The 57,671-nt window shown below is 52.0% G+C and carries 41 protein-coding genes (2 of these 41 running past the window's edge); 22 read left to right on the forward strand and 19 right to left on the reverse strand.

Annotated elements, in window-relative coordinates; genetic code table 11:
- The 3 genes in view from QWY82_RS02510 to tkt are tightly spaced (at most 55 nt apart) and all read right to left on the reverse strand, a layout consistent with a single transcriptional unit that may run on beyond the window.
- Nucleotides 1–1,149, reverse strand: the 5' portion of a protein-coding gene (locus tag QWY82_RS02510; RefSeq protein WP_290259581.1) for a phosphoglycerate kinase. The gene continues 15 nt to the left of window position 1, outside the view; only the first 1,149 of its 1,164 coding nucleotides appear in the window; it begins with the start codon at nt 1,147–1,149; its stop codon lies beyond the left edge, outside the window.
- Between the two features lie 55 nt (nt 1,150–1,204).
- Nucleotides 1,205–2,233, reverse strand: a complete 1,029-nt coding sequence (locus QWY82_RS02515; RefSeq protein WP_290259584.1) for a type I glyceraldehyde-3-phosphate dehydrogenase — start codon at nt 2,231–2,233, stop codon at nt 1,205–1,207.
- 33 nt (nt 2,234–2,266) lie between these two features.
- Nucleotides 2,267–4,264, reverse strand: a complete 1,998-nt coding sequence (tkt, locus tag QWY82_RS02520) for a transketolase (RefSeq protein ID WP_290259586.1) — start codon at nt 4,262–4,264, stop codon at nt 2,267–2,269.
- A gap of 363 nt (nt 4,265–4,627) precedes the next feature.
- Here tkt and QWY82_RS02525 point away from each other — a divergent pair, with 363 nt between their 5' ends.
- From QWY82_RS02525 to QWY82_RS02550, 6 genes are all read left to right on the forward strand, one after another.
- A complete protein-coding gene (locus QWY82_RS02525) occupies nt 4,628–8,230 on the forward strand; it encodes an immunoglobulin-like domain-containing protein (protein WP_290259588.1) in 3,603 nt (1,200 codons plus the stop codon).
- A gap of 114 nt (nt 8,231–8,344) precedes the next feature.
- Nucleotides 8,345–8,731 carry a BlaI/MecI/CopY family transcriptional regulator gene (locus QWY82_RS02530; RefSeq protein WP_290259589.1) on the forward strand — a complete coding sequence of 129 codons (387 nt, stop codon included), beginning with the start codon at nt 8,345–8,347 and terminating at the stop codon, nt 8,729–8,731.
- Nucleotides 8,732–8,748: 17 nt separating this feature from the next.
- Nucleotides 8,749–10,218, forward strand: coding sequence for a TonB family protein (locus tag QWY82_RS02535; RefSeq protein WP_290259592.1), 1,470 nt, complete (start codon nt 8,749–8,751; stop codon nt 10,216–10,218).
- A gap of 68 nt (nt 10,219–10,286) precedes the next feature.
- Complete coding sequence (locus QWY82_RS02540) at nt 10,287–10,904, forward strand: energy transducer TonB (protein WP_290259595.1); 618 nt, start codon at nt 10,287–10,289, stop codon at nt 10,902–10,904.
- 116 nt (nt 10,905–11,020) lie between these two features.
- Nucleotides 11,021–11,512, forward strand: coding sequence for a GNAT family N-acetyltransferase (locus QWY82_RS02545; RefSeq protein ID WP_290259597.1), 492 nt, complete (start codon nt 11,021–11,023; stop codon nt 11,510–11,512).
- 400 nt (nt 11,513–11,912) lie between these two features.
- Nucleotides 11,913–14,249, forward strand: a complete 2,337-nt coding sequence (locus QWY82_RS02550) for a Kelch repeat-containing protein (protein WP_290259599.1) — start codon at nt 11,913–11,915, stop codon at nt 14,247–14,249.
- Between the two features lie 290 nt (nt 14,250–14,539).
- Here QWY82_RS02550 and QWY82_RS02555 read toward each other — a convergent pair whose 3' ends face one another.
- The gene (locus QWY82_RS02555) at nt 14,540–14,977 is read right to left on the reverse strand and encodes an OsmC family protein (protein ID WP_290259601.1); all 438 of its coding nucleotides are present in this window, start codon (nt 14,975–14,977) and stop codon (nt 14,540–14,542) included.
- Nucleotides 14,978–15,099: 122 nt separating this feature from the next.
- A complete protein-coding gene (locus QWY82_RS02560; protein ID WP_290259602.1) occupies nt 15,100–18,222 on the reverse strand; it encodes a S8 family serine peptidase in 3,123 nt (1,040 codons plus the stop codon).
- Nucleotides 18,223–18,406: 184 nt separating this feature from the next.
- Here QWY82_RS02560 and QWY82_RS02565 point away from each other — a divergent pair, with 184 nt between their 5' ends.
- The 5 genes from QWY82_RS02565 (at nt 18,407) to QWY82_RS02585 (ending at nt 23,794) form a co-directional block, all read left to right on the forward strand.
- Nucleotides 18,407–19,417: an ArsR/SmtB family transcription factor gene (locus QWY82_RS02565; protein ID WP_290263417.1), complete on the forward strand. Its 1,011-nt coding sequence runs from the start codon at nt 18,407–18,409 to the stop codon at nt 19,415–19,417.
- Between the two features lie 12 nt (nt 19,418–19,429).
- A complete protein-coding gene (gene metK / locus QWY82_RS02570; protein ID WP_290259604.1) occupies nt 19,430–20,584 on the forward strand; it encodes a methionine adenosyltransferase in 1,155 nt (384 codons plus the stop codon).
- A gap of 152 nt (nt 20,585–20,736) precedes the next feature.
- Nucleotides 20,737–22,161: an adenosylhomocysteinase gene (ahcY, locus tag QWY82_RS02575; protein WP_290259606.1), complete on the forward strand. Its 1,425-nt coding sequence runs from the start codon at nt 20,737–20,739 to the stop codon at nt 22,159–22,161.
- Between the two features lie 66 nt (nt 22,162–22,227).
- Nucleotides 22,228–23,064, forward strand: a complete 837-nt coding sequence (metF, locus tag QWY82_RS02580; protein ID WP_290259609.1) for a methylenetetrahydrofolate reductase [NAD(P)H] — start codon at nt 22,228–22,230, stop codon at nt 23,062–23,064.
- 4 nt (nt 23,065–23,068) lie between these two features.
- A complete protein-coding gene (locus QWY82_RS02585) occupies nt 23,069–23,794 on the forward strand; it encodes a 16S rRNA (uracil(1498)-N(3))-methyltransferase (protein WP_290259611.1) in 726 nt (241 codons plus the stop codon).
- A gap of 62 nt (nt 23,795–23,856) precedes the next feature.
- Here QWY82_RS02585 and QWY82_RS02590 read toward each other — a convergent pair whose 3' ends face one another.
- Nucleotides 23,857–24,375 (reverse strand): DUF1697 domain-containing protein, encoded by a 519-nt coding sequence (locus QWY82_RS02590; RefSeq protein ID WP_290259612.1) that lies wholly within the window; start codon nt 24,373–24,375, stop codon nt 23,857–23,859.
- Between the two features lie 61 nt (nt 24,376–24,436).
- The gene (locus tag QWY82_RS02595; protein WP_290259614.1) at nt 24,437–26,182 is read right to left on the reverse strand and encodes a diguanylate cyclase; all 1,746 of its coding nucleotides are present in this window, start codon (nt 26,180–26,182) and stop codon (nt 24,437–24,439) included.
- Nucleotides 26,183–26,460: 278 nt separating this feature from the next.
- On the opposite strand from QWY82_RS02595, the gene QWY82_RS02600 reads away from it, so the two are divergent.
- The 4 genes from QWY82_RS02600 (at nt 26,461) to QWY82_RS02615 (ending at nt 32,857) form a co-directional block, all read left to right on the forward strand.
- Nucleotides 26,461–28,119: a c-type cytochrome gene (locus tag QWY82_RS02600; RefSeq protein WP_290259616.1), complete on the forward strand. Its 1,659-nt coding sequence runs from the start codon at nt 26,461–26,463 to the stop codon at nt 28,117–28,119.
- A gap of 122 nt (nt 28,120–28,241) precedes the next feature.
- Complete coding sequence (locus tag QWY82_RS02605; RefSeq protein WP_290259618.1) at nt 28,242–30,524, forward strand: di-heme-cytochrome C peroxidase; 2,283 nt, start codon at nt 28,242–28,244, stop codon at nt 30,522–30,524.
- Entirely contained in the window at nt 30,521–32,491 is a 1,971-nt protein-coding gene (locus QWY82_RS02610) for a patatin-like phospholipase family protein (protein ID WP_290259620.1), read from the forward strand. Before QWY82_RS02605 ends, QWY82_RS02610 begins: the two co-directional genes overlap by 4 nt.
- A 21-nt stretch (nt 32,492–32,512) precedes the next feature.
- Nucleotides 32,513–32,857, forward strand: coding sequence for a hypothetical protein (locus QWY82_RS02615; protein WP_290259622.1), 345 nt, complete (start codon nt 32,513–32,515; stop codon nt 32,855–32,857).
- Nucleotides 32,858–33,029: 172 nt separating this feature from the next.
- Here QWY82_RS02615 and QWY82_RS02620 read toward each other — a convergent pair whose 3' ends face one another.
- Nucleotides 33,030–33,602 carry an RNA methyltransferase gene (locus QWY82_RS02620; protein WP_290259624.1) on the reverse strand — a complete coding sequence of 191 codons (573 nt, stop codon included), beginning with the start codon at nt 33,600–33,602 and terminating at the stop codon, nt 33,030–33,032.
- 80 nt (nt 33,603–33,682) lie between these two features.
- Here QWY82_RS02620 and QWY82_RS02625 point away from each other — a divergent pair, with 80 nt between their 5' ends.
- The 4 genes from QWY82_RS02625 to QWY82_RS02640 all read left to right on the forward strand — a co-directional run bounded on the left by QWY82_RS02625 (nt 33,683) and on the right by QWY82_RS02640 (nt 39,172).
- Entirely contained in the window at nt 33,683–34,168 is a 486-nt protein-coding gene (locus QWY82_RS02625; protein WP_290259626.1) for a LabA-like NYN domain-containing protein, read from the forward strand.
- A 254-nt stretch (nt 34,169–34,422) separates the two neighbouring features.
- Nucleotides 34,423–35,874 (forward strand): rhomboid family intramembrane serine protease, encoded by a 1,452-nt coding sequence (locus tag QWY82_RS02630; RefSeq protein WP_290259628.1) that lies wholly within the window; start codon nt 34,423–34,425, stop codon nt 35,872–35,874.
- Nucleotides 35,874–37,448: a hypothetical protein gene (locus tag QWY82_RS02635; protein ID WP_290259631.1), complete on the forward strand. Its 1,575-nt coding sequence runs from the start codon at nt 35,874–35,876 to the stop codon at nt 37,446–37,448. The genes QWY82_RS02630 and QWY82_RS02635 overlap by 1 nt, the downstream gene beginning before the upstream one ends.
- 920 nt (nt 37,449–38,368) lie before the next feature.
- Nucleotides 38,369–39,172: a tetratricopeptide repeat protein gene (locus QWY82_RS02640; protein ID WP_290259633.1), complete on the forward strand. Its 804-nt coding sequence runs from the start codon at nt 38,369–38,371 to the stop codon at nt 39,170–39,172.
- Between the two features lie 131 nt (nt 39,173–39,303).
- Here the strand turns inward: QWY82_RS02640 and QWY82_RS02645 are convergent, their stop codons facing one another.
- The 4 genes from QWY82_RS02645 to QWY82_RS02660 form a co-directional block, all read right to left on the reverse strand.
- Nucleotides 39,304–39,711 carry a DUF4279 domain-containing protein gene (locus QWY82_RS02645; protein WP_290259635.1) on the reverse strand — a complete coding sequence of 136 codons (408 nt, stop codon included), beginning with the start codon at nt 39,709–39,711 and terminating at the stop codon, nt 39,304–39,306.
- A gap of 205 nt (nt 39,712–39,916) precedes the next feature.
- Nucleotides 39,917–40,990 (reverse strand): calcium/sodium antiporter, encoded by a 1,074-nt coding sequence (locus tag QWY82_RS02650; protein ID WP_290259637.1) that lies wholly within the window; start codon nt 40,988–40,990, stop codon nt 39,917–39,919.
- Nucleotides 40,991–41,151: 161 nt separating this feature from the next.
- Nucleotides 41,152–41,463: a DUF4156 domain-containing protein gene (locus QWY82_RS02655; RefSeq protein WP_290259638.1), complete on the reverse strand. Its 312-nt coding sequence runs from the start codon at nt 41,461–41,463 to the stop codon at nt 41,152–41,154.
- Between the two features lie 138 nt (nt 41,464–41,601).
- Nucleotides 41,602–43,095, reverse strand: coding sequence for an aldehyde dehydrogenase (locus tag QWY82_RS02660; protein ID WP_290259640.1), 1,494 nt, complete (start codon nt 43,093–43,095; stop codon nt 41,602–41,604).
- A gap of 509 nt (nt 43,096–43,604) precedes the next feature.
- Here QWY82_RS02660 and QWY82_RS02665 point away from each other — a divergent pair.
- From QWY82_RS02665 to QWY82_RS02675, 3 genes are read left to right on the forward strand one after another with little or no spacing between them, the layout of a single operon-like run.
- Nucleotides 43,605–44,750: a Re/Si-specific NAD(P)(+) transhydrogenase subunit alpha gene (locus QWY82_RS02665; protein WP_290259642.1), complete on the forward strand. Its 1,146-nt coding sequence runs from the start codon at nt 43,605–43,607 to the stop codon at nt 44,748–44,750.
- 26 nt (nt 44,751–44,776) lie between these two features.
- A complete protein-coding gene (locus tag QWY82_RS02670) occupies nt 44,777–45,085 on the forward strand; it encodes an NAD(P) transhydrogenase subunit alpha part 2 (protein WP_290259645.1) in 309 nt (102 codons plus the stop codon).
- Nucleotides 45,082–46,449 carry an NAD(P)(+) transhydrogenase (Re/Si-specific) subunit beta gene (locus QWY82_RS02675; RefSeq protein ID WP_290259647.1) on the forward strand — a complete coding sequence of 456 codons (1,368 nt, stop codon included), beginning with the start codon at nt 45,082–45,084 and terminating at the stop codon, nt 46,447–46,449. Before QWY82_RS02670 ends, QWY82_RS02675 begins: the two co-directional genes overlap by 4 nt.
- A gap of 83 nt (nt 46,450–46,532) precedes the next feature.
- Here the strand turns inward: QWY82_RS02675 and QWY82_RS02680 are convergent, their stop codons facing one another.
- The 7 genes from QWY82_RS02680 to QWY82_RS02710 all read right to left on the reverse strand — a co-directional run.
- Complete coding sequence (locus QWY82_RS02680; RefSeq protein ID WP_290259648.1) at nt 46,533–47,081, reverse strand: zf-TFIIB domain-containing protein; 549 nt, start codon at nt 47,079–47,081, stop codon at nt 46,533–46,535.
- A 23-nt stretch (nt 47,082–47,104) separates the two neighbouring features.
- Nucleotides 47,105–52,381: a DNA repair ATPase gene (locus tag QWY82_RS02685; protein WP_290259651.1), complete on the reverse strand. Its 5,277-nt coding sequence runs from the start codon at nt 52,379–52,381 to the stop codon at nt 47,105–47,107.
- A gap of 57 nt (nt 52,382–52,438) precedes the next feature.
- A complete protein-coding gene (locus QWY82_RS02690) occupies nt 52,439–54,334 on the reverse strand; it encodes a flotillin family protein (RefSeq protein ID WP_290259652.1) in 1,896 nt (631 codons plus the stop codon).
- A gap of 42 nt (nt 54,335–54,376) precedes the next feature.
- Entirely contained in the window at nt 54,377–55,069 is a 693-nt protein-coding gene (locus QWY82_RS02695; RefSeq protein ID WP_290259654.1) for an OB-fold-containig protein, read from the reverse strand.
- A 73-nt stretch (nt 55,070–55,142) separates the two neighbouring features.
- Nucleotides 55,143–55,832 carry a PspA/IM30 family protein gene (locus QWY82_RS02700; RefSeq protein WP_290259656.1) on the reverse strand — a complete coding sequence of 230 codons (690 nt, stop codon included), beginning with the start codon at nt 55,830–55,832 and terminating at the stop codon, nt 55,143–55,145.
- A 22-nt stretch (nt 55,833–55,854) separates the two neighbouring features.
- Nucleotides 55,855–56,469, reverse strand: coding sequence for a biofilm formation regulator BacA (bacA, locus tag QWY82_RS02705; protein ID WP_290259658.1), 615 nt, complete (start codon nt 56,467–56,469; stop codon nt 55,855–55,857).
- A 248-nt stretch (nt 56,470–56,717) separates the two neighbouring features.
- Nucleotides 56,718–57,671: the 3' portion of an HDOD domain-containing protein gene (locus QWY82_RS02710; RefSeq protein WP_290259660.1), read on the reverse strand. The gene runs 447 nt beyond the window's last position; the window shows 954 of its 1,401 coding nt (coding positions 448–1,401); its start codon lies off the right edge, out of view; it ends in the stop codon at nt 56,718–56,720.

A 57,671-nucleotide genomic window follows, 5' to 3' on the forward strand; every position in this document is an offset into this window, starting at 1 on the left:
CGCTTCTAACATAGCAACGGCCGGCAACACCTTGCCCTCAACATATTCGAGGAAGGCGCCACCGCCGGTGGAGATGTAAGACACCTGATCGGCAATACCGTACTTATCTACCGCTGCGAGCGTGTCGCCACCGCCGGCAATGGAGAAGGCATCGGATTCGGCAATGGCTTTAGCCAAGGCTTTGGTGCCTTCGCCAAACTGATCGAATTCAAATACGCCAACTGGGCCATTCCAAATGATGGTTTTTGCGCCTTTGATGATCTCCGCCAACTGGGCGCTGGTTTTGGCGCCTATGTCGAAGATCATGTCGTCGGCGACCACCGCATCGGCCGCTTTTTCGGTCGCTTCGGCGGTTTCGCTAAAGGCTTTACCGGTGACCACATCCACCGGCACGGGAATATGGGTTTTGGCCATTAAGGCTTTGGCCGTGTCGATCAAATCGTGCTCGCACAAAGACTTGCCCACAGGCTTGCCGCTGGCCGCCAAGAAAGTGTTGGCAATGCCACCGCCGACAATTAACTGATCCACTTTTTCAGACAGTGTTTCTAACACGGTAAGTTTGGTAGACACTTTTGAACCACCAACGATAGCCACGAAGGGGCGCGCGGGGTTGGCTAAGGCCTTTTCAAGCGCATCTAATTCAGCAGCCAATAACGGGCCGGCACAGGCGATGGGTGCGAACTTAGCCACGCCGTGAGTAGAGGCTTGGGCGCGGTGCGCGGTGCCGAAGGCGTCCATCACAAATACGTCGCACAGTGCCGCGTAGGCTTTGGCCAGCTCGTCGGCATCTTTGCCTTCGCCCAGGTTGAAGCGCACGTTTTCTAACAACACCACTTGCCCGGCTTCCACCTCGAAACCGGCTTGCCAATCTTTAACAACAGGTACGGCACAACCCAATAAACCAGCTAAATGTTCGGCCACTGGCTTAAGTGAGGCGGCCTCATCGAACACACCTTCATCTGGGCGGCCCAAGTGCGACATCAACATCACTTTGGCGCCGGCTTTGATTGCCAACTCAATAGTGGGCAGTGCGGCGCGAATGCGCGCATCGCTGGTCACTTTGCCATCTTTAATTGGCACGTTGAGATCTTCGCGAATCAGTACCCGCTTACCCTTTAAATCTACATCCTGCATCAGCGTGACAGCCATGGTGCATTCTCCTTAAAAAATGTAAAAGTTTTCGAATTCTTATTTGGCTAAAAATCTAAAATTGGTGCGCCCAAAAGCTCGCGGTATCGAGCATCCGGTTGGCGAAACCCCACTCGTTATCAAACCAGGTCAGCACCTTAATGTGATACCTGCCGGCAACTCGCGTTTGGCCGCCATCGACGATGCCAGAGCGACTGTCGTGATTAAAATCCCAGCTGGCGAGCAGTTCGTCGGTATAGCCAAGTACTTGATCAAACTCTTGCTCGGCGGCGGTTTTTAACAAGTCATTAACGGCGCTGGCACTGGTGGGTTGCAACACCACCAAATTCAAATCAATAGCCGACACATTTACCACCGGCACGCGCATGGCCTGGGCTTCAAACTTGCCTGCCAACGACGGCAACAGCCGATCAATACCGCGCGCTAGGCCTGTATCCACCGGAATAATCGACTGAAAAGCCGAACGTGTTTTGCGTAGATCGGTGTGGTGATAAGCATCAATTACCGGTTGATCGTTCATGGCCGAGTGAATGGTGGTAAGCATGCCCGATTGAATACCGAGGGCGCGATCGAGTACGTGAATCACCGGCACTATGCAGTTGGTAGAACAACTGGCGTTCGACACAATAGTTTCTAAACCGGTTAAGCTTTTGTGGTTAAACCCATACACAATAGTGGCATCCACATCGCTGGTGGCCGGGTGTGAAAACAACAAATGTTTAGCGCCCGCGTCGATGTGTTTTTGCGCCGTGGCGCGATCGTTAAAGGTGCCGGTGCACTCTAACACCAAATCGATGTCGAGCTCGGCCCAGGGCAAAGCACTTGGGTCTTGCTCGTGTAATAACGTGATAGACCAATGCGCGATATCGATTTTTTTTTCACTGTGCAACAGCACCGGGCCGGCGAAGCGGCCGTGGGTGGAGTCGTAGCGGGTAAGGTGCGCAATAGTGGCGCCATCGGCGAGTTCGTTGATGGCCACTATATCGAGATTGGTGGCGCGCCCGGCGAGTTGCGCTTCAAATAACGCGCGCAGCACCGAGCGGCCGATACGGCCGTAGCCGTTAATAGCAACCCTGACGGTCATTGTTGAACGCCAGCGTTGCGCAGCAACAAGGCCTTAGCCCAGCAGTTCTTCAACGGTGGCCACCACGTTATCAACTGTGAAACCGAAATGCTCCATCAGTGCCGCACCGGGCGCCGACTCACCGAAGCTGGTCATACCGACTACGCGACCATCGAGGCCCACGTACTTGTACCAGTAGTCAACGTGCGCCGCTTCAACAGCAACCCGCGGCAATACCGACAAGGGCAGAACCGACTCTTTGTACATGGCATCTTGCTGATCGAACACGTTGGTGCACGGCATGGACACCACGCGCACTTTATTGCCCGCAGCGTTTAATTTTTCAGCGGCTGCCATGGCCAAGCTCACCTCAGAGCCAGTGGCGATAATGATCGCGTCTGGCGTGCCTTTGGTGTCTAGCAAGATGTAACCACCGCGCGAAATATCAGCCACTTGGTTTGGCGTGCGCACCTGTGGCGCCAGGTTCTGACGGCTGAACACCAGCGCCGTTGGGCCTTCGCTGCGCTGCACCGCGGCCTTCCAGGCTACCGCCGATTCGGTGGCATCGGCTGGGCGCCAAGTGTCTAAGTTTGGCGTCATGCGCAGGTTGGCAATTTGCTCGATGGGCTGGTGGGTCGGGCCGTCTTCGCCCTGGCCGATGGAGTCGTGGGTATATACAAAAATATTGCGCTGCTTCATCAACGCTGCCATGCGAATGGCGTTGCGCGCATACTCCATGAACATCAAAAAGGTTGCACCGTAAGGCACGAAACCGCCGTGCAGAGCGATGCCGTTCATCATCGCGCTCATGCCAAATTCGCGCACGCCATAGTAAAGGTAGTTGCCGCTTGCGTCCTCGGCCGTGATGCCTTTACAGCCCTTCCAAATGGTCAGGTTTGAACCGGCCAAGTCGGCGGAGCCACCGAGCATTTCCGGCAGCATGGGGCCGAAAGCGTTCAGGGTATTTTGCGAGGCTTTGCGCGAGGCAATGGTTTCGGCTTTGGCTTGGGTTTCGGCGATGTAAGCATCGGCCTTGGCGGCAAAATCGGCCGGCAATTCACCCTTGATACGGCGCTCAAACTCAGCGGCCAATTCAGGGTGGGCAGCACGGTAGGCCTCTAGCTTGGCGTTCCAGCCCTGCTCGCGCTCGGCGCCTTTGGCTTTGGCATCCCAGCCGGCATAGACTTCGGCAGGAATGTCGAAGGGCGCATGGCTCCAACCTAACTTGGCGCGGGTCAAGGCGATTTCGTCATCACCTAAGGGCGCGCCGTGACAATCTTCTTTGCCCTGCTTGTTGGGCGAACCAAAACCGATGATGGTTTTGCAGCAAATCAAGGTGGGTTTGTTGTGCTCGGCGCGGGCAGCTTCAATGGCGGCTTTAATAGCAGCGCTGTCGTGACCATCTACCGCCGGAATCACATGCCAGCCGTAAGCTTCGAAACGCGCCGGCGTGTTGTCGGTAAACCAACCTTCCACTTCGCCGTCAATGGAAATACCGTTGTCATCGTAGAAGGCGATCAACTTGCCCAAGCCTAAGGTGCCGGCCAGTGAACAGGCTTCGTGCGAGATACCTTCCATCATGCAGCCATCACCCAAGAAGCAGTAGGTGTAGTGGTTGACGATATCGTGGCCGTCGCGGTTGAACTGCGCCGCCAAGGTTTTCTCGGCAGTCGCCATACCCACGGCGTTGGCAATGCCCTGACCTAAGGGGCCAGTGGTGGTTTCAACACCAGGCGCGTAGCCGTATTCGGGGTGGCCAGGGGTTTTGGAATGCAGTTGGCGGAATTGCTTCAGCTCGCTCATGGGCAGGTCGTAGCCCGACAAGTGCAGCAAGGAGTAAATCAGCATGGAGCCGTGACCATTAGACAAAATGAAGCGGTCGCGGTCGGCCCAGTTTGGGTTGGCTGGGTTATGGCTTAGATAGTCATTCCAAAGCACCTCGGCGATGTCGGCCATGCCCATGGGGGCACCCGGGTGACCGGATTTGGCTTTCTGAACGGCGTCCATGCTCAAAGCACGGATAGCATTAGCGAGAGTGTTGCGTGAGGCCATGGAAGGGCTCCTTGGTTTTGACGGGCGTCCGGCCAACATTGGCTGGGGCTTTAAAAGGGGCGCTATTTTCGCGTAATGGGCGTGGGGCGTAAAGGACAAACGCCTGTTTATTTCTTAAACACCTCCCCTGGTTGCATTTACCCAAAGGCAATCACATAGCCGAACTGACAAAACCTATTTTGGCGCCAAAAGAGTATCCATGCGCCAACTGTGGGTATTAATAAAAGGCGAAATTTCGCTTGCAACACAATTTCCTTTTGTTAGATTCGGCCAGCTTTTAAAAACCCACCGATATATGACATTGGATGTCGCGCCGGATTTTCAATGCCGCGCAGGCCCAAAAACCGCCATAGGGATATGCATATGCAGAACCGATTTCTTAATACTTTCTTGTTATTTATCAGCATCTTATCGATGACTGCCTGCGGTGGCGGTGGCGGTGGCGGAAGCAGCGCCCCGACACCACAAAGCCAGACCATCAGCTTCACCGAAAGCGGTACGGTCGAACTATTCGTAGGAGACGTGCGTACCACTACGGCCTCTGCGCCGAGCAGCGCCGATATTCAATTTAGCCTGAGCGAAGCCGGTATTATCGACATAGATGCCAGTGGCACCATCACGGCACTCGCCGCCGGCAGCACCACCCTCACCCTCACCGCTCCGGCAGACAGCAGCTATAACGCCGCCACCTTGAGCATTCCGTTTGTTGTGAGTAAACGCGAGCAAACCCTTAGCCTCACAAATGGCGACAGTATTCAGGCGTTTGTGGACTCAACCCTAACTAACCCAATCAACGGGGCCGGCAGTGGCGCCTATAGCTACAGCAGCAGCAACCCAGACGTTGCCAGCGTTGACGATCAAGGTGCTGTAACGCTACTTAATGCCGGTGAAGCCAGCATTAATATCAGCCGTAATGAAGACGAACAATACCTCGCCGCGAGTACGAGCTATACCGTTCAAAGCCTGCTCAACCCACAAACCCTGAGCTTCGGTCAAAACGCACTGCAACTGCTGGTAGATGGTAGTCAAGCTAACCCAGCCACAGGTGCACAACTGCCAGTTAGTTATGCCTCTAGCGATAACAACATCATCTCGGTAGACGCCACAGGCCAAGTCACTGCAATGGCGGCTGGCACGGCCACCATTACAGCCACGGCGGCAGGCAACTGGAAATATGCTGGGGCTAGTGCGCAATACACAGTCACCAGTAACCGAATAGAACAAAGCATCGCCTTCGCACAAACGGGCCCCTTAGCGAAGTTCGTCGACGACTCGGTGGCAAACCCAGCCTCCGGCGGCGCCGGTGATGGTGGGATTAGTTACAACCTGTCCAACCCCGATTTAGCCAGCATCGATGCCGAAGGCAATGTCAGCCTAAACCAAGCGGGCAGTTTGGTAGTTACAGCCACTAAGGCGCAAGACCGAAAATACACCAGCGCCAGCGCCCAATACACGGTGAACACCAGCCGAATTGAACAAAGTATCGCCTTCGCGCAAGCTGGCCCCTTCGAGCGGTTTGTCGACGACTCGGTGGCAAACCCTGCCTCCGGCGGCGCCGGTGATGGTGAGATAAGTTACAGCCTGTCCAACCCAGATTTAGCCAGCATCGATGCCGAAGGCAATATCAGCCTAAACCAAGCGGGCAGTTTGGTAGTTACAGCCACTAAGGCGCAGGATCGCAAGTACGCCGGCGCTAGCGCCCAATACACGGTACACACTTCGCTCATTGATCAAACTATTGCATACGGTTTAACCGAACCGGTGCGCGAAATTACCGAAGCGGTTTTCACTAAAAGCCTTACCGATGGACCAGGTGAAGGTGACACTAGTTACACCAGCAGCAATGAAGAGGTCGCCAGTGTTGATGCCGCTGGCCAAGTCACGATATTAAGCCCAGGCCTTGCCACGATAACGGCCACCAAAGCCGCCGGGCGTAAATACAATCAAGCCAGTGACAGCTACGATATAGAGGCCGTTAATCGCACTACCAGCTTTGTCGCTTGGGTTGGTGAAGACGGTGCCGACATCACCTTCCAAGCGGGCTCTGACAACGTCGAATTTGTCGCCAGCCAAGATGCCGTTTGTGACTTTGACGCCGCCAATGCCTGCACCCAAGGACAGCATCAAACAATAAGTAATGCGGAAATTTCAGATACGGCATTCACCTTATACAACAAAGGTTTTTACCAATTTCGCTTTGGGAATTATTACACCCAGCTGCCCGTTAATACCCAGCGCTGGGGCGCGCTGGTTAAACACAAGGTTGTCACCCACGAAGGGCGATTACTGTTGGTAGGCGGATCAAGCTATTACGGCGAACCACCCGTTGATACCTGGAGCTCTAACGACGGCATCGACTGGTCACTTGAGAACAGTGGCTCGATAACTTCCCGGCGATACGATAGTGGGCTCGCAAGCTTTAAGGGAAAGCTTTGGTTTATCGGGGGTAGATTCAACTCCACCTACGGCGACATTTGGAGCAGCCTAGACGGAAGCACATGGACACAAGACGTGGCGTTAGCCGAGTTTGGCAAACGCAAGTTTATTCACTTAATGGTCATCGGGGCCAAGCTCTACTTAGTAGGCGGATACAACGACAGTTTCCAATTTACCAATGATGTTTGGGTAACGGAAGATGGAATTGCATGGCAAAAGATTGGGGACTTCGAGCTCAACTCTGAGGTGACACTGGCGGTGTCCTATTCCAATAAACTGTGGGTCTTTACCCAAAGAGCCTACAATGATTTCAGAGCCTACTCCTCTGACGACGGGGCGAATTGGATAGAGCAATCGAACAGCCTACCTTTTAGGCCATCGATCAACGGTAGCATTACCGAATTTGAAGGCCGCATTTGGGTGCTGGACGATAAAACCGCAACGCCCTGGAGTAGCGCTGACGGCATAACTTGGCGCCAAGAAGCGGCCATTCCAGCAGGATTAATTGTAAATAGCGCACTAGCGGTGATTAATGATCAACTACTGCTCATCGCAGGGGGGAATGACGGCTCAGTCTACCGTGCCAACGATGAAGTCTACCGCTACGAAGAGGACAAATGGCTGCTTATCAGCAACCAAAGCCCTGGCAACAAGAAGCCAGCCGTGCTGTTCAATTATAACGACAAGTTACATTTACTTGCCCAAACAGCCGGTTCGAGCTGGAACCAAATGCTATCGAGCGAAGACGGCTTAACTTGGCAAATGGAAAACGCACCAGAAAAGCGTTCGGACTTCATTCTGCCCAGCCCCCTAGCACTGAACGGTACCCTCTGGCTCATTGACGGCAGGCAACTTTATTCCAACCGCAGCCAATACAGCCTAGATGGTAAAAGCTGGCAAAAGCTTGTACAGACTCCGCCTTGGCCTAATAGAAACTCCTATCACCAAATATTTAAACACGACGACCGAATTTGGGTGATGGGCGGAACAAGTTCTGAGAATTCCAGTCTACGTCTCAATGATCTTTGGTCCACCGCAGACGGTGAAAATTGGCAACAACATACCGATAACGAGCTATTTACTCGTGACTCCAAAACTGCTTTTTCCTTCCAGGAAAAATTGATGTTTTTTAGTAGCTATACGAATTCCATGTCGAAATGGCAAACCGATGTTTGGAGCAGCATCGATGGTGAAACTTGGATGAAGGAGGCCGATACCACTGAGTTTGGCCCCAGAAAAAATGTAACTCTATTTGAATTCCAGAATCGACTTTGGCTGATAGGTGGTTACAAACCCGCCACCAAAACCTGGGCCAAAGATATCTGGTCATCTGCCGATGGTATTCACTGGTACCTAGAAGCCGACAATCTACCTATGGGAGAGCTAAATCAGGCCAGCGTTACGGTAAAGAACAACATGATCTATATGAATACAATGGGATCTTCCCAATACGGCATCTGGCGCAGCAGCGACGGCATAAACTGGCAAAAACGCTACCAACACCAGGCGCATTTTCCACTCAACAACTAAGCCCCCCAAAGCCCGGTAATGACCGGGCTTTTTTTCACCTTAAAAAAACGCACAATTTAATTGCTAAAAATTTAGCATGGTGCTAAATTTTTAGCATAGATGAGGGGTTTGAGCATGAATGCAGGAAAAGTGAGCCGCCGCGAGCGGGAAATATTGGACGTCCTTTACCAATCGGAAGAAGCCAGTGCCCAGCAGGTGCTGGAACTGATGCCAGATCCACCCAGCTATTCCTCGGTGCGCGCCTTGTTGGCGCGCATGATCGAAAAAGAGCTGGTAACGCACCGACAGGACGGCGCCAAATATCTGTACAAGCCAGCTCAGGCCCGCGCGCAAGCACAGAGCTCGGCGCTATCGCGCATGTTGAAAACGTTTTTTGATGGCTCCATCGCCAAGGCGGCCAATGCTTTACTAGGCGAGAAAGGCGAAGAGCTTACCGATGCCGAGCTAGACGCGCTGGAGCAAGCCATCGCCAAAGCGCGCGCCAATAAACGCGCTAAATAAGTTAAGCGGGAGCCGTGATGCTGACGATTAATCTGCTCATCAGTTTAACCCTTAAGCCCTTGCTACTCATGGGTTTGGCTTACGCCTTATTTCGCCAAGATAAACAGCGCTCAGCCAGCCACCAACACTTGCTTGCCACGGTTATTTTATGGAGTTTACCGCTACTTATTGGCATGAGTTTTTTATTGCCCGCGCTACCCTTGCAAACGGAATTTTTCGATAGCTCAAGCGCCAACCTTTTAACCCAACCCTGGCAAGAAATAGTGCTCCTGCCCTGGGTTCAAGCACTAGTAGCCGTTTATCTATTCGCGCTACTGTTTCAGATTTTCTACTTGCTTCTAGGTTTGGCACTGCTGCGAAAGATCGAACAAAGCGCGAAAGATTTTGAGCAAAAGGCTCTATTAGAAAAACTGAAAAAATTAAGCGGTTGCGCCAAGCCCGTGACGGTTAAAGTTAGCCAAGAGATTCACTACCCGCAGGTGTGGGGCTGGAAAAATCCAACCCTGCTATTACCCCAAGCCGCCACTGGCGCAAGCAAAGCGCAACTGCAACTCATGCTGTTACACGAACTAGGGCATGTGGCGCGCAACGATTGGCCTATTCGCCAAGCCACCCGTTTGGTGTGCGCCCTATTTTGGTTTTTACCACCCGTGTGGTGGCTAGCCAAACAACAGGTGGAATTATCTGAACGCGCTACCGATGACTGGGTGCTAGAACGCAACCATCGCACCGCCGATTATGCAGAGCTGCTACTACAAAGTGCGCAGGCGCTGAAACAAGACCTACCCACCGAGGCGCTGAACGGCTCGCCCTTATTTCAGCGCATCAGCCTGCTGTTAGACCCACACTTAGATCGCGAGGCGCGCGAGCCGCAAAGTCTCGCCCTCGCACTCTTAATAACGGGGCTATTGGCCCTGGCCATTAGCAGTGGTCAGGTGATGCCAAAAATCGCACTGCAGCCAAGCTCGGCGTTGGTTTTAACCTGGCAGGCCATGGAAACAGCTAACAACAAAGTCGTGACTGACAATCCATTGGCAAACCAACTTAACGCTGCCGTTATTAACAAACATGACTTCGCTAGCGTGGCGCGAGCGCCGGCAAAACCGCAGGCGGAAAATATGGTTGTGCTGGCCGAGCGCTACAGTGCCGAAGGTGAAACGTTGCGCCTGAGCAGCACTGTCGAAATCGGTAGCCCCGGCATCAACAGCGTCATGCCCATTGCGTTAATCACCCCCACCTACCCACGCACAGCGATCAAGCGCGGCATCGAAGGTTTAGTGCGGCTGGAATTCAGTATTAACAGCGATGGCCGGGCAGAAAATATTCTCGCCCTAAGCAGCCCTAACACACTACTGACTAACGCCGCCATTAATGCCTTAACTGCTTCGCAATTTGCTCGGCCGCGCTTACAAGGCCAAGCCTTCACCCTCACCAAGGTGACGGAGGAGTACCGCTTTCAACTCACGCATGAACCACCGGACACCTGATCACTGTCCACCCCTTGACGCAACCGCGTCGCCAACACACTAAACGTTAAAAATTTGGAGAGTGTCTTATGAGCACTGCAGCATTCGTTCGCCCTGAATTTCGCACACTGGGTTCACTACCACTAGCCGCGCTAATAACGCTGTCGCTAGTTTATGGTATGCACCTGTTAATTGAACAAGAGGCCGTTGAACCTGAAGAAGTTGAAAGGCGACCTATTCCGACTTTTGTAATGGACGATGTGCCAGATATCGACATCATTTTCGATCAACCGAAAAAAATAGTAGAACCCGAAACACCCCCACCAACATCTATTGATGACCCCTACGAGGTTGAAACCGGTAACGGTGGCTATACCCTGCCGAAAATAAAAATAAACCCCAGTACAGACAAGCTCAATATCAACATAGGCGGCGGCAACTTGGTTAAACAAGTGATGATTGCCCCCACCTACCCACGCAACGCCTTGCGCAACGGTACCGAGGGTTTTGTCGATATCGCCTACGATGTGACGGCCTTCGGCGGCACCGAAAATATCACCGTTATGTACGCGGAACCCGAAGGCGTATTCGAACGCGCGGCACTGGCCGCCGTCGCGCGCTGGAAGTTTCGCCCGCAAGTGATCGACAACGAACCGGTGCCCACGCAGGGTTTAAAAGAGCGTGTCAGGTTTACCATCGAGAAATAATTGCACACCGCTTTGACGGCCGCGCCGCTTATCACTAAGATGCGCGGCCAATTGCCACTTCGAAGAGTGGCATTTTCCCTAAACGTTTACCGTCTAAAATTTTCAACGCCAATGCCATGCAAATTCGCGATTTAACTGAATGCCCGCACGCCATAGATCAACTAGCCACTTGGCATTACCGGCAATGGGCGGCTTTATACCCAGATCATAGGCAACAGACGTTTGCCGACGAACTCAGGCAATCGCTAGAAGGATTAAAGGTGCCGCGCACCTGGGTTATTTGCGATGGCGACCAAGTATTTGGTTCGGCTTCGGTCATTTACGACGATATGAGCACACACCCAGAGCTTGGGCCTTGGCTCGCGAGTGTGTATATCGACGAAAAACTGCGCGGCCAAGGCTGGGGTAAGAAGTTGATCAGCCGCTTGATGGCTGACTGTGCTAAAACGGGTTTTGAAACTGTGTATTTATTTACCCCGGGGCAGGAAGAATTTTACCAATCCCTCGGCTGGACGTTACGTAACCGAGAGATGTATCAAGGCGAAGCTGTGGCAATTATGTCGTATGATTTTTCACCTCATCCAGCCACAGTTTCCGTTAACTGCTAGGCCAATCGCAGCGCCCTGAACTGCTTGTTGCTTGTTGCTTGTTGCTTGTTGCTTGTTGCTTGTTGCTTGTTGCTTGTTGCTGTCAACTGTCAACTGTCAACTGTCAACTGTCAAAACATCTTAAATAACATCCCTACCGAACTACCCCATTTGCACTCGGCCAAAAACACTAAGCGCCCCCATGACTAACACCGCACCCAACAAAACTGGTACGAAAGTTACGGATTGAAGTCGAAAATCGTTTTTTTATGGTCACTAAATAGGCAGAATTTAAGGTAAGTCAGAAGGTCGCGAAAACGTGTGTTTTAATAAGCGGCCGGCTTTACGGCAATAGACCAACCAACAAAAACCTAACGCCCGGTTTTATTCAACGTCAACCTAGATAAGGGAATAGCTAGATATGCTTAATACCATAAGGATTGTGGCAACCTACATTTTAATCTTCATCCTAACCGCCTGCGGCGGCGGTGGGGGCTCAAGTAAACCCGCGCTAAAATCACAAACCATTACCTTTGCCAGTACCGAAGCGGCGAAATTATTTATAAATGACACAACCGTTAATATCGCCAGCGGCGGCGAGGGTAGCGGCGCAATTAGCTACAGCAGTAATAACACGGCAGTGGCAACCGTTGATGATAGCGGGCAAGTCACGGCCGTGGGCTTGGGCACAACCTATATCACTGCCAATAAAGCGGCTGATGCCAATTACAACGCAGCCAGCGCTAGTTACGGCGTAGATGTTGTAGACAAAAACTTTGTCATGAGTGCCTGGATTGGCGCCACGGAAACCGATGTGAGCTTTTCGAGCGGCACCGAAAGTATAGAGTTTTACCGCAGCTCAGACGCCAATTGCGACCTAGCTAACTACAACAGTTGTGCTAGCGGTCAGTTAGATATTTTAAACAGTGCGCCAGTCACTGACGGTGCGGCTTTGTTGGCGCAAGTGGGTTATTACACGTTTAAACACGGTAACGCGCAAATTAACACATTGGTCTCGGCCAAAAAATGGGCGGAACGCGATTCGCATCAGACAGTGACTTTCAATAACCAGTTATGGGTCATTGGCGGGGATGGCGGTTCCGGTAAAAACGACGTCTGGTCCTCTAGCGACGGTATTACCTGGACCCAACAAACCGCCAACGCCGAGTTCTCTGCGCGATACGCTCATCAGGTAAGCGTTTTCAATAACCAGTTATGGCTCATTGGCGGGTATGACGGTTCCCGTAAAAACGACGTCTGGTCCTCTAGCGACGGCATCACCTGGGCCCAACAAACCGCCAGCGCCGATTTCTCTGCGCGATACCAACATCAGGTGACCGTTTTCAATAACCAGTTGTGGGTCATTGGCGGGAGTGACGGTTCCCGTAAAAACGACGTCTGGTCCTCTAGCGACGGCATCACCTGGACCCAACAAACCGCCAACGCCGAGTTCTCTGCGCGACAAAGTCATCAGGTGAACGTTTTCAATAACCGGTTATGGGTCATTGGCGGAGAGAGCCAGACCGATGGCGTAAAAAACGACGTCTGGTCCTCTAGCGATGGCATCACCTGGACGCTACAAACCGCCAGCGCCGAGTTCTCTGCGAGAACCAATCATCAGGTGAGCGTTTTCAATAACCAGCTATGGGTTATTGGCGGGTTTGAAGGTGTTTTAGGCACCGCTAAAAACGACGTCTGGTCCTCTAACGATGGCATTACGTGGACCCAACAAACCACTAAGGCCGAGTTCTCTGCACGACGCCGTCATAAGGTGAGCGTTTTCAATAACCAGTTATGGGTCACTGGCGGGAGTGACCAGCTCTTTGACCCTACGAACGACGTCTGGTCTTCTAGCGATGGCATCACTTGGGCCGAACACACCACCAACGCCACTTTCTCTGCGCGATACAGCCATCAGGTGAGCGTTTTCAATAACCAGTTGTGGCTCATTGGGGGATATGACGATTCCTTTAAAAACGACGTCTGGTCTTCTAGCGATGGCATCACCTGGACCCAACAAACTGCCAACGCCGATTTCTCTGCGCGATACCAACATCAGGTGAGCGTTTTCAATAACCAGTTATGGCTCATTGGCGGGTATGACGGTTCCCGTAAAAACGACGTCTGGTCCTCTAGCGACGGCATCACCTGGGCCCAACAAACCGCCAGGGCCGATTTCTCCGCGCGATACCAACATCAGGTGACCGTTTTCAATAACCAGTTGTGGCTCATTGGGGGAGATGACGAATCCGGTACCAAAAACGACGTCTGGTCCTCCAGCGATGGCATCAACTGGACGCAACAAACTGCCAACGCCGAGTTCTCTGCACGACGCCGTCATAAGGTGAGCGTTTTCAATAATCAATTATGGGTCATTGGCGGGTATGACGGTTCCCGTAAAAACGACGTCTGGTCTTCTAGCGATGGCATCACCTGGACGCAACAAACCGCCAGCGCCGATTTCTCTGCGCGAAGCAGTCATCAGGTGAGCGCTTTCAATAACCAGTTATGGCTCATTGGCGGATTTGAGGATTCCGGTAGAACAAACGACGCCTGGTCTTCTAGCGATGGCATCACTTGGACCCAACAAACCGCCAGCGCCGACTTCTCTGCGCGATACGACCATCAGGTGAGCGTTTTCAACAATCGGTTATGGGTCATTGGCGGGGATGACAGTTCCAATAGCAACGAGGTCTGGTCGTCCAACGACGGTGTCAACTGGAAACTAGGCTACCGAAAAGCATTAAGCTTCCCCTAATCACTCTCACCCCAAAAGCCCCGCCCAATGCGGGGTTTCTTTTTTCTACTGTGAATATTGTTACTGGCATGCGCACTATCCAAGCCATCGACATAAATGGATGACGACACCGGTAATTAATTTCGCACAGAAGGCAAGCCCCTTGCCTCAGTAACCTTGCCACCCATTAGCAGCCGCGCCACTGATTTTGCTAACCGCTTGTTGCTTGCGGCTTGTTGCTTGCGGCTTGCGGCTTGCTATCAACCAATCTTAAACACGCCGACCGCTAACCCTTGCTCTTTTCTACACCACTAAGCCTGCTCAATAATTTCGGTGTGTAATTCAAATGAGCCATTCAACGAGTTGCTAATCAAGCAAACATTCTCCGCCTTGGTCAATAATTTCTGTGCCTTGTCTCGATCAACCTCGCCCCTACAAGTTAACGCAACGGTTAAAATATAACGGGTAAAGCGCGTGACCTTGCCCTCTCTTTCTAATATACCCTCCACCGCACAAGTTAAATCTTGCCAGCGAAAATTCGAACCGGTTGACACCGCTTTAAACGATAAAATATAACAATCGGCCACAGCCGCCAATAAAAATTCCTCTGGCGACCAGTGCTTGCCGTCGCCACCAAATTGCACCGGCGGCGCGCTTGATAAGGTTTCTAACTCACCCGAGTTAAGTTGAACCAAAGTATCGGTACTGGCTTGCGCCTGCACATGGTAATGGTGTGGTAATGGCTGCATAAACTCACTCACCTAGTCGCTAAAAATGAAGGCAGAAAACAGGTAAGACCTGCGCAACAAGCACGCACCTCCACGTCAAATCACAGTAAACCAATTTACCGACAAGGCGGTGCTGATTCAGATCAACGCCGGCGCAATAGGGGTCGATTAGCTGCTGCCTCTGGTTCGCCCTCCGCGACGGTTGCGCTGGCATTGCTCGATATGGAGCCATCCATCAACACCAAAAAATTCACCTGGGTGGTCACGCCGGTGACATTCAGCGGCGTTAACACACCCAGGGTTGGGTAGGCGCCGCACACTTCACCGGCGTCGCATAATTCAAAATCATTGTCGTTATCGGTGCCGGCTACCAAGTAGAATTTCACTGGCTCGGCCACCGTGCCCGGTAAATGATCAAAGCTATAGGCGTAGTCGCCGTTGGCATCGGGGAATAAATTCACTTGGTCGAAAAAGGCAAAACTTTCATCTAACAACAACACATAAATATGCCCGGCCCCCAACACAGAAGTATTGGTACCCACCACCATGCTCACGTTTAGGCTCACCGATACGGCATTGTCGGCAGTGAAGGTAACAACTGCTTGATAGGTGCCGTTATCGAGACCGGCGCGATTGGCGCTGAGCAGGTAATCACCCAAGCCGTCGCCATCCACAGCACCGGCACTCACGGTCAACCAAGCAGCGGAACTGGTGGCCGACACCACGCGCAGAGTGCCCACACCGATGCGATCTAGCTCGACCGTTTCGACGTTTTCAATGGCACTAAAGTTTACTGCCGAGGGCGACACCACCAACGCCGCCGGCAGCGCATCGCCTTCCAGTAAGAGCGCATACTGCACGGCTTTTAAGGCATCGATACGGCCATAGCCGAAGCTATCGTCCCGGCCGGCGTCGCCAATATCTTTAACAATGGAACCCGAGCTAATGGCTTGCTCGAACTCGGTGGGGGTCAGGCTTGGGCGCAAAGACACCATCAATGCCGCCACACCGGCCACATGGGGCGTGGCCATGGATGTGCCCTGGTAATAGGCATAAGCCGAGCGGCGCGAGCCAGACGATTGATCCTGATCCACCAAGGTGCTCAGCACGCCGTTCACTGGGCCAGATTGTTGCGCACCGCCAGGCGCCGATACCGCGACATACTGGCCAAAATTGGAATAGGGCGCACGATTATCAAAGCGATCCGTGGCCGCCACCGATATGACGCTGGCATAGGAAGCCGGGTAGCCGGGTTCACCGCTGTTTTCATTGCCGGACGCTGCTACCACTATCAAGCCAGCATCGCGCACCTGTTGGTACACCGCCGCCTCGGCCGAGGAGAAACAGTACTGGCAGCCTAAGCTCAAGTTGGCGATATGGGCGCGCTGAGTCGGCACCGTGCCTGAGTCATTAGGTAAGCCGGCGGCATAATACAGCGCCTGTTGAATGTCGTAGGAACTGCCACCGGTGGCACCCAAGACGCGCAAAGGCATAATTTTGGCGCCATAGGCCACGCCCGCCAGGCCCTTGCCATTATTGGTCACCGCCGCGATAGTGCCGGCCACATGGGTGCCGTGCCAGGAGCTACTGCCCGACAGACCACCATCGCCCGGATCATCCGGGTTGGCGTCTATGCCATTGCCGTCCAGCGCATTGCTGGTTTCGCTGATGAAGTCGTAACCGGCCATTAAATTAGCGGTTAAATCCTCGTGCGCCAAATACACCCCGGTATCCAACACCGCCACAATAGCGCCGGTACCGATAGAGGAGTCCCAGGCTTGGGGCAGGTTAATTAACGGGTAGTGCCACTGCTTGATGTAGTCTGGGTCATTGGGTATAGCTTGGGCGGTGTAGCGGTAGTTCGGCTGGGCCCGCTGAACGCTTTTATCTTTCGATAGGGCCTTCAATTTCATTAATGTTTGGAAGCGCTCACTTTGCTCGGAGCTCATGCGCTGCGCGATAGCGGCGTTCATGGCACTCAAAGTTTGGCGGCTTAGATCGAAGCGATTCAGCGCCGCGCGGCCAGGTAAGGCCCGCGCCACTTGCATGCCCAAGCGCTCGGCCCGGCGCTGAATGCCCGCCTCGCCGAGCACCACAGCATCCTTGTATTCCACCAACAATTCACCGGCAATTATTGGCGCCTCTGAACTCCGGTTACCGGCGTGGGCGGGCACTTGGCTGGCCGCCACACCGATGCTGAGCTGGTAATTGGAAAAGCCACTGTAAGCAAACACTTGAACAAAATAGTCTCCGGACGCCGCCACCGTCACCAATTCCACATCCGACTCGCCAATGGAATAGGCCACTTCGGCGCCGGCGCTGTCGTAGAGGTACAGATCCAAATCCACGTCAGCCGCCCAATCGCTGATTTCCAAGAGAATCTTCTGCCCCTGTAATAGCGACACGGCGTAAATATCGGTTTCGTCTGGAATTGTCTCAAACCGATCGCCGTTATCGGCATTGCCGGTACCCGAGAGATCAGTAACAAAACCTCCTACGGTGACCGGGTTGGCGATAGCTTGCGCGGTGGCAAAGTCGTTGTTGGGTTGGTAAGGGTTAAAGGGGTCGTTGGTGTCTGAGTCCACCGCGGTTTCGGCCGGCGCTGAAATAATACCGCTAATCGAAGCGGTGCCAGCCTGATCGCGGGTTACCACCGTTAGCGTTCGGCTAGCAGTCGATAATGCGCCGCGATTATCGGTCAGGGTCAAAACCACATCGTACACACCGGCCGTGTCAAATATGTGGGAAACCACCGGGCCCTGGCCAATGCTGCCGTCGTCAAAATTCCAGTGGTAGGACGCGATACTGCCATCGGCATCGGTGGAGTCACTGGCGTCGAAATGCACCGTGGCTGGCACCACGAAATGCGGCGCGGTCACCAGCATCACTGGCACCGCCGGGCTATTGGCCACTATCTCTACCTGGAGGCTATAGCGGTCAGTACCGCCATCGTCATCGGTTACCTCGAGCTCGACCGTGAAGCTGCCGGTCTCGAGATACTGGTGCGACACCACCGCGCCAGTGGTCGAGCCGCCGTCGCCAAAGGTCCAGGCATAATTGACGATGCTGCCATCGCTATCGCTAGAGGCCTGGGCGTTAAATGCCACGGTGGCCGGCACAGTAAAGTTCGATGTGGTAATGCGAAATTCCGCATTGGGCAGCTGATTACTGGGCGTAGAGCCGCCACCGCCGCCACCGCAGGCCGAGAGCAGTGCAACGAAGAGGCAAAGTAGGATGTGGCTTTTCAACATAATGTCCTTTTTCAAAGTCAACCCCGATGGCAGGGCAAATACCCTCGAGGGTTTAACGCAAATGTCCGCTGTTTGGATCTTTATCCAGTATGGCACCGGTTAGCCCTTAGCAGCGCAATCAAGTAGGCTAAGTGCACACCTGAGCACCTATATCAAAATATTTTGATATAGGTGCTGCTGGCTGCTACACTTGCCCGCTATGAACGCAACCAGCCAAACAAATAGCGCCGCCAATCTCGCCGAAGTCAACTGCTTCGATGAGGTTGCCAGCCTGCTCAAAACCGCAGCCGATCCGCTACGCATGGAGATTTTGCGGGTGCTGGCGCAAGATTCCTTCGGCGTTTTAGAGCTGGCCAGCCTGTTCGATATGCCGCAATCTGGCATGAGCCACCACCTAAAAGTACTCACCAAAGGCGACTGGGTTACCACCCGGCGCGAAGGCAACTCTATTTTTTACCGCCGTAAACCTATCGCCCAAGGCCAATGGGGTGCGGGTTTAAAACTCGCGCTATTAGCCGAGTTGGATCAACAGCCGCTCACCGAGCAGCGCCAAGAGCGCCTGTTCCAGCTGTATAACGAAAGAGGCCGCACGTCCCAGCAATTTTTTGCCGAAAATGCCGACAAGTTCCGCGCCCAGCAAGATCTTATTGCCAGCTTCCCAGTGTACGGTGAAGCCGTGTGTGAAGTCTTGGATGCAATCGGCCTTTCCAGCCAAGCCCATATTCTCGAAGTCGGCCCTGGCGCCGGCGAACTACTGCCTTGGCTAGCGCAGCGCTTTGACCAGATTATCGCCCTCGATAACGCGCCGGAAATGCTCAACCAAGCCCAGGCGCACAACGCCGAGCTCGCCAATGTGCGCTACGTTTTGGGCGATACGCGCGAGGCCATCAAACAGGGCTTAACCGCCGACTGCGTGATTATCAACATGGTGCTGCACCATACGCCCAGCCCGGCGGAAGTGTTTCAAGATTTAGCCAAGCTGCTAAAACCCGGTGCCGCCTTAGTGATTACCGACTTATGCCGCCACGATCAATCTTGGGCGCGCGCCGCCTGTGGCGATTTGTGGCAGGGTTTCGAACCGGAAGAATTTAATACTTGGGCCGATCGCGCCGGTTTACTGGAAGGCCCAAGCCACTACTTTGCATTACGCAACGGATTTCAAATTCAAATTCGCCAGTTCAATTTGGCGACCACCACACAGTTACTTTAACGGAGACACAACATGTCTGAATACGCCGTATTTACCTCGGAGTCAGTATCCGAAGGCCACCCAGATAAAATGGCCGACCAAATTTCCGATGCGATTTTGGATGCGATTTTAAAAGACGACAAAGACTCGCGCGTCGCCGTGGAAACCTTGGTAAAAACCGGCATGGTTGTGGTGGCCGGCGAAGTGCGCACCAGCACCTATGTGGATTTAGAAGACCTGATTCGCGAAGTGGTTTTAGACATTGGCTACAACTCCAGCAACGTCGGTTTCGACGGCGCCTCTTGCGCCGTGTTGAACGCCATTGGTAAACAGTCGAGCGATATCGCCATGGGCGTTGACGAAGCGGACAACAAAGATTTGGGCGCCGGCGACCAAGGTTTGATGTTTGGTTACGCGTCGAATGAAACCGATGTGCTGATGCCCGCGCCGATTTTCTACGCGCACCGTTTAGTCGAGCAACAAGCAAAAGTTCGCAAGAGCGGTAGCTTAGATTGGTTGCGCCCCGACGCCAAAAGCCAGGTGACTTTGCGCTATGAAAACGGTAAGCCGGTGGCCATCGATGCGATCGTACTTTCAACTCAGCATGCGCCGAACGTGAAGCAAGCCGACCTGCGCGCGGCGGTATTGGAAGAAATTATTAAGCCGGTTTTGCCAGCCGAATGGCTGCACAAAGACACCCTTTACCACATCAATCCCACCGGCCAGTTTATTATCGGCGGCCCTGTGGGCGACTGTGGTTTAACCGGCCGCAAAATTATCGTCGACACCTACGGCGGCATGGCGCGCCACGGCGGCGGCGCCTTCTCTGGCAAAGATCCCTCAAAAGTAGATCGCTCGGCGGCCTACGCCGGTCGCTATGTTGCCAAAAATATTGTTGCCGCCGGCCTCGCCGAGCGCTGTGAAATTCAAATTTCTTACGCCATCGGTGTAGCCGAACCCACATCCATTTCGGTTAATACTTTCGACACCGGTAAATTATCAGACGCACAGATTGTTGATTTAGTACGCGCCAACTTTGATTTACGCCCACAAGGCTTAATCGCCATGTTGGATTTAAAGCGCCCCATTTATCGCTCAACCGCAGCCTACGGCCACTTCGGCCGAGAATTGCCAGAGTTTACCTGGGAAAGAACAGACAAAGCCGCCATTTTGGCGAAAGCGCTTTAAAAAGCTGCAAGCGCTTATGCCGACAAGTCGGCCGCTACAAGCTTGGGGCTTGAGGCTTGAGGCTTGAGGCTTGAGGCTTGAGGCTTGAGGCTTGAGGCTTGAGGCTAAAAAAACATTGCACTGGCTACGCGCCAAAAAACAGGATATAGATTATGACTTACTCGATTGATGGTTTTTCAGATTTCAAAGTTGCCGCCAAAGATGCCGAGCAATTTGCCAGAGACGCGGCCTGGGGCCGTCGTGAAATAGAAATCGCCGAAGGTGAAATGCCGGCACTGATGGCCCTGCGTCGCAAATACCGCGAAGCCCAGCCGTTAAAAGATGCGCGCATCATGGGCTGTATTCACATGACCATTCAAACCGCCGTGCTGATTGAAACCCTAGTGGATTTGGGTGCCGAAGTGCGCTGGTCTTCGTGCAACATTTTCTCCACTCAAGATCACGCCGCCGCCGCTATTGCTGCCGCCGGCATTCCGGTGTTTGCCTGGAAAGGCGAAACCGAAGAAGAATTTTGGTGGTGTATCGAGCAAACCGTACTGGCGCAAAAAGACAGCACCGAGGTTTGGAATGCCAATATGATTCTCGATGACGGCGGCGACCTGACTCAGCTGTGTCACGAAAAGTACCCCGCCATGCTCGATAAGATTCACGGCATCAGCGAAGAAACCACTACAGGCGTGCATCGCTTGTTGGAAATGATGGAAGAGAAATCGCTGAAGGTTCCTGCTATCAATGTCAACGACGCAGTTACCAAATCAAAGAATGACAACAAGTACGGCTGCCGCCACAGCTTGAACGATGCCATCAAGCGCGGCACCGATCACTTGCTATCGGGCAAAAAAGCCTTGGTGATTGGCTACGGCGATGTGGGCAAAGGTTCTGCAGCGTCACTGCGCCAAGAAGGCATGATTGTGAAGGTCACAGAAATTGACCCTATCTGCGCCATGCAAGCCTGTATGGATGGCTACGAAGTGGTTTCGCCCTACAACAAGGGCGAGAACACCGGCAAAATTGAAGACATTAATACCACGCTGCTTTCCAACACTGATTTAGTGGTTACCACCACCGGTAACGTTAATGTGTGCGATAGCGCCATGCTGCAATCATTAAAGAGCAGTGCCGTGGTGTGCAACATCGGCCACTTCGACAACGAAATTGATACCGCCTTCATGCGCAAAAACTGGAGCTGGGAAGAAGTAAAACCACAGGTACACAAAATCTACCGCGCCGCATCAAAAGAAGCCGCCAACGGCGACCATTTACTATTGCTGTCTGAGGGCCGCTTGGTCAACCTCGGCAACGCCACCGGCCACCCATCGCGCATCATGGACGGCTCTTTCGCCAACCAGGTGCTAGCTCAAATGTATTTGTTTGAGCGCAAGTTCGCCGATTTAAGTGCTGCCGATAAAGCGGCCGGCATCTATGTAAAAGTATTACCGAAAAAACTCGACGAAGAAGTCGCCAAGGATATGGTGGAAGGTTTCGGTGGCGTGATGACCAAGCTCACCAGCGCACAAGCGAAGTACATAGGCGTGAAAGCCGATGGCCCTTATAAGCCAGAAAGCTATAAGTATTAACTAGCTACAAGGCGGGGGGCCGCCCCCTACAAGCTACAAGCTAAAAAATCACAGGATATTACAAAAATGAGCGATGATGTTCGCATAAGCTTTGAGTTTTTCCCGCCTAAAACAGCTGAAGGCAAAGCCAAGCTGCATAAGGTGCGGGAAGAGCTGCAGGGTTTTGATCCCGATTTTTACTCCGTCACTTACGGTGCCGGCGGCACCACCCGCGACACCACAAAAGGCGTGGTTAAAACGCTGATCGAGCAAGGCATTAGCGCTGCGCCACACCTGTCTTTCGGGGGCGACGACGAAGCCGCCGTGCTGTCTTTGCTCTCCGAGTATAAAGACGCCGGTGTCGATCGCATTGTTGCGCTACGCGGCGACTTACCCTCAGGCATGGGCGGCCATTCACAACTGGTGTACGCCAATCAGCTGGTTAGCTTTATTCGGAAAAACTTTGGCGATCACTTCCATTTAGAAGTGGCGGCCTACCCAGAAATTCACCCGGAAGCAAAAAGTTACAGCGCCGATATCAACTACCTAAAAGGTAAGTTCGATGCCGGCGCCAACAGCGCCATCACCCAATATTTTTTCAACCCAGACGCCTATTTCCACTTTTTGGAACAGTGTCACGACGCCGGTATTGATGCGCCTATTTACCCAGGCATTATGCCCATCATTAACTACCGCAATTTAGCACGTTTTTCCGACAGCTGTGGCGCTGAAATTCCGCGCTGGCTGCGCAAGCGGCTGGAAAGTTTTGGCGATGATAACGAATCACTGCAAGCCTTTGGTGTCGACCTAGTCACCGAACTGTGCGACACCTTGTTGGAAAATGGTGCGCCGGGTTTACATTTTTACACCATGAACCAGACCAACCCCACCGCACAAATTTTGAAAAATTTAAGCGGCGAATAACGGCATGCGCATACCACGCCTATACGTTAACCAAGATCTTGCAACCGGCGCGGTGCTAGACCTAGACAGCGACGCCAGTCGCTATCTAGGTAGCGTGTTGCGCATGGAAGCGGGCAGGCCGTTGATTGTGTTTAATGGCCAGGGCGGTGAATACCTCGCCATGATAAAAACGGCCAGCAAGAAAAATGTCAGCATCGGCATCGGCAAACACAACGCCGAAAATCGCAGCTCGCCCTTGGATATTCACCTCGGTATTGGCTTGTCGAAAGGCGATAGATTCGACTGGGTTATTCAAAAGGCAACAGAACTGGGCGTCAACACCATCACGCCGTTAATCACCAGCCGCACCGACGTAAAGCTCAATAGCGAGCGGCAGGATAAAAAGTTGCAGCACTGGCAGCAAATTGCCATCAGTGCCAGCGAGCAATGCCAACGCAATTTGATTCCCACCATCGCCAGCCCGAGTAACACCAGCGATTGGCTAAGCCAGCGGGATGAGACATTAAAGTTAGTGCTACATCATCGCAGCGATAAAAAGCTCGCCCAGCACCTCAAACCCACATCGGTGGCATTGATTATTGGCCCAGAGGGCGGCTTGGATGACGATGAAATTGCACTCGCGCTCAGCCAAGGCTTTCAAGCACTGACGCTTGGGCCCAGAGTTTTTCGTACAGAAACAGCACCCATGGCGGCGCTGACCTTACTGCAATACGAGTGGGGCGATTTTTAATTCTTCTTTCGATTTTTAAGTGGTGCGCTTTACTAGACGCTTGTGTGGATCGAGCCATTGCCTCAATCGGCTTTCAGCAGTTCGACAAGTTTATTCACCGTATTTAAGTTGCGCGCCGTAGTAGGCACACCTAAGCAGGCCTCTACTTTGGCCGCTAATTTAGAGCGGCCTATACCATCGGGTGCATGCAAGTAAAATACCTTCCCCACTAGCTCATAGCGCTCAGTTACCGCGGCAAGACTTTGCAAGCGTTCGGCATCTAACCTTGGCGCGGTATTGCAAAAGTAGAAATGCAAGCTTTTACCGTCTTCGGTTGTAAACGGATTACGTTTCACCGTGTTTAGAAATTCCGCTTCGCTCAGCGACATAATCGCTGGCACAAACCCAAACCGCCGCTCAATCATGTGCGACAGTTTATCATCTGGCCGCTGTGCAGCGCTCAGCACGACGTTACCGCTCTGAATATAGGTTTTCACATTTTGGTAATGTTCAGCGTCCAACAACTCGCACAAGGCCTTCATAGGCAAAGTGTTTTTTCCACCCACATTAATGCCGCGCAACAAGATCACGTACTTTTTCATTTGCCCACCAAGATCGGGATAACATCTAAAGCGCTAGCCGATTTCAAAAAAACAATGCCGGCTAGGATGTAGCCGGTTGCGCCTCATCAGTTCGCCGCGCTAACTCGGGCAGCTGATAGAAACATACCCTATCTTTGCCTTCATGTTTTGCCTGGTAGAGCGCCGTATCGGCCGCCTCAAACAAAGCGCTTGGGCTATCGAGCGCATCTTCCGTGCAGCAGGCAACACCTAAGCTAATGGTGACATGCAAACCTTTAATGGGCGACGCCTTCACCAAACAGCGCAAGCGCTCCGCCAGCACACCGGCCTGCTCCATGCCGGTATTTGGCACCAATACGGCGAACTCTTCGCCACCGTAGCGGCAGGCTAGGGTTGGGCGGCGAACATGTTTGCGCAAAATGCGGCCTAACTCTTCAATCACCTCATCGCCACTGGTGTGGCCGTGATCGTCATTCACTGCTTTAAAATTATCGATATCGATAACAATCAGCGACAGTGGCTTTTTTGTGCGCTTGGCCTTGTCAATTTCCCGCGGCAGCACTTCGTCGAAATGACGACGGTTCGCCAGAGCCGTTAAGGCGTCGGAATAGCCGAGCTTTTGCATTTCATTAACCCGGGCACTCAAGGCTAAAGATAACAGCACCATTTCCAACAGAGAGCCCATTTGGAAGCTGTTCTGCGTGACAAAATTATGAGGCAAGAAACCGAACTGTTTGAACATATAGATAAGCACGGATACCAAGAGCGTAGCCCAGGCCACCATGAAATAACGAGCCGGCACAGAGCCGCGCAATAACACTAATGACCCCAGCAGCAATATACAAAAACACACCAGCACGGTGAGCAGTGAGTAGGCAAAAATTAAATCTTGATAACCCAAAAATGGTGTCACCAACAGTAGGGTCGCCGTCACTACTTGCAACACAACAGCGATTCGATCGGTGCGCGGCACCCAGTGCTGGGTCGAACATACCACGCGGGAAAACTTTAACCCGAAGAGCAGTGAAACGCCGAGTAATAGCAGTAAACTTTGATTGGCAAGCCAGGGGCTATTGGGCCAAATATATTGAAACGCAAAGCCGTTATGTACCGACATATAAAGCCCGTAACTCACCACATACACCATGTAATAGATGTAGGCGCGATCTTTTACCGCCAAAAACAAAATTAGGTTATAAATAACTAAAACTAAAAAGCCACCGTAATAAGCGCCAAATAACAGCTGTTCACCGCTAACGCGGCTCAGGGTGTGGCCAGTATCCGCAATGGACAAACCAATGTTCATCGGGCCATCGGATTTAAAGCGGAAGTAAACAGTCTTATCGCTATTGGCCGGCACAGTTACGGGAAAGAGAAAATCACGCACGCCCACGGCGCGGGCATCAAATACTCGCCTGTCGCCGGTGGAGGTGGCGCGCCACACCCCAGCTAGGTCTTGATCCCAGAAGTCCACATAATCGATGAGCGGATAATCTTGTCGAATCATCAATGCCGCATCAGTAGTTTTGGGGTTGTGTAACTTAAGCGACACCCAGTAGGCAGAATGGCTGAAACCAAAATTAGCGGCTGTTCTCGCCAGCGGTTGCAAACGTGTAGCCGACTCCTGCAGCAGCTGCGGAAACTCGATCTCGGCCGCCTCCTCAATATATAGATTGATATCTTGAGTTAAGTCCGTGGTTGGCATGCTGGCAAATACCAGCACGGCAGAATCCTCTCGCAGTTGATTCGCCGCTTGTTCAGCGCCGGCTTGGCTCGGCAGCAGCAAAGGGAGAATGCTGATCATCAGGGTTAGAATTATTTTTTTCATTTCACAACCTAATTGAGGGCGAACATCTTCATGTGCACAACAGCACAGCCAACCGCACCGAAGATGGAAAACACAAGCAAGTGAGATCAAGGGTGCGAAGGGTGGCGCACTATTATTTTGTTGATTTAGGCGACATAACGCAACTAAACCCACAATGGCCGAGGTTATTCCAGTAGCAATAACTAAAACGCAATATAACAAGTCTTGCCAGGTTTCGTGAACTTAGTGCGCAAATATGTTAAAAAGCGCGCTTGGGTGAAAATAATAAGGATCACACAGTGACCACTAAGACTTGGGGTAGCCGATGCGTAGGTGTATTGGCGTTAGCCGTCTGTATTTCCGCTTGCGACAATCACGATACCAGCCACAACAACAAAGCGCCTAGCACTAACGCTGCAGGCCTTACCTTGCTGGCGCAAAATTGGAGCGATCAAGATCGCGAAGTAGCTTGGTTCACCTCCTTCGGTTCTCGGGTGATGCCCTACTCGTGGTTTTTAGCACTGGAGCAGGCGGCTAACCAGCTACCGTTTAACCAAGTCGCGCACATGGAAAGCTTCGGCTTTTCGATGCCGGGGGCGAGCGAGGCAAACCCGGATAATGTCGCCATAGGCCTTACCAAAACACCCGAGCGCGATGGCCACGAATGGATCGGGCTGGGCTGCTCTGGCTGCCACTCGGGCCAAGTTCACTATCGAGGCACGCGCCTACACATAGACGGCGGCGCGGCACTGATCGATTTTCAAGGTTTTGAACAAGCGGCTATCGATGCACTTGCTGCCACCCTCGACGACAGCGAAAAGCTGCAGCGCTTTGCCGCTAAATTAGGCCTAAGCAATATCGACGACCTGGCCGCCGAGCTTGCTAGCTGGACCGATTCACTGATTGCGCGGCAAACCATTAACCGCACCGAGAGTGATTATGGCTATGGCCGGCTCGACGCCTTCGGGCAAATTTTTAATGCCGTGGCGGTTGAGTTTCTCGGCATCGACGAAAACCGCCGCGACCCGAATGCGCCGGTGAGCTACCCAGTGCTGTGGGATGCCTCACATCTAGATTTAGTGCAGTGGAACGCCTCAGCACCCAATGCAGGGCCTGGCCCTATCGTCCAAAATGCCACCACGGCGCTCGCGGTTTTCGGCCACATGGATATCGAAAAATCCGGCAACGGCTTTGGCTTTGCCTCCAACGTGGAAGTGGGTAATTTAGGCGCGATTCAAGATGCCTGGTACCAACTAACCGCACCCCAGTGGCCCGAATCCATCCTTGGCACAATAGACCAAACCTTGGCCGCGCAAGGTCGCGCCATTTACGCCGAAAACTGCTTGGCCTGCCACGCACTGTCAGATCGCAATGATCCAAAACGGCGCATCAAGGCCAGCGCCGTCGCCCTCGATGTGGTTGGCACAGATCCAGCCATGGCGGAAAATTTTGCCCATGCCACCGCCAAGGCCGGCGCCTTCGCCGGCAAAAAATTGATGTTTATTGCTGGCCCGGTGATTGAAGAAGAATCACCCACTATTTTACTCGTGGCCCACGCGGCCATGGGCGCCCTGCTCGACAAACCCTTCTCGGCGCTGTGGCAGGGTGTGCTGAGTATGCATTCGGTGATCGAAGCACCCGTCGACCCGCTGCCGCTCTATTACAAGGCCAGGCCGCTGTCGGGCATTTGGGCCTCGGCCCCTTATCTGCACAACGGTTCGGTCATGAGCTTGGCCGATTTATTAGAGCAACCAGCGCAAAGAGCAAGTCGCTTTTTTGTCGGCAGGGTTGAGTTTGATCCCATCAACGTCGGCCTAAGCAGCCAAGTGCTAGCCCCAAATCAAGTGTCTGAATTGAACACCGAGCTGCACGGCAACAGCAATGCCGGCCACCTTTTTGGCACGGCTCTGGCTAGCTCAGACAAACGCGCGCTGCTCGAATATTTGAAAACACTGTAGCGCGCGGTACAGGAAGATTTATCCCGCCGCGGCAAAAATTTTTACTGCGGCACGGGCGTCGCCCGTTAAAGCAGCAACATTATTCTAACTATCTGATGTCAGCCTTTCGTAAGGATTACGCTATGCTCAACTTTCTGAAAAAACTGCTAACCTCGCGCTGGCTTTGGCGTGTGATTATGTTGCTGGCAGTGCTCGCAGCGCTGGCCGTTCTGGCCTTCGTGTATTTCGTGCAGAGCAGCAAGGGCATCCAACCGCCGGAAGAGCACACAGACAAAACCGTGTATTTAAATCAGAATTGGGGGGTGCAAGAGCGCGACACTTACTACTATTCGCCCCAAGGTACAGCGGTACCCCAAGGCGCCACCTTGGGCGCAGTGCGCTACGAATGGTTTGTCAATTTAGAGCTGCCGCTGTCTACCGAGCGCTTTGCTAGCCCGAGCAATATGCGCCGGTTTAAATTTTTAGTAGATCCAGCCCCCACACCGGCCAACCCAGATCACCTGCCCGTGGGCTTCACCAAACACTTCGATCAAAACATAGGCGACACCGTATTAGACATCACCTGCGCGGCCTGCCACACCGGCGAGCTGCACTACCAAAAAGACGGTGTTAATTACGCGCTGCGGGTCGACGGCGGCCAAGCCATGCACGCCTTCACCGACTTAAACCGCGGCACCTTTGGCCCCACATTGATTACCGCGCTGCTGGAAACTTACGTCAACCCGGCTAAATTCAATCGCTTTGCCGATAAGGTATTAGCCGAAGGCGGCGACCGCGATTTACTCAAGCAACAGCTGGGTAAAAACCTCGGCGCGTTTTTAAGCATCAAACAAAATAACCCGCTCAAACATTTGTACCCCACACGGGAAGGCTATGGCCGCACAGATGCCCTAGGTCGCATTGCCAACACCCTGTTTGGCGATCACTTAATTGAAAGCAACATGCAGGTATCAGCAGCGCCAGTGAGCTACCCCTTCCTGTGGAATATTTGGAAATTTAACTGGGTGCAATACAACGGCTCGGTGGCACAACCCTTAGCGCGCAACGTGGGCGAAGCCTTAGGCGTGGGTGCGCATATTCCCCTGCGCAGCCCCGAGGGCGCGCCACTGCCCGCCGCTGAAATGTTCCGCAGCTCCGTGCGCATTGCCGATATTGAAAAAATCGAACTGGCGCTGCAAAAACTTGTTGAACCCGAGTGGCCGAGCGATATTTTCGGCGCCGTTAATCAACCACTAGCCGAACAGGGCGAGACCTTATTTAAACAACACTGCGTCGAGTGTCATGGCCCGCACGTGGCGAGCAAAGCGCGTCAGATGCAAGAAGCACCGCTGAAAAAATCTGTACACGATCAGTGGTTGATTGAAGTCATCGAGCTAGATCATATTGGCACAGACGCCAATGCGGCACAGGGTTTCGTGGAAAAAACTTACGACTTATCGCCCGCAGGCATTACCAAAGACACCATTCACCAAGTGCTCTACCCGCTATTTGAGCGCCGCCTAGCGCGCGATGTGTTGGCGCGCCTACAAACCCTGGCGATAACAGAACAACTAAGTGAGGAAGCGCGCGCGGCCTTCGCGGCGCTGGCGGCGCAATACCCGCCGGCCGATCATTTAGCCGATGCCGGTTTCGAGCCCTCGCCCTTTCCCGCCATCCTGGCGGCGCTAAATCAATTCGATTTAAAACCCAGCTACAGCCAAACCGTGGATAGCCAAGCCTATAAACAGCTTAACTGCGGCTTCAAATGCCAAGTGAATGCGCTCTGGTGGGACATTAATTTTGGCCGCGAGGCCAATACCAAGCTGGTTAGTAGTTTAGATCCCACTAAGCTCACCGAGGGCTTGGGCTTAAATATCATTGGCCTGTTAATCAAAAACCGCTACTACCAAGACAACAACCTAAGCTACGAACAAATTCAATGCTTGGAAGGTTTCGGCACCTTGGATTTACCGCAGCAGATTGCCGGCTATAAACCGCGCCCACTGGCTGGCGTTTGGGCCACGCCGCCGTTTCTGCACAACGGCTCCGTGCCCACAATTTATCAAATGCTGATGCCGCCCGAGCAGCGCGATAAACGCTTCTTCGTCGGCCGCCGCGATTACGACCCAGTGCATTTAGGCTATATCTCTAGCCCGGCGACCGACGCTGAAACCGACGGCCTCTGGTTCGACACCAGCATTAGCGGCAACCACAATACCGGGCATGGTTTCAGCGCCACACCCGAGCAGTGGGCGGCCTACAAAGGCGACTATAAAAACAACCCGCTGCCGAAGGGTATTATTGGCCCACTGCTGAGCCACGAGCAGCGCCTCGCATTAATCGAATACCTAAAAATTCATCGCGATAACCCAGCTGGTTATCAATTTGAGCCGGCGCCCAGCTGCCTCGCGAGCAGCGCTCTGTGAGCCAAGTAAAAAATTTCCAACAGGTGCGCGAGGCCGAGCAAATTTGGCTAAGCGAACGCCGAAAGCAGGCGCAGGTTGATCCTGTGCTACCGGAAATTGGCCTAGCCTTTTCCGGTGGCGGCATACGCTCGGCGTGTTTTCATTTGGGCTTTTTGCAGGCGCTGATCGAGCGCAAAAAACTTCAGCGCGTGGATTATTTATCCACGGTATCGGGCGGCGGTTATATCGGTGCCTGTTTGCAATGGTTGAAACACCGCGCCAGTTCCAGCGCCAACGACGACTTGTTTGCCCAGCCGGTAAACGACAGCACCGTGTTGAACTGGTTGCGCGCGCACGGCAAGTATTTGGTCGACGGCAAGGGCATTAACAACATGACCTTGCTGGCGGCGCTTTTAGCCAGCACGCTGTTTAACCTCGCGGTGGTTTTGCCGCTGTTGCTGCTGTGCGTTTGGCTGTTCGGCTTTCCACACACGCAACTGTACTGGCCACCGCACTGGCACTTGCCCGGTGCCGACGTGATAGAGGGGCACAGCGGCTATCTACTGGCGCTGCTCATCAGTGCCGGTTCATTTATCAGTTTCTTGATCGCCGTGCCGCTGATGGCACTTTGGCGTCAGGGCCGCACCCAGCACAACTTCAAACCCCGGCTGTGGATGGGCAGGCTGCTCAATATCGGCGTCATCGCGGGGCTAATTGGCTTACTCCCCATCGCGGCGCAATTAAGCGATATGCTGTTCGCCTTAGCCGGCTCCGAATCCCTGTCCCAAATTGGCAAACATCTAAACTATTTGCTGCCCTTCATCGGCGGCGTGTTGACCATTTCGCGCGCAACCTTTAAACCCGGTTTGGCCCTCGCTGGCCTCACGCTCATGCTCTACGGGCTGGCCGCTTTCGCCTACCATTTAGTTTTTCACACAGGGTTAATTGCACAGCCCGGTTACTGGGCCTTCTTGGCATTGGCCATCGCGCTGCTAATGTTGGCCAGCGTTAACCGCACCTCGATGCACAGCTACTACCTATCGCGCCTGTGTAACGCATTTTTTATGTGCACAAAAGCCGACGACAATCACGGCCAAGATCTAGCCCTAGCCACATTAACCCCGGCCACGGGCGCACCCCTGCCACTGATCAACACCACCATGAGCACGGCCAGCTCGAGCAACCGGCTCTGGCGCGAGCGCATGGGTTTGAGCTTTACCCTGTCGCCGCTGTTTTGTGGCGCGCCACCTACCGGCTTTGCCAGCACCTCGGCGTTTCAATCTGGCCGCTTGACCCTAGGCGAGAGCATGACCACCTCGGGCGCGGCGGTAGACCCAGGCACCGCGCAAACCGCCAACGGCGCGCTGAGTTTTTTAATGGCGCTACTAAATTTTCGCCTCGGCTTCTGGACCAAGGCGCCGAGAGCGGCTGATACCTTTTTTTCCCATATGCCCTACTGGCTCATCATGCGCGAAATGTTTGGCTTCGGCTTAAGCGAAAGCCATAACAATATTCACTTAAGCGACGGCGGCCACTTTGAAAACCTCGGCGTCTACGAGCTCATCCGCCGCGAGCTGTCGATTATTGTGGCCGGTGATGCGGGAGCAGACCCGAGCGTCAATTTCTCCGATTTAGGCTTGCTGATTCAGCGCGCCTACGCCGACTTCGATTGCCATATCGCCATCAATACTGCGCAGCTTAGCGAGGTAACAGACGGCATACACGCCAGCTGTTTCGCCGTGGGCAATATCACCTACAGCTCCGGCAAAACCGGTAAGCTCTACTATGTGAAAAGCCTACTCACCGCAGCCGCTGGCACCCAACTGGCGAGCTTTGCCTACACAGATCCAAGCTTCCCCAATGACAGCACGGCAAATCAATTCTATGATGAAGAGCACTTCGATGCCTATCGAGCCTTGGGAAAGCTCAATATGCTTTCGCTGCTAGAGCAACACGAAGCCGATATTTTTCCCGAGCCACTTAACTAACCCACACCGCCGAGAATGATTATGAAAACGATAAAATTACTAGCCATTGGCGCCAGCTTATTTACCAGCGTTACAGCGATGGCGGCCGACAACTACCTGTGCACCAACGCCGGTAGCGAGCGCAGCGTGAAAGTGATTTACCAAGCCCCTGGTGTTGCCGTGCCCTGCGAAGTGCAATACACCAAAGATGGCATCAGCCAAACCCTGTGGACGGCGGAAAACCTAACCGGTTATTGCGAAGAGAAAGCCCAAGCCTTTGCCGACAAACTCAGTGGCTGGGGTTGGCAGTGCAACCAGCAGGGCGACGGAATGATGGACGCCAGCGACGAAGACATGACCCCAGCTGAAGGCGCCGACGGCAACTAATAAGGCGGTTTTACGCGCTTTGGCATTCTTTCCCGAGCGCGTAGCTTTTATTGCGAGAGGTTTTTGAAGGTTACAGCTAACAGTTTACAGTTTACAGCTCACAGGAAAAGCAGGAGCAAAAAACACAAGCTCTTCGCTGTTAACTGTTAACTGTTAACTCAAAATACCCTCCCTAAACCTTGTTTGCCTTTTTCACCCGCACGCGATTATTCACATCGCGACTCGCGCGTATGAGCCCATTATCCAGAAGGCTCGGGCCAGACTTGGCCAAGCGATCGTATAAAACAACGTTAACGCTGGCGGCCAAGTTCATCGAGCCCACGGTGGGTACATACACTACTGCATGGGCGCGATCGATTATGGCCTGCTTTAAGGTGCCGTCCTCAGGGCCAAATAAATACAGCGCCTGCGCTGGGTGCTGAAACGCGGGCAAGGGAACAGCGCCCTCGACTAGATCCACACACACAACGGCCATGGTGCTGGGAATGGCCGCAAAAAAATCATCAATATGCTCAAGTGGAATATTTTCGCCAGCGCGCTGGGTATCGGTATGAAATTTAGCCGCTTTGGCGTAGCGATTACCCGAGTAAAAAACCGCGTCCGCTTGGTAGCAACCGGCAGCGCGCATAACGGCACCGACATTGCTGGGGCTCTTCGGGTTGGTTAAACCGATAGCAACGGTGGGCGCATTGATTGCAATGGGTGCAGAAGATGCGCCCTGATCACAGCTTGTCTTGTCGTTCATAGGGTTTTCAATCAAATGAGGCTTAACAGCCATTGGCGATTGGGGTAGGGTAACAAACTATTTCTCTCAAGGCTTACTCAGTGACAGATTCACCGCCTCGCATAGCCATTTTCGCCGATGTGCAAAACATCTACTACACCACCCGCCAAGCCTACCAACGCTCGCTAGACTACCGAAAGCTTTGGCACCTACTCGCGGGCCAAGGCGAGATAGTCATGGCCACCGCTTACGCCATTCACCGCGGCGACGAGAACCAGTTGAAATTCCAGCAAGCGCTGAAAAACATCGGCTTTACCGTGCGCCTCAAACCCTACATCCAACGCAGCGACGGTTCGACCAAAGGCGACTGGGACGTAGGTATTGCCATCGATGTCATGGAGCAGGCGCCGGTGGTAGATCGCGTGGTGCTACTTTCGGGCGACGGCGATTTCGATCTACTCTTGGAGAAGGTGAAAATGAAATTCCAGATTCAGGCCGATGTCTACGGCGTGCCAGCGCTCACCGCAAATTCACTGATCACATCGGCCAGCCAGTTTTACCCGATTACCGAGGCTTTGTTGATGTAAGAAGGAGCTGCAAGCTACAGGCTGCAAGAGGTTAGGAAGATTACAGCTGACAGTTCACAGTTCACAGAAAGGGCAAAGGCAAAAATCACAGGCGCCAAGAATCAGCTACCTAGCTTTTAGCTGTCAACTGCCAACTGCCAACTGCCAACTGCCAACTGCTCACTAATTCTCGCGACTATGGTGTTGGTTACGCTATCATAAGCGCCATTTTTAGGGTGCTACAACGCAGCATCAACCAGACAGGGAGCTTAGTCTTGATCATCATCCCAACGGAAAAGCGCTTCGACTGGCGCTACGCACCCACGGTCATGTTCGGCATCGTGCTGATCAACGTGCTAGTGTTCTTTTTCTATCAATCCGGCGATGACAATAAGATTGAGCAAGCCCTCGAGATCTATCAGCAGCAGGGCTTTTTAGAGCTTGAATGGCCAGAGTACAAAAAATATCTGACCACAAAAAGCACCGAGCAGGACGATGAACAACTCACCTACGTAGAGGAACTTTTCGAACAGGAAGATTTCGGCAATTTAGCCGTAGAAATAGTTTTCGATACGGCCTTTTACGACCACCTGTTCAAAGACCCATACAATCTAATTGGCTACCAAAAAGTCGAAGTCTGGCTCGACCAGAGAGCAAAAATCAACGCCAGCATTCTCAACCTCAGCTTTATTGCCTACGGCTTAGTTCCCGCCGACCTCTCGATCACCACCTTGTTTACCACCCAATTTTTGCACGGCGACACCATGCACCTATTGGGCAATATGTTCTTCTTAGTGATTTGCGGCTTTGCGGTAGAAGCGGCTATCGGCCATTGGCGTTTTCTGGCTTTCTATTTAATTTCCGGTGTATTCGCCAGCCTAGCCCATGCGCTGCTAGACCTCTCCAGCACCCAACCCTTGGTTGGCGCGTCTGGCGCTATATCCGGCGTGATGGCGATGTATTTAGCGGTATTTAAATTTCGAAAAATCGAATTTTTCTATTGGCTATTTATTTTTGTCGGCTACATCAGAGCACCGGCCTTGATTATTCTGCCCATTTACATCGGTAAAGAGCTAGTGAGCTTTTATACCGATACCGATTCAAACGTGGCCGTTATGGCGCACGCCGGCGGCTTTGTCATGGGCGCCCTGCTGATGTTCGTCAGCCAGTGGCTTAGCCCGAAAAGTATCGATGTTGAGTACATTGAAACCGACCAAAGCATAGACCCCTATCAAGAAGCGCTGGCGCTGGTGTATACCGACATCGAAAACTTTCGCTTTGACTCGGCCTATAAAAATACCCAAGCCTTGATTGCCCAGCACGGCGAAAACTTTAGGAACCTTGCGCTCCTTGCCCAGCTAGCTCAACTCAGAAGCCCAGCCGATCAGCAGGCCGCCATGCTTGGCCTATTGAAGGTGGAGACGCAAGAGCCTATCGAATTAGAGCGCCAAGCCCAATTACTCATCGACTCAGCCCAGCCAGCCGATTATTTATCCGAACAGGAACTGTGCAAGCTCGGTAGCCGCCTGTGCCGGTTAGAAAACCTCAAACCTGCCGAAGCGCTATTTGACATAGTGCAGAATAGATACGGCCACCTAGCAGCCAGCCAAAACAATCTCGCCCTGCTGGCAAAAAAATTGTCTATTGCCTTTGCCAAAACCAATAATGCCCTGAAGTCCAAGCACTACCATGGCCTTGCCAGCAAGCTTGTAGGGAGCACACTGTAATGGAATATTGCCACTTTCACCCGCTCTCATCGGCCACCTTTTATTGCGACCACTGCCTTACCAACCTGTGCGACCACTGCATAGACGACACTCAACAGCGCGGTGGCGAGCGCTGTATTAGCTGCGCAAAACCGCTCATTAGCTTGGGCGCAGCGCACAGCGCCGAGCCATTCTGGCGTAAACTAAAAGACGCTTTTCACTACCCACTCTACGGTCAGTCGTTAACGTTAATCATTGGCGTCGCCGTGATGACCAGCGTGGTGGCCTATATTCCCTTTGCCATCGTCTTCTATCTCATGGCCGTGGGCGCTTTAATGCGCTATAGCTTTGCCTGCCTAGAAAATACCGCCAATGGCAAAATGACGGCGCCCGATATCACCGAGGCTTACGAAGGTGGCATACTGCTGATATTTCAATTAATCGGCATTGTCGTCATTATGACGGCAGCTGTTTTTGGCGTTAACGAATTTTTAGGCGAAGGCCTTGCCCGCCTACTCGCCGTATTTTGTCTATTGAGTTTTCCCGCGATTATTATTTTATTCGCCTTGAACAGAAATATGTTCGACGCCATTAATCCTCTCAGTATCACTCAGCTGATACTGTCAGTAGGCCTCTCCTACGGCGTGCTATTGGGTTTAATCTTGGTAATGAGCGCATCCGTTAGCGTTATTCACGAACTCATCGGTGCAGAATTTTCCTTCATCAATGCCTTACTACAAGGCATCGTTTCCAACTTCTATACCGTTGTGACCTTTCATATCATGGGCTATATGATCTTCCAATATCAGGCCGAGCTAGGCTTCGTTGCCCGAGAAGATCACGGTGGTATCGCCAAAAGCAAAACTGAGCAAGACTTGCACAATGCCAAAATAGACATAGCACTTAAACTAGGGCAATACGGCCGAGTGGTAGATCTGTTCGGCGAAGCCAATCGGAAATTCCCCAATGACTACAATTACTATGTGCGCTGCTTCGACCTTCTCTGCGCTATCAAACAAACCGATCGCTTAGAAAAGTTTTTACCTTTCTACTTTGATTTTTTACCCAAGGCTCAACGCGGCGATCAAATTTACCCGAGCTTTAAACGCGCCCTCGGCCTCATACCCAACTACCTACCCGCCACCGCCAAGCTGCGCCACCAGCTGGCGGAGCAATGCCAATTCAAAGGCGACCCCAAGTCAGCGCTGCGCCTGCTCAACGGCATTCACAAACACTTCCCCACCTACCCAAAACTAACGGCCGCCTACGAAGTGATGGAGCGCGCCTTGGGCGACCTACCCAACATGGAAAAGCAGCGCGCGCAATGTAAAACATTCATTGAAAACTTAAAACAAAAGGCCGCAGAAGCAGAAGCGGCAAAACAGGCGGCGCAAGCCATACTAAAACCCAAGAACAAGCCCATGCTCGACAAGTCGGCTCTGCGGCCGAATAAAGACAACACGCCACAGGAAGCCCAAACACAGCCGCTGCGCAAGAGCGAGCAACAAAAGCTACGGGCACAGCAATTAGCGGAGAGAAATGCTAAGGGAGAGGCAGAGGGCAAAGACTTGCCACCGATTGAGTTTAAGCCTTAGGGCCCTTTAGATATACCGTGAAGTAAGACGCTATTGAGTTTCATTCGAGCACTAAGATATTTAAATTAAGGATTATGCACGACTTCAGGAGATTAACCGTTACAGCTTTTAAAGCTTAACTGAGAACCCCATCATAAGACCAAAATCGCTTCCAGCTGCTTGGCTTTGGATGCGCAAGAGCATATTCCCTTCGCTTTATGTGATCCAAACTTTCGAACCAGTCGGCAAATTCAAACCAGTAACTTTCCCCCGGATCTTGCCGCCACCACATCGAGCCTAAAGGCTTGTTCGGATATTTTTCCCAAGGAGGCATCATTGCCTATACCATAGAAATAGAAACAATTTTGGAGTTAATAAACAACCCTTAACGGTACATAGAATGCAACCCATGCCGGTTAAAGACCTATGACTTAGTGCCATTAGAAAACGGTAATTAACAGTTAACACTTGTAGCGAGGCGGGATTAGTGCCGAGTTCAGCAGCGATAGGAGCGGCTTGACCACCCTTATTAATTTCCATTCGCACACACCAACTTGAGGTCGTGATTAATGGACTTGTAAAATTGAGGGTAGCCACTATCGGTTTTGTATGACACTACAACCCCATTCTCTAGTAACCCGATATTGTAGGACGGATAAGTATACCAAAGCTTAGGTAGATACGACGCATAAGACGGACTCCAACCTTCATTATTACTCCTAATCCAATTTGTAATTTCTAGGTATCTCTCATCTGCGCCAAAAATTTGCTTACCGCAATATTCAAATTCCGAAGGTAACAACGCAGCATCGATACTTTGCGATCGAAATACATATAGCAGTAATCCAACCACTAGGAAAACCACAGTTAGAAATATAACTCCGATGATCTTTGGTGCACTTTTCATAGAATCTTAACGCCAATGTTATGCGGAATTATTTTTGGATAAAATTATGATTAAATTAGTGCTAGTTTTAATTCTAGCTGTACAAATTTTAACGGTTCTTGTAGGAAAAGAAGAAAGTGACTCGCCCACAAGTTACGATAGTGAATTAAATGCAAAGCAACTGCGAGAAAAACTTGTTAAATCGTGCAGCAAAAAAAATGAAATTTATGCATTCTGTACTTGTTTTCGGGAAAATCTTGATTTAGTGACAGATGATGACCTGACTAAATACCGAGATCGAAAAAGGGTTTTAGAGGCTGAGGCGATGAAAGCGAAGGTATCAGGTGATATAGTTAAGCTAGATGTAATTACCACTGACATCAGTGAAGGATTGATTGATAACAAGATAAGTAAAAAATGCATGCCACCGCTTTTATTGGAGGGCGAGGAGTATGAGAAAAATTTTAATAAAGGAATCTATCACTACGCAAAAAAGGATTACAAAAAAGCAATAGAGTATTGGTTGCCATACGCTGAAGCTGGCAGCGGGCCCGCAATGGCAAACCTAGCTGCGCTCTACAATAGAGAAATAGATGGACAGATTGATCTACTAAATTTATACCATTGGAGTTTTAAGTCAGGTCTTAATGGAGATTCACAGGCGCAATTTAATTTGGCTGTAATGTTTTTAAACGGCGAGACGGGAAGCAAGGATCTGATAAAGAGTTATGTATGGGCTGAGAAGGCGGCGCAAGGTGGTCACGACACAGCGCAAAAGCTTAAGGGTGACCTTGATCGTTATCTATCCAATGATCAGATCGTTGAGGCACAAAAGTACTCAGCAGAGATATTTCAATAGGGCCAAGGAAGTTGCATAACAAATCAAGGCAGCCGAACCAAAACGCTTACTTCGTTCGCGTTTCGGTCGGCTGCTTGAGGCGTTATATGCCGTGTGAAGCGAAGCGTAACGAGGTCACATTGACATTTTTGTTATGCATTTTCTTCCTCATCAAAGTACATATCCCAAGAAATACCTAACCCATATTTTACCAACTCTTTCATCATTGCCACGCTCAGTCTAGGCCCACCCTGGCCAGTTGAATCCCAACGGCAAAATATATCAGTTGAACAGCCAGAATCGCGAAGGGATGATAGCTCACCCTCTTTACCGTTTAGTAGAGAAAGCAAAAGCTCCAAATGTTTCACGTTATCGGTGGAATTCAAATCAACTTCTGTAGTTCTCGACCAAAAGTTCAACTCTCTTCTGGGTTTGTATTTTGAATTAGGGTCTCTTGGTACTGAATCAGTCGATTGGATGCCAATATACTTTTCGATTTCATCAGGGTGCATTTCATCTGAAAATATTCTTAATGTAGCGTATGTTTCAGTACAAGCCATTCTGGTTCTCTAGGTTTGCATAACAGTATTTCTCAGCGCCTCGGAGCAGAGCTATCGCACCAACTCTGCCTTTAATTTCCAGAAGTTATCACAACTTTTAGATTAGGCGCAAAATAATGCGCCTTGGTGGCATATATCCCCCTGACGAAAGTTTGTATGAATATCACATAAGAAACACGGACATCAGGTGATACCTACACCACGATTAACCTACTTCAGCCGTATTACCGTTTTGCAACTGCTTGACTACTTGCGCAACGATCACCAAACCCACCGGCAATAAAAACACAAACACGGCGTTGCCCAGCAGCGATAACCATGGGTGGCCGATGGCGGCCATGATGAGGTAGGCGGTATAGGCCACGTAACCGGCGAGAAATAGTACACCCTCGGAGCGATCTATTACGGCATCGGTAAAGAAGATGGGTAAGCACATTAACGCCACCAAGCACATTACCGGTAGATCTAAGTGCATTAAACTTAACGGCGCGAGCAAACCTTCCGGCGCCACCATGCTGGAGATACCCAACACACCTAACAGATTAAAAATGTTACTGCCGATAACGTTACCCACGGCGATATCGCGCTGGCCTTTTATGGCGGCGGCAATGGAAGTAACGACTTCGGGCAAGGAAGTGCCTACCGCAACGATAGTGAGACCAATCACCACCTCACTTAAACCCAACCAGCGCGCCAGCGTTACCGCGCCCTCCACTAACCAAGTTGAGCCCAATACCAGCATGATTAAACCGCTAACAATGGCGGCTATATCTAGCCATAAAGCGCGATTGGGTGCAGGTGAAATGACTTCAACAGATGTTTCAGGCTTAGGCTCAGTTCTGCCCTTAATAAAGAGATAACTGGTGTAGGCGAGCAAACCTAAAAATAATGCTAGGCCTTCGCCAAAACCAAATTTTCCGTCTTGTGCCATCCACCAAACCGCGCCACTGGCAACGATCATCACCGGCACATCCAGCCGAATAAGTTGCACCGAGACGGTTAAGGGCAAAATAATTGCCGCAACGCCCAGAATAAACAAGACGTTAAAGATATTGCTGCCAATCACATTGCCCAAGCCGATGCCGGCCTGGCCGTCCAGCGCCGCTTTGACGCTAACCGCCAACTCCGGCGAGCTGGTGCCAAAAGCCACAACCGTTAAGCCTATCACCAAGGGCGACACGCCAATGCGAGATGCCAAGTTAGCCGCGCCTTTTATCAAGATATCGGCACCAAAAACCAACAACAGCAAACCAAGAACAAACAACAATAAGGTGATCATAGGATCAGCGCTCTGGAAAACTGAGCTTAATATGACGCCAGTAAATAGAATTAAATAGGGGTAGCTTCAAATATATTTTGAGCCGAGAGTTAGCCAGCAATAACCACCAAATTTCAGGCATAAAAAAACCGGCCTAAGCCGGTTCTATTAACACCGAACAACTAGCGACAGCGGTAGACACCAAAGGTCATGGCGCCGTCTTCGCTCAGCTCTGACTCGCGCACCAAGGTGTCGCCGCCCATGCTATAAGCTTGGTCTTTGGCCAGTGCCGCCAACTCGGTGATGACTTTTTCATCCTTGCGCACAAAAATGCCCACCTTGCTGACACCCTTAGCCGTTGCCGCGCCAAGGCGATCACAAGACTGCACATCTGAGGCCGTTGCCAACTTAATACCCGCCGCTTCTGGCTTGGGCTCTACCCAAGTACAAGCAACAGCGACGAGAGACAATAAAATAAGCATCACAGTTTTCATAATTCACTCCAATTCAGGGCGTGGTTTGCGTGCGCCCACTTTACCGATAAACGCCACAATCGCAAGGGCAGGAGTAGAGTTTCAGGCAAAAAATCGACTGCCATAAAATGCCCCCAAGGCCTGGGGGCACAAGAGAATTTAATCGAATTCTATCCAGGTGGTTTTAAGCTCGGTGTAGTCGTCGAAGGCATGCATGGATTTATCCCGGCCATTACCCGACTGCTTGAAGCCGCCGAAGGGTACGGTCATGTCGCCGCCGAAATAGTTATTGATCCCCATAGTGCCGACGCGCACCGCTTTGGCAACGCGATGGGCCACATTGATATCTTTACTCCACACGGCACCGGCCAGCCCAAAGATCGAATCGTTGGCAATGGCAATGGCCTCGGCTTCGGTTTCGAACGGAATCACGGTCATCACCGGGCCAAAAATTTCTTCTTGGGCGATGCGCATTTGATTATTGGCGCCGGTAAAGATGGTCGGCTCGTGATAGAAACCACCGTCGGTCACCTTCACGCGTTTGCCGCCGTAGGCGAGCGTCGCGCCCTCATCGCAACCGATGCGAACATACTCCGCCACGGTGTTGTATTGAGCCTCGTCAACCATAGGCCCCATGCTAGTGGCTGGGTCTAGCGGGTTGCCAGGCAGCCAAGATTTTGCGTGCTCGATAACCTTGGCGACAAAGGCGTCGTGAATAGAGGCTTGCACCAATAAGCGCGTGCCCGCGGTACAGGTCTGCCCGCCGTTGTAAAACACCGCCGTGGCTGCCATGGCCGCCGCCTTATCTAAATTGGCATCGGCAAATACAATATTCGGGCTTTTGCCGCCTAGCTCTAAGTAGGTGCGCTTTAAGTTCGACTGACCAGAATACTCCATCAGCATTTTGCCCACGGGGGTGGAGCCGGTGAAGGTCAAACCCTCTACATCCATATGTTTCGCAAGGTGGCTGCCAAGGCTACCGCCAGGCCCCGGCAATACCTGTAACACGCCATCGGGCAAGCCAGCTTGCTTAGCCAAGCCAGCCAGCTTAATAGCCGTTAGCGGTGTGTTAGAGGCAGGCTTTAAGATCACCGAGTTACCGGTGGCAATAGCGGGCGCGATTTTCCAGGCCGTGGTGGAAAAGGGAAAGTTCCAAGGCACTATGGCGGCCACCACACCTAAGGGCAGGCGCGTGACCAGTGCCAAGGTGTCGTGCGGCGTGGGCGCCACCTGATCGTAGACTTTATCAATGGCCTCACCACTCCAGCGCAAGGTGCGAGCGGCAGCGGGAACATCCACATTGAGGGTATCTGAAATGGGTTTGCCCACATCCAAGCACTCGAGCAGAGCCAGCTCTTCGGCATGGGCTTCGACCAACTCGGCCCAGCGCACCAACACTTTTTTGCGCTCAGACGGCGCTTGATTGGCCCAGGTGCCAGCCTCAAAAACCGCTTTTGCGGAGGCAATGGCCCGGTCGGCATCCTCTGGGCCACAGCTTGCTACGGCAACTAACACCTCGCCGGTGGCGGGGTTGAGCGTCGGCCGGGTATTACCCGATAGCGCATTAATATAAGCACCATCAATGAAGGCGCGACCTTCAATAGTCAAACTAGCCGCGCGATCGGCCCAATCTTTTGCGCTGAAATCTTGCATCTCGTTAGCTCCTACAGTGAATGCCCCTATTGTAGCGCCTTCCTAGAAAAGCCAAATGACCCATTTTGGTATATTCACGAAAGGCATAAATAGAAAACTTTAAATTCATTTTGAAAATACACAAGGAGGTTTCTTGCGTAACTATTTAGCCCACCGATAGCCGACCGATCAGCCACTGGGTATTAAACTTATCTATTACTGTTATTGCTCAGGCAAATGCTGTAATTAAACTAACTTGGCTGATCATTAAACACTCCAAATCCGAAACAAATATTGATTTAGGCGCTAGGTTCTAATGCAATAATCGAAGCTTTCGCAAAATTTTGTAGCAGAATTACAAGATTATTACCTTTATTTATCACATCTATAGCTGGAACCGAGATAACACTCACGACTATGATAGCGCTCCGCTATTTCCACGGCTGAACCATCAGCCGTATCCAAAGGCTGAATATACAGCTGGAGTCAATCTGACAAAAAAAGGGCGGGTGCTCATAGAGGATAACAAGATGCTAATCGGCATACCCAAAGAAATAGAGGCGGGTGAAACCCGCGTCCCCGTGTTACCAGACGGCGTTAAAAAGCTGGTGGCACAAAACGCTACGGTGACCATCGAAGCCGGTTTAGGCGATTCACTGCAAATTCCAGACAGCGCCTATACCGATGTGGGTGCCACAATTGCGGAAAGCCGCACGGCGCTGCTGGGCCAAGCCGATGTGATTTTACGCTTGCGCAAGCCGGCCATCGACGAGGTGGCGCTGCTGAAACAAGGCTGTATCCATATTTCGTTTTTGGACCCCTTTAACGAACACGCCTTGGTAGACGCCTTCGCCGCGCAAGGTGTCACCGCCATTAGCATGGAAATGATTCCGCGCATCACCCGCAGCCAGAAGATGGACGCCCTGTCATCGCAAGCCAACTTGGCCGGCTACGCCATGGTGCTACTGGCCGCCGAGCGCTTGGATCGCATTCTGCCGATGATGATGACCCCCGCAGGCACCATCACCCCCGGCCGGGTATTCGTGATTGGCGCCGGTGTTGCGGGCCTGCAGGCGATTGCCACGGCCAAGCGCCTGGGCGCCAGAGTCGACGCCTTCGATACTCGCCCGGTGGTGAAAGAACAGGTTGAGTCGCTGGGCGCGAAATTCTTGGAAATCGACCTAGGTGAAACCGGCCAAACCGCCGGCGGCTACGCCAACCAATTAACCGAAGCGCAAATTGAAAAGCAGCGCCAAGGTCAAACCGATGTGATGGCCAACAGCGATATCGTGATTACCACGGCACAGGTTTTCGGCCGCAAGGCGCCGCGCATTATCACCAAAGACATGCTGGCGGCGATGAAACCGGGCTCTATTGTGGTGGACATGGCAGTCGACAGCGGCGGCAACGTCGAAGGCTCCGAGCCGGATAAAGAAGTGAACATCAACGGCGTGACCATTATTGGCTACCGCAACCTGCCCGGTCGCGTAGCGCAAAACGCCAGCCAGATGTATTCCAACAATTTAATTAATTTGGTGTTCGATTACTGGCAAAAAGACACGGGCATTTTTGCGCTCGACCTCGAAGAAGAAATTCAGAAAGGCTGCGTGATTACCCATGGCGGTGAGCTAGTCAACAATGTGATTAAAAACGCCCGCAAGCCCGCGGCCGCTTAACACCGAAATATTTTGAGGAAGACATCATGTCACCCGAATTACAACAAATCGTTTACCTGTCGTTCATTTTAATGCTGGCCATCTTTTTAGGCTTCGAACTCATTGCCAAAGTGCCGGCAACTTTGCACACACCTTTGATGAGTGGCTCCAACGCCATCTCCGGTATCACCTTGGTTGGCGCATTAGTTAGCGCCGGTGCCGAGCACTCGGCCATGGCCACCTGGTTAGGCGCTGCGGCGGTAACACTGGCCACCATCAACGTGGTGGGCGGCTACTTGGTCACCGATCGCATGCTCGCCATGTTCAAGAAGAAAGCCGCCGGAGGTAAAGCATGAACGCAGCCATCGTCATCAACTTTGCCTACATCCTTTCAGCCCTAGCTTTCGTTCTCGGCTTAAAGATGCTGGGTTCGCCGGCTTCGGCGCGCAAGGGTAATTTAATTTCTGCCGTGGCCATGCTCTTGGCCATTGCGGTCACCTTATTTGATAAGCAGATCATCAGCTTTGAATGGATTGTCGGCAGCATGCTGCTCGGCACGGTGATCGGCGTGCTAGCCGCGCGCTTGGTGGCCATGACGTCCATGCCAGAAATGGTGGCGCTGTTTAACGGCTTCGGCGGTGCGGCGAGTTTGCTCGTGGGTTGGGCCGCGCTGTACGACGGCACCATCACGCCTTTCATCGCCAGCACCATTGTGCTGTCAATTTTGATCGGTGGCGTGACTTTGTCTGGCTCTATGATCGCCTGGGCAAAGCTGTCGGAAAAAATGCCCGGCCGCGCCATTACCTTTACCGGCCAAGCCATTGTAAACGGTTTGATTGTTATCACTCTTTTGCTCAACGCGGTGTGGTTTGTGCAAGTCCCGGATGCAGAATCCATCCACCTGTATGCGGTCATTGCCATCGCCTTAGTGTTCGGCATCATGCTGGTCATCCCCATTGGCGGCGCCGATATGCCCGTGGTTATTTCTTTGCTGAACTCCTACTCGGGCTTAGCCGCCTGTGCGGCTGGTTTCGTATTGAACAACAACTTGCTAATTGTGTCCGGTGCATTAGTCGGCGCCAGTGGTATCATCTTGACCAACATCATGTGCCGCGCCATGAACCGCTCGCTCGCTAACGTGTTGTTCAGCGGCTTTAAAGCGGTGAAAAAATCCACCACGGTGGTGGAGGGCGAAATTAAGCCGATCAATTGCGATGACGCTTACTTGATTCTCGAAGCTGCGGCCAATGTGGTATTCGTACCTGGCTATGGCATGGCCGTGTCGCAAGCTCAGCACGTGGTGCGCGAACTTGCCGACCACCTGGAAAACAATGGCTGCCAAGTGCGCTACGCCATTCACCCGGTCGCCGGTCGCATGCCTGGCCACATGAACGTACTGCTGGCCGAAGCCAGCGTACCTTATGATCAACTGTACGAGATGGATGCCATCAACCCGCAGATGAGCAGTGTGGATGTGGCCATTGTTATCGGCGCCAACGACACGGTAAACCCAGCAGCCACCGAAGACGAAGGCAGCCCCATCTACGGTATGCCGGTGATTAAAGTGGCCGATGCGCGCACCGTATTCGTACTCAAGCGCAGCATGAATGCCGGCTACTCGGGCGTGGAAAACCCACTCTTTTACAAAGACAATGTGCGCATGTTGTTTGGCGACGCCAAAGCGTCCCTGCAAACCATTGCCGGTGAGTTTTCAGCCTAAGACTTGCCACAACTATTGATGTGAGCATTTCTGCAACAATAAAAAAGGGTGGCACTTGCTACCCTTTTTTATTGTCCGCCCTGTTATTTATCGGCGGCGTAGGGATCATCGGCAAAAAGATAGGCGCGCAGTACCGATCTATCTTCTTGCTGCATCAACCATTCGCGAAAATTCTTTAGCTTCTGGTAGCGCTCGGTACCAAATTTCTTTTCATATAAATCGCTAAAGGTCTGCTTGGCGTGGTCGGCGCGAATTTGTTTTTGCCATTGCCGCGTCAGCACTTTGTTGAGCGAACCGGCAAGTTTATGCTCTTTCAACAACTCCCACTCGCCCTTATCCAACCAGATGCCGCCCACTGCCGGGCTATAATCCAATTTGTGTTGAATATCAGCCGCCAATTTAATTTTTTGCATGATGGCACCAGACACGGGGCAAAGCATCGCCGATGCAGTTTCCGACATTTCCATCGGCTGAGCTTCGGAGAAGTCGTGATCCGGGTGCGCCGCCAACCAAGCCACATAGTCTTCGACGAAGACCCAATTACCCAAGCAATGATGACAGGTGTGGGCGCGAAACAACCCGTCGATAAAGCTCGGCCGTAACTCACCCTGCTTGCAACTTGTACACTTCATACTATTCCCGCCTTCGCTACTGATTATTCTTTATGTTCATCGTTCTTTTTCAGAGACCGCTTATTACCCGCCGCCAAGGCGCGCAGCTGATGTGATACATCCTGCATCTTGTCGTGGGTTTTCAAATCTATTTCTAGTTTTTTGTCCATGCTGCGCACCAGCGGGAAAATACTGTTTTCGATAGTATCGGCCAAGGCCGTTAACATGCGATCGATACCAGGAACCGGCTGATTAATCACCTCCACTTTTGGCGCCAACTTTTCTAAGGATTTTGCGATACCCAGAATTGCTAATACTAGAGGTTCGCGCGCCGACTTCTCTGTTCTAGGCTTGGCCTGAGCCGTTACCATGGCTTCGCGCAAGGATTGAACGCTGGCCACCATATCAACCAATTGCGCTACAATTTTGCCGCCGGCATCGGCATCGTCGCCACCCATGGCTTTATTGCGCATGAAATCTTTCTTGATCGCCTGCCAGCGCTCCGCCTGCAGCTCCGTCATGTTGCCGCGCAATTCGGCCAATTTTAATAAGTTGGCCTCGGCACCGGTGGTGAGCAACTGGGCCTCACCTAAATAGTGATCGGCTATCATCTGCATCAGCTCGGCATCGTTCATCACGGCAGAAATTTTCTCCGTCATTTTATTCATATTGCGGTAGCTACCCTGCAACTTGAACGGTGGCTCGGTGCGGTATTTGTCATCTTGCGCGGCGGAGATAATGTATTGCTGGTTAATTTTTAATACCACATCGCGCACCACCATCATTTTCTTCAAAACGCCGGTGATCTCACCAATTTCAGAACTGCTATAGGCATGGCTTAAATCTGTTGTGGCAATACTCTCGCCTTGCGCCATTTTCACCAGCTTATAAACATCGGCCATTTCCCGTGTTGCCAGCGGCGCTAATACCGGGTTTGAGGTGAGCGAGTTTTCGATATAACTCAGCGCAAATTGCTCGTCCATACCGCCGAGAATATCGCCCAAGTTATAGATATCGGCTCGGTTAGCGAGCATATCCGGAATTTTAAATGCCTCACCCGACTCAGTGTAGGGGTTACCCGCCATCACTACGCAAAACTTCTTACCGCGCATATCGTAGGTTTTAGTCTGCTTGCGCCATACGCCTTCGATGCGCCGTGTGCCGTCGCACAAGGAAATAAATTTCTGCAAAAACTCTGGGTCTGTGTGTTGAATATCATCGAGATACAACATCACGTTATTACCCATCTCTAAACCCAGGTTTAGTTTCACCAATTCCTGTCGCGCCGTGGCATTGGGCGCTTGCTCTGGGTCGAGTGACAGCACGTTATGGCCGAGCGACGGGCAGTTGATTTTCATAAAAATCAAACCCAGCCGATTTGCCACATACTCCATTAAGGTGGTTTTACCGTAACCCGGCGGCGAAATCATCATCAGCAAACCCATGAGATCGGTTCGCTTAGTTTCACCAACGGTACCCATTTGCTTGGCGAGGTTGTCGCCAATTAAAGGCAGATAGGATTCATTAATGAGCCGGTTTCGAACAAAGGAGCTCAGCGGCCGCGCTTTAAATTCATGTAGCTTTAAGCCCTTGCGCTCGCGCTCAACGATAGCCTGACGCACCTTGTGGTACTGATGATAACCGGCCACCACCACGCGCCGATGGTGCGCCATGCGCAACAGAAAACTGTCTATCTCTAGACTCAAACGGCCTTGATCGAGTAGCGGGTGATCACCCAACAGTCCCTCAACGATCAATTGTAAGTCGGCCTCGGTATCGCGCCGACGTACATTTTTAGCCGCCAGCATGGCTGCAGCCTCGGGAATAAAATGGCGCGCCTTATCACTTTTCTGATGTTCGGTCAGTGCATCGAGCCAGACGCTAATGACGCGAAGCTTCTCACCGGGGCGTTGGTCTAAATTTTCTAACACCGACTGAAATCTTGCCCACACCACGTCGTCCATGGCACTTCGCAAGCCTGCCTCTAATGCGCGCGCATACTTGCTGGATATAAACGCAAATTGATCTCGGGCCAATTCAGCCACCAAATACTGAGCCGCGCGCTCGGTATTGTGGCCACTGCTATCAACGCCCTGCGCCTCAACCCAAAGCGACATGGCAGCGTGAACCTCCTGCTCTAAAAGCGCTATCGCTTTACCGCTGGCGAACAAGGTATTCAGTAGGGCCGCCGATTGTGCCCGTTGTTGCCACTGCTTTACCTTTGACTGGCTTAAGCGGGTATCGTCAGCCACATCGACAAAGCTTGCCCAAAAAACCTGCGCCAAGGCGCGGCACTGCGGGTCGAAGCGCAAGAGATCTGCGGCATCTAGCGCCGGTAAGAGCGCCTGCAGAATTTTGGTTGCATCGCTATCGTGTATGCCTTTTTCGTAACCCTCTTTGTAGCGCGGCGCGGCAAAAGCTTTGACCAAGTTAGCCAGCTTCGCCTCATCTAACAAAGCCTCTTGCAGAATGCCTAAACTCAGCGCCTCGCTCCCCGCACGCGCCGCCTCGAGCAAACTGTAGGCGAGGTATTCACCTCGGTACACCTGCTCCGTCTCGGACTCAATATTCAACTGCCAGTAATCACTGAGTGCGTTCAGCTCGGCATCGTCTATTGGCTCGTAGTAATCCGTGCCCAAGAGATGAATATTGAGTTTATTATTTCGCGGAATAATGGTCAGGTCTAACTCCTGGGTATTGACCGAAAAACGGTGCCGCGGGCCCAATTTTATAACACTGCCACCCGCTTCAAAGATGTCGCTTTTATCGCGCAGCGAACGCAGCGCCTGTTCTTTTACCGCCTTAAAGCGCGCATCCACATCATCGGCTTTGACGGCGCTATTGAGCTGGCGCAAGCGCTCGGAAAATTCCCGCACTTTTTGCACCAAGGCATCGGAGGCAAAGTAGGTGTTTAGCTCGTCTTTATCGGTGAACTTTAGGGTTCGCTTTTCGATGCTCGATAACACTCGACTGGCCGCGTCTACAACCGACTGTGCCTTTTGCTGCTGCTCATCCAATAACTTCTGCTTATGGCCCTCAAAGGCCTCATAAACCTCTTCCCGCTTGCCAATAATCTCAGTCAAAAATTGATCGTACTCGCTAAACTGGCTTTCGAATTCTTCTAACTGCACCAGTAGTCGCGATAACTGCTCATCGCACTTTTCCGGTGTATCGGCCAAACTCAGGGCGTTGTTAATACTTTGGCTAAACAGTTTAAATTGGGCACCAAACTGCGCCGTTGCCTCGGTCGAGCCTAGGCTTTTATATTTGTTGCGCGCGATAGCGCGGCTTTGATTGAGCAAGCCGTAAACTTCAGAAATCGCATCGACGATACGGGTCGTCACGGTGGCGTCATCACCTTGCAAGGTACTCATGAGTTCGGTTAACAAATCGAGCTCAGCCGCTGCTTGATCAATATTGTCAATGCAGGGTGTGACCTCCGCCCTCACCTCGGCTTGATCAACCGCGGCCTGAACCCCTTGAATTTTTTCGTGATAGGGTTGCAGGGCTTTTTCATCGGCGAGAAAGCCTAAGGTACGCTCACTCAAATTCGCTTCTGCTGACTCTAGCTCCTTGGTCAACGTTTCAATAATCTTGAGGTCGATATAACGATAACTGGAGATACTAACTAAATGCCCGCGCTGGCGGCGCAACTTAGTCAGCATCGAAACAAATTGATCAGCACTCTGCCATTCGTCTGGCCGCACCGCGCGCAACAGTTCCACCTGGGTTTGTTTTGCGTCGGTTAACGCTTTGCTCGATTGCAGCTGAATAGATTGAACCTTTTCAAACTCATCAATCACTAGCTCGGCGGTCGCGGAAACATCTTTCAACACCTGCGCCAAGTCACCCAGCGCTTCGTCGGACACCCAATAGTGTTCGTCGAATATTTTTTTCGCCGCTAGATTTAGCTCTTCATAAATTTTTGCGGACACCTCGGGATTCTCGATCAACCGAGTAAGACTTAATAGATTTGAAACACCGCGCACCAGCTCTGAGTTACCTATTTTACCGAAAGCGGTTTTGCTAGGCGGTAGTTTACTGGCGAATTCAGCGCTAAAGAAGGGCGTGGTCCAAATTTGCATGGGATGCACCCGCGTCGGTTCATCGCCGGCGCTGAATATCACCAAGGTGCCATCATCGGCCAAGGCGTAACCGTGGCAAGTTATCGGATTTTTTAGGCTCTTCTCGATCATATTGTAGGAGAGCAATACCAAAACACCGTTGACCGGCTCATAAAAAACATAGAGCACATCTTCGCCGTTGGGCGAGCGCACGACGCGTTTAATTTTTAGGCCAATGGTGCGCTCTTCGAAAGTTTTATGCTCGCCAGTTTGTAAGTAGTAACCACCGGGGAAAATAATCCCGTGATCCTCTGGCAGCTGCACGCAAGACATGCCAATGGCGTCTATACGAAGCACTTTTTGCGTCAGGGTGTTATAAACAAAGTGGCGCCAAAGCTCTTCGCGGTAAGGCTTAACTTTCAACAATATCAAGGCACCTACACGGGCATAGGAAATATCGGCATCGTCTAAGGATTGGGTTTTATCTTCAACTGGCTCGCGGTAGATACCTAAGCCATCTTCGGTATTATTTTCCACCTTGATGGTAAGATCGCCGCCCACGGTTTCCACAAACACGGTGTCTTCAATATTGACATGTGGGTGTTTGCCGTGCACGCTGTGTTCGCGCGTAGTTTCTATCCAGGTAAAATCAAAAGCCGGCGGCAGAGAGATATCGCGCTCACCACGGTTATCAATATATTTTACGGTTTTACCATCGGCCGATATGGACCAGCGAAATACGCGCAGGTCATCTAATCGCTCGCCAATCTGAAAACCCGCCAGTAATTTTCCGTCTTTAACACTTAGCTCGATTAACTTAGTGTGCTTGTAGTAGCGATATAGCTCGCTGAAATCGTTGACGAAGCCTCTATCGGCTAAAAAAGTTCCCTCGGCGGAAACCTGCTCGAGATCTGTATCGGAATCATTGGAACCCAATTTGAATAGAGAAAAAACGTCTTCGACTGCGGTCTCTTTCTTTAAGCCAATGAAAACGTTGTAGCCGAATAAAAGATAATCCCCAACTTGGACGATATCTCTTGGCACACAGTTATTGACCGTTCGAATGCGAGTGCGGGCGCTGACGGCCATGTCAGAGCTGCCGAACTCCTGCAAGCGGCGCTCATTGATAGTGTTAGCAATCTGCTTTAGCGATTGCCCTTGTGCAACCAGACGCTTGCGGATGATCTCGTAGGCACCGCCCTGCGCAACCGCATCGTCAACTACACCGTCTTGCGCCGGCTTCGCAGCTTCGCTCATGGTTTATTCCTTTTCCACTAAAGAGAGGCAAACGAGGGGAGCTAGGCTCTCCACTTTTTACGCGCTTGGCGTGTCTTTGTTGACGTCCGCAACCGGCGTATCTACCAAGCGATGCAATATCGCCTGTAGGGTTCCGCTCTTTTCAGCCAAGCCATCAATGGCCTTGCCGATGGACAGAGACTTAGCAAAGTTATTGAAGAAATGATCTTCACCGCCGACGATATCGATCTTGGCTTTCTGCAGCGCAGTCGCCAAGACTTCGGCATTTTCTTTAGCGATTTCCTTACCTGCATCGATAGACGCCAAGGCCTCTTTCAATGCGGTTTCCAGCCCCATGCGGAACTCTTCGTGGGCACGCGCCTGTGCGCTCATGCTATTCATGGCGCCGAACTTCTCAACCAGGCCATCGGCCTCGGCTTTAAATTGCTCGCGCGTCACTTCGGCATTGGCCATACCGATTTGGCGTGCAGCGCGCGCCTCAGAATCGCCTTTGGCGCCGATAACTTCGGCTTGCGCTTTACCCGTACCCAAGAGCGCATCGGCTTCCGCATCGCCTTTGGCGCGAATAACATTGGCTTCAGCAAGCCCTGGCGCTGCGCGCTCGGCCTGCACGCCTTCCGCCATTTTCTTCTTCGCCTCAGCTTCTTTAGTAGTCGCTTCCAATTGCGCTTGCGCTAACAAGGTAATCTCTACCGACTTATGCTTGGCGGCCTGCTCTTCAGCTTCAGCGGCTTTCACCTGCTTCACTTTGTCTTCTTCAGCCAGCGCTTCCGCTGCCAACACTTTAGTTTGCTTGGCGCGATCGGCCTCGGACACTTCGCGCACTTCTTTAATGCGCTCTTCTTCGATGGCCACAGTCTTATCGACAGCGACGCGCTCGCGAATCACATTGGCAATTTCTTTCTTCTCAACTTCTACCGCTTTTTCAGCTTCTATGCGTTGAATTTCAACTTCGCGCTCGCGGGCAACAATTTCCAGATCTCGCGCTCGGGTTACTTTTTCTTCTTCGATAGCCACAGCGCGTAAACGATTCTGCGTGGCCACCTCGATTTCGCGCTGTTGATTCTCGGTTTTAACCGCAAGATCTTGATCGACCTGAATGGTAGTAGACTGAGCCCTGAGGCGCTCTTCTTCCTGCACCTTTTTTGTTTCCGCCTCTTCGCGCGCCCGAATGGTGGCGATTTCGCGCTCTTGCTTGGCTTCGGCATCAGACTGCTGACGCTCAAGCGCGAGCATGGCCTCAACGGTTTCCACGTTCTTCTTTTTGATTGCCAATTCTTCATCGCGCTCTAGCACATTGGTGCGCACATTCTGCACCGCGGTGAGCTCGGTAATTTTCTTGATGCCCTCGGCATCCATGATGTTGCTAGGGTCGAGGGATGATTTCGGCGTTTGCTCTAGGTAGTCGATGGCCACATCTTCGAGCACATAGCCATTTAAATCCTCGCCAATGACCGCGACAATTTTTTCGCGGAACTGCATTCTGTTTTCAAACAGATTAACGAACTCAATTTGCTTACCCACGGTTTTCAAAGCTTCGGAAAACTTGGCATTAAACAGTAAGTTAACCGCTTCGCGATCTGAAGCACGACTAGCGCCGATGGACTTGGCCACCTTCAACACATCTTCCGCGGTTTCGTTAACCCGAAGATAGAAGGCAACGGTAATATCGGCGCGCATATTGTCGGCACAAATTAAGCCGTCTTTGCCACGCCTATCCACTTCCAAGGTAATCAATGAAATTTTCATCAATTCCTTTTTGTGAATAATCGGGTAGACCAGTGCACCGGTAAAATGCACTTTCGGCTTCGGACTCATATCGTTGACGATAAGTGCCACACCTTGCTCCACCTTTACATAAAAGGCTTTAAAGAGCGCCGCTAGCCCCATGAGAATTACAAAGACTATCCCTACACCCGAAAGAATCGGCATGAGCACTGAAAGATCAGCCATAATGGTTACTCCATTTCCAAATAACGTAAGTTTTAAATGAAATCAATTACCGGAAAATTCAGCTTCCGAAATGACTTTATAAATATTTGTCGCAACCTCGTGCTCTAATAATACCACGCGATCACCCTTCACAAATTCAACACCCGGCTCGCTGCGCACCTTAAGCAGCAAACCCGCGCCACCGTCCGACAAAATCGCCTCGCCCATTTGGCTATTAACCACTGAGCTACGCACAACCGCCGTTTGCCCGATAATAAATTGCACCGTTTGCTGGCGTGCATTTTTAAATAAGGGGCGGAGCGGCTTTATCACCTGACTGGTGATCATCACCGCAGCATACAGGGAAGCGAAAAGCACCGGCAAACCGAGCAAATAGCGCAAAAAACCATCTGGCACCCAACCAAACAGGAAGTGCACAAGGTAATAGCAGACCAGCCAGCCGAATAGTGCGATCAGCGACACGATAATGGTGACAGGTACACCCTGAAGACCGAACTTCAACATCAAGGCGGCCAGTACATCGGGGGTTGAGTGACTGCTATCGGCATTGATATCTAGGTCGCCGTCCATATCCGGCACATCGAAATCGAGCATATCAATATCGACGAAACCCAAGACCGCAACCAGCCAATACAGCAGGCATAAAATTAGAAAGAAGCTAAAAATAGCGGTCGGGAAAGACGCTAAATTTTGATAAAAGGGGTCCATTTTATCGGAAAGTAGTATTGCGAACATGCCCCAACTCCCTGGTCAATTTTTGCACGCCGTAGCGCAGCCTTGAAAGCGCCCTCAAGCGGGGCGCACTAGGCTATGCCTTCTTATTTTTTAGCCGCTCGAGCACATCGGCTGCACTGGCGCCACTGGAGGCAATACCTGCCGCCTCTAATTTGGCCTGCAATGATACATCAGAATCTTCCTGTGCCAACTCCGAAGCGGCGGCCATTTGTGCCGACTTCAGCTCTTGGCGCTCTTTAATGCGCTCGAGCGAGTCCATGGCGGTGCGCATTTTGGAGTTTGAGCCGCTGTGGCGCTCGGCCACTGCCGCCTGCGCACGCTGGACATTATCCGTGGCTTTTACCGTATCCACCTGTTGCTTCAAGCGCTTAAGGTTTTGCTCAGTCTGCTTAATCGCCGCGCGTAGCTTGTCGGCATTGGCGGCATAGGCCTGCACTGACTCTTGCTCCTGCTTTAGCTGGTTTTCAAAATCGGCAATTTTACCAGCCACTTCCAGCGCTAAAGCCTCATCCGACTTGTCTAGCGCCTTAACCGCATAAGCTTCGTGCTCTTCAACCTTTTTCTGCAAGCCGGCCACTTTCTGCTCGGCCAACTTTTGACGGGCAATAATCTCTGCCAAACTATCCTTTGAAAGCTTCAAGCCCTCAGAGGCATCGCGCACCTCCTGATCGAGAATTCGCAACGCTTGACTGTCGACAATCGCCTCGCCCGCTTCATTTACGCCACCGCGCAACGCGGTCATCATCTTCGCCCAAATATTCATATTTTTCTCCAATTCGCTAAAATTAATTAAGCAAATGCTCAGCGTAAGCTTCTGTTGCCTGAATCACATTGCTCGCCAACACTTCAATTTCAAAGATAATATTCTGCAGCGCCGAGGCCGAACTGAGCGCACCAAACATGTGGTAGTAATCGCCCTCGGCGCCCAAATTATCTAAACTTATGGTCGATAGCGGAAAGTACTTGTGGGTGCGCAAAACCATTTCATTAAACGCCGCCGTATCTTTAACTTCGCTCACCGACCACAACAGGGATTCGACGATGATCTGCTCGCCCACAACCGTTAAGAAAACCGGCAAATCGCCATACTCTTTCATAACAATATGCAACGCCGGTTCGACGCCGTCGATCAACTCGACACTGGCTCGACGCTGCTCGCTGAATAAATCACTCTCTTGCAAAGCTGCGTAGAGGGTGGCCGTTGTCCAAGCGTGTAATTCCTGCATAAACACTTCTCCTTTCGTCATTTCTACTTCGCCCGGCAGCCGCAGCAACTTTTCATATTGCAAAAGTAACTTGCTGTGCTTGGGGAGAATCCAAACTTCCTTTTTAACCAGCCCCTGCTCGCGCAGCCGCTGGCGATACTCTCGTTGATAATGTGCAGATGATTTAGGCTTCATAAGGGTCACAATAATTAATTACATGTAAGAAGGCAAGAAAATTACATGTAATATTTAGACAAATTACATGTAAGCGCTAGCTGATACCGGGGAAACCTCGCACAGAAGTATGCAAGCTATTGAAAATAAAGAGATTTATTTGAGACCCTTATTGATTATGGCAAGGCTCTGCAAGACACTAATACCCGCTTTACGCTTCGCCAATAAGGAAATTTCGCCCTCCCTAGGGTTGTGGAAGGCTCGGTTAGCTAGAATTTCACCCGCATAGCCTGCGCCGTTAAACAATATTTACCCTGCTGCAAAAAGTGACAATAAGAGGCGTACTGCTCATCAGTTAACGCTTCGCCATTGGCGTCGGCATAGAGCAGCGCCACCACCCGCCCACACACCTCTATCGGAGCGATGAAGCAGGGCTGCAGACCCATTAGCTCCTTGATTAACACCGGAAATAAATGCTCGCTTTTATTCACCCTTTCCAATGAAAACCACTGCGGCGCTTTAAACAACAACGCCTCTGAAAATAACTGCACCGAGGCTTCGTTAAAATGTAACCGCTCGCGCCAAACCACGGCATCCGGCCCCGCCGCATAACGGGTCACCAGTTTACTTTTCAACACCAGAACCACTGCCACCCTGGCTAAACCGGCGCCGTGGTGCAAACCGCGCACGATCAATTGGTAGACATGATCGGCGTCGGCACCCAATTGCGCCGCCGATGATAACTCGCGCAAAACCGTCAACTGAATTTTTTCATCGGCTTTTACTGGCAGGCGAGCAAGCGCCTGATCCTGTGAACCGGGAATAAAATCCACCAAACCGGAGGCGCCAAAAACGGACGCTAACTCACCCGCTGAATCGGCAATACGGATAGCGTCGGCCGTGGCTTGCGCTAGGCTAACTTTTCTCACGTTCGCCACTTGCTTGAGCACCTGCTGAGCCTCTTTACTGTGCCAACCAAAGCGACTGACCTGACTGATAGCCTCGCCCATTCGAATCGCGTTGATGGATGCCGATGGCGCGCTGCTCGAGCTTAAGGCCTGCTCCAGTAGACTACTCAAGTGCCAGCGGTGCACCAATTCCCGGGTTAAGGAGCGAAATTGCAGGCCCAATACGGCCTCGCAGGCATCGTGCTCATTCACGCCCTCAGTCAGCTGATCGTCTAGCTGATCAGCCTGTATCTCGCCCTTAGACCAGACGGCCAG

The organism is Simiduia curdlanivorans, assembly GCF_030409605.1.
GTDB classification, from domain to species: Bacteria; Pseudomonadota; Gammaproteobacteria; order Pseudomonadales; family Cellvibrionaceae; genus Simiduia; species Simiduia curdlanivorans.

Coding starts and splice junctions, on each gene's coding strand:
- tkt (WP_290259586.1), bottom strand. CDS start 4,264: ATGGCCTCACGCAACACTCTCGCTAATGCTATCCGTGCTTTGAGCATG.
- QWY82_RS02645 (WP_290259635.1), bottom strand. CDS start 39,711: ATGGCTTGTACTGAAACATACGCTACATTAAGAATATTTTCAGATGAA.
- QWY82_RS02670 (WP_290259645.1), top strand. CDS start 44,777: ATGTCACCCGAATTACAACAAATCGTTTACCTGTCGTTCATTTTAATG.
- bacA (WP_290259658.1), bottom strand. CDS start 56,469: ATGAAGCCTAAATCATCTGCACATTATCAACGAGAGTATCGCCAGCGG.
- QWY82_RS02565 (WP_290263417.1), top strand. CDS start 18,407: ATGAACGCAACCAGCCAAACAAATAGCGCCGCCAATCTCGCCGAAGTC.
- QWY82_RS02535 (WP_290259592.1), top strand. CDS start 8,749: ATGCTGACGATTAATCTGCTCATCAGTTTAACCCTTAAGCCCTTGCTA.
- QWY82_RS02525 (WP_290259588.1), top strand. CDS start 4,628: ATGCAGAACCGATTTCTTAATACTTTCTTGTTATTTATCAGCATCTTA.
- QWY82_RS02540 (WP_290259595.1), top strand. CDS start 10,287: ATGAGCACTGCAGCATTCGTTCGCCCTGAATTTCGCACACTGGGTTCA.
- QWY82_RS02655 (WP_290259638.1), bottom strand. CDS start 41,463: ATGAAAACTGTGATGCTTATTTTATTGTCTCTCGTCGCTGTTGCTTGT.
- QWY82_RS02650 (WP_290259637.1), bottom strand. CDS start 40,990: ATGATCACCTTATTGTTGTTTGTTCTTGGTTTGCTGTTGTTGGTTTTT.
- QWY82_RS02515 (WP_290259584.1), bottom strand. CDS start 2,233: ATGACCGTCAGGGTTGCTATTAACGGCTACGGCCGTATCGGCCGCTCG.
- QWY82_RS02595 (WP_290259614.1), bottom strand. CDS start 26,182: ATGAAAAAAATAATTCTAACCCTGATGATCAGCATTCTCCCTTTGCTG.
- QWY82_RS02695 (WP_290259654.1), bottom strand. CDS start 55,069: ATGTTCGCAATACTACTTTCCGATAAAATGGACCCCTTTTATCAAAAT.
- QWY82_RS02585 (WP_290259611.1), top strand. CDS start 23,069: ATGCGCATACCACGCCTATACGTTAACCAAGATCTTGCAACCGGCGCG.
- QWY82_RS02590 (WP_290259612.1), bottom strand. CDS start 24,375: ATGAAAAAGTACGTGATCTTGTTGCGCGGCATTAATGTGGGTGGAAAA.
- QWY82_RS02635 (WP_290259631.1), top strand. CDS start 35,874: ATGGAATATTGCCACTTTCACCCGCTCTCATCGGCCACCTTTTATTGC.
- QWY82_RS02545 (WP_290259597.1), top strand. CDS start 11,021: ATGCAAATTCGCGATTTAACTGAATGCCCGCACGCCATAGATCAACTA.
- metK (WP_290259604.1), top strand. CDS start 19,430: ATGTCTGAATACGCCGTATTTACCTCGGAGTCAGTATCCGAAGGCCAC.
- QWY82_RS02660 (WP_290259640.1), bottom strand. CDS start 43,095: ATGCAAGATTTCAGCGCAAAAGATTGGGCCGATCGCGCGGCTAGTTTG.
- QWY82_RS02675 (WP_290259647.1), top strand. CDS start 45,082: ATGAACGCAGCCATCGTCATCAACTTTGCCTACATCCTTTCAGCCCTA.
- ahcY (WP_290259606.1), top strand. CDS start 20,737: ATGACTTACTCGATTGATGGTTTTTCAGATTTCAAAGTTGCCGCCAAA.
- QWY82_RS02530 (WP_290259589.1), top strand. CDS start 8,345: ATGAATGCAGGAAAAGTGAGCCGCCGCGAGCGGGAAATATTGGACGTC.
- QWY82_RS02690 (WP_290259652.1), bottom strand. CDS start 54,334: ATGGCTGATCTTTCAGTGCTCATGCCGATTCTTTCGGGTGTAGGGATA.
- metF (WP_290259609.1), top strand. CDS start 22,228: ATGAGCGATGATGTTCGCATAAGCTTTGAGTTTTTCCCGCCTAAAACA.
- QWY82_RS02680 (WP_290259648.1), bottom strand. CDS start 47,081: ATGAAGTGTACAAGTTGCAAGCAGGGTGAGTTACGGCCGAGCTTTATC.
- QWY82_RS02620 (WP_290259624.1), bottom strand. CDS start 33,602: ATGAACGACAAGACAAGCTGTGATCAGGGCGCATCTTCTGCACCCATT.
- QWY82_RS02685 (WP_290259651.1), bottom strand. CDS start 52,381: ATGAGCGAAGCTGCGAAGCCGGCGCAAGACGGTGTAGTTGACGATGCG.
- QWY82_RS02555 (WP_290259601.1), bottom strand. CDS start 14,977: ATGCAGCCATTACCACACCATTACCATGTGCAGGCGCAAGCCAGTACC.
- QWY82_RS02605 (WP_290259618.1), top strand. CDS start 28,242: ATGCTCAACTTTCTGAAAAAACTGCTAACCTCGCGCTGGCTTTGGCGT.
- QWY82_RS02550 (WP_290259599.1), top strand. CDS start 11,913: ATGCTTAATACCATAAGGATTGTGGCAACCTACATTTTAATCTTCATC.
- QWY82_RS02615 (WP_290259622.1), top strand. CDS start 32,513: ATGAAAACGATAAAATTACTAGCCATTGGCGCCAGCTTATTTACCAGC.
- QWY82_RS02700 (WP_290259656.1), bottom strand. CDS start 55,832: ATGAATATTTGGGCGAAGATGATGACCGCGTTGCGCGGTGGCGTAAAT.
- QWY82_RS02665 (WP_290259642.1), top strand. CDS start 43,605: ATGCTAATCGGCATACCCAAAGAAATAGAGGCGGGTGAAACCCGCGTC.